We start from the raw sequence: 57,671 nt of genomic DNA, 5'->3' as shown, positions 1-57,671 counted from the left end.
ATCGCGAGACAGTAACCAGTAGTCAAATAACGGTTTAGCCAGTTGTGCAGCAGAACCCCCATGTCGACCATTTTCCCAGACAACGACTACTGCAATTTCAGGGGTTTCAGCAGGAGCAAAACCAACAAACAGACCATGATCCAGCTGGCGTTCAGTCAGCAGGGCTTCATTATAGCGTTTACCCTGGGCAATACTTTTCACCTGTGCCGTACCAGTTTTACCTGCAATTTGATACATTGGTGATCGGATTCCGCGACCTGTACCTGACTGAACCACATCAATCATGGCATCACGCATTTTAATCCAGTCGTCTGGTTGACCGTTAAAGTCGATTTTACCATTAGGGGCATTATGTACTGTAAAAGGTTTGGCACCCTTACTTTCACGCAGTACGTGAGGCGTAACATGTGAGCCTTGATTCGCTGTAATAGCAGTTGCCATAGCAAGCTGTAAAGGTGTTGCGGTAAATGCACCTTGGCCAATACTCACCGAAATGGTTTCACCACGTGACCATTTGGATTTACGGGTACGCATTTTCCATTCAGGACTTGGATAAAGTCCTGAGCTTTCACTTGGTAAATCTACACCGGTTTTTTCGCCAAAGCCGAACTGGCGCATCCAGCTATTCATTTTTTCAATGCCCATGCGGTAGGACATGACATAGAAATATGTGTCGCAGGACACCACTTGCGCCTTATGCAGGTTCACAGCACCATGACCAGTTTTCTTATGGTCACGGAAGCGGTGACTATCGCCCGGCAAGGTAAAGTAGCCCGGGTCAGAAATCGCTGTACTCCAGTCGACCAATCCATAATGCAGACCGCCCATACCAAACATCGGTTTGATCGTTGAACCTGGAGGATAAGCCCCTTGAACCGCACGGTTATAAAGTGGCTGATCCAAACTGTCACGAAGGCCTGAATAGTCTTTGCTACTAATCCCGGTGACAAATAAATTAGGGTTAAAACTTGGACTGGAAACCAGCGCCAGAATTTCACCTGTACGTGGGTCAATCGCGACAATAGCACCGCGACGACCGGCCAGTTGCTCTGTGGCAATGGTTTGTAGACCATAATCTAGTGACAAATACAGATCATTACCGCGTACCGGCTCTTTACGGCCTAAATGACGCAGGACATTACCGAAAGCATCAGCTTCGACTGACTCATTCCCTGGCACACCATGTAAGAGATCTTCATAGTATTTTTCTACCCCAATTTTCCCGATCAGGTTAGACCCCGCATAGAGATCCTTATCAATTTCTTTAAGTTCTTTGTCATTAATGCGGCCGACATAACCAATCACATGCGCAAAGAGTTCACCATGCGGATAGTAACGAGTCATCTGGGTTTCAATATTGACGCCCGGAAATAGATATTTTACTTCACTAAAACGGGCAATATCATTTTCATTCAGATTCAGCTTGATCGATACCCGCTCAGTTTTACGCGCCGTCTTGACTCGTGCCTGAAAACGTTCAATATCTTCTTCAGTCAATTCCAGAATCGGTGTAAGACGTTTCAGCGTATCATCAATATCTTGCACATCGGCGCGGCTTAAGGTAGCTGTGAAAACAGGATAATTATCGGCAAGTAAAATACCGTTACGATCATAAATATAGCCACGTGCGGGCGCTAAGGGCTGCAGACGAATACGGTTCTGGTCAGAAGCCGTAGAGAAGGTTTCAAAATTAAAAATTTGCAAATAGGCATAGCGGCTGACCAGCAGCAGCATAAAGAAAACCACAATACCGACAGAGATCCAGACCCGACTGTTATAGATGCGCTTTTCTTGTTGTGCATTTTTTAAAGGAAAGTGCTGCTTCATACGCGATCGACTTAAGACCAGAGGGAAAGGAATCAAAGTGGAGTATTCTAGCGCAACTGTACGGGATTTGATAATGAAAAACTGGCTGTAGCAATTCCTGTGTTTAAACTTTGACTTTGCAGACATGAAAATTGTAAAGTGCTGTATACAAGAGTTTTAATAATTCTGATAAAGTCAAAATTAAATAAAAATAGGACTCTACCAAAAACTATAATTAAGGAAGATGGTGAAGGAATGAACAAAGTTTACCCTTTGTTGGCATTTGCATTCTTTGCAAATGGGGGATATGCACATGATCAAGTGAATAATACGACAAACAGAACTGAGGATCGTGAGCCTAAAGCATTTAATGTTGGGGTCGGTTTTACCCAGAAACTTATCCATCTAAACACTGAATGGGTGAATCCTTATGGGATTGCTTATGTGAAAGGTGGTGCTTTTCTCAACGATGATCGTACAGTTGGAGCACAAGTTGGCTTTCGTTATCCTGTACACCTCACCGGCAAGGACAAAAATGGTTATTATATAGGGGCTTATGCCGGTCATATCGATAGCAAACAGGTTGATGGCAAATACGAAAGCCGTTTAGGTGGGGGCATTGATCTGGCGTATGTTTTGCTTAGTTCAGAACGGATCAGCAGTTTTAGTATCGGTATTGGGGCGGGGGAGAAATTACAGGACAGTAATGGTCGCGTTGTAGCCGAAACTGAACCCAGACTACAATTCTCCTATACTTTAAGTATCGGTTTATAGACAAAATATTCAACTTTATTAATACCTGTATTCTGTGAACAAAAAATTAAATATGGAATTTATGCATGCTTGAGTACGTCAATGAATTGTGGCAAGTCTTCTTGAATCGCCCAGATTTTTGGGCAGTGCTCAGCATTATCCCGGTGACCGCATTCGTAACATGGGCTCACGTGTGGATGGCGCTAAAAATGGTGTTTTATCCAATTAATTTTTGGGGTTTTCATGTCGGGCCTGTTCCTGTTGGCTGGCAAGGTATTGTGCCGCGTAAAGCTGGAAGAATCTCAGGAATTATCACGGATAATACCTTATCTAAATTGGGCTCCATCCAGGAGTTCTTGCAGGCAATGGATCCAGATGATATGGCACGTATTATCGGGGAACAGGTCGGTTTTGAACTCGAACATCTGATTGATGAAGTCATGATGGACCGTAATGCGGTGCTATGGGAAAACTTGCCTTATTCAATCAAGCGCCGTATTTATGCCCAAGCCCATAAACAGCTGCCACAGGTATTAAAAGAATTAGTGACTGAACTGACCATGAACGTCGAGTCACTGGTCGATATGCGCGACATGGTGGTCAGTCAAATGGAAGGCGATCGCCGTTTAATGGTGCGCATGTTCCTGAAAGTCGGGCAGAAAGAAATCAACTTTATCTGGCATATCAGTGCCCTGATCGGGATGTTCTTTGGCCTGTTCCAGATGGTGGTCTGGTTTGTGGTGCCATGGCACTGGACCGTACCGTTCTGGGCGGCTATCTGGGGCTTCCTGACCAACTGGATTGCGATCTGGATGGTGTTTAATCCGGTAGAACCGCACTATATCAAATACCCGCAATTCTTTAAGCGTACGGCTGATCATAGATTCCCTTGGATCAAACCGGTGATTCCAAGAATTGGCACCTATAACATACAAGGCGCATTTATGAAACGTCAGGAGGAAGTCTCTGACGTATTTGCAAGTGTGGTCACAGAAGATCTGATTACGCTAAAATCGATCATGACAGAAATGATGTATGGTGGTAAAAAAGATAAAACCCGCCGTATTGTCAAACGTCATATTAACGAAATTATGGAAACACCGCTGGTTCGGACCTCTTTACAGTTGTCTTTAGGGCCAAAAGAGTATGCAAAACTCAAGACAGACTTGATCGATCGCTCGATTGAAATTACGATGGTGCCTGTAAGCGACCCTGCGTTTAATGCGAGCCGTGCACAGAAGATCTACCAAATGTTTAGAGACCGCATACGTGATTTGACGCCTAACGAGTTTCAGAATCTATTACGTCCTGCCTTTCAGGAAGATGAATGGATCTTGATTGTCCTGGGGGGAGTTACCGGTTTTGTTGCGGGTTTAATCCATTTGTTTGTGGCTTTCTTATAATTAGATGCCAAAGAGCAGCACACGTTTTGGTCGTGTGAAGCTGGGTATCTTATACATAGTTAAAAAATGAGGATGTTTATATATGCGCATTATCTTACTCGGACCACCTGGAGCAGGTAAAGGTACACAAGCTCAGTTGATCTGTAAGCGCTACAATATCCCACAAATTTCAACCGGTGATATGCTCCGTGCTGCAATTCGTGAAGGAACTGAATTAGGTCTACAAGCTAAAAGCGTCATGGACAATGGCGGTTTGGTTTCTGATGAATTGATCATTGGTCTGGTCAAAGAGCGTATTGCACAACCTGACTGTGCAAATGGCTGCATCTTTGATGGTTTCCCACGTACGATTCCTCAAGCTGAAGCCCTGGAAAAAGAAGGCATTGCAATTGATCATGTGATTGAAATTGATGTGCCGGATGAAGAAATCGTTCAACGTCTATCTGGTCGTCGTCAACACCCGGCGTCTGGTCGCGTTTATCACATCGTTTACAACCCGCCAAAAGTGGAAGGTAAAGATGATGAAACTGGTGAAGATCTGGTACAACGTCCAGATGACCAGGAAGAAACTATTCGTCGCCGTTTAGGTTCATACCACACTGAAACTGAACAGCTGGTTGGCTTCTACCAAGGCCGTGCAGCTTCAGGCGAAAATGCACCGACTTATGACAAGTTAAATGGTCTACGTCCAATCGAAGAAGTTCAAAAAGATCTTTTCGCGATTCTGGATCAAGCAAAATAATCGGTTTCCGATCATTTTGACTTTCAAAGAGCCCTAAGTCATATTAGGGCTCTTTTTATTGCGTTGTTCAAAAGGATCTGCTGTGAAATTTGCTGTATTGGGATTGATGATTGTATTTCTGGCAGTACTGTTTGCACTGTTCTATGTCAGCTTCAAGATGCTGAAAAAAGTACGTCAGGAAGAACGTGCTGAAAATGCGGGTAAGGTACCTGAGCGTCAGCTGCATCCTAAATTACAGGCCGAGCTTGAGCAAAAGCGCAAGCAAGAACAGGCTGAGCAAAATAAAAAATAAAAAAATTTCGAGTACTTAAATTAAAAAAGCTGAACCTAAAGTTCAGCTTCAATATTTTTCACCGGAATTGCGTGACTTGCACCAAATTCAAAACGGTCGGGCCAGTTACAGACATCAGCGACCACACACTCGTGACACTTCGGTTTACGTGCGATGCAGCAATAGCGACCATGTAAAATCAGCCAGTGATGTGAATCAATAATAAATTCTTTTGGAATCACCTTGACCAGACGATGCTCGACCTCAAGCACGTTTTTACCCACTGCCAAACCGGTACGGTTACCAACACGAAAGATATGCGTATCTACAGCCATGGTTGGCTGGCCAAAGGCAGTATTCAGCACAACATTCGCTGTTTTGCGCCCTACACCCGGTAAAGCTTCTAGATCTGCACGATTGTCCGGTACCACGCTGTCATGCTTCTTGATTAACATTTCACAGGCTTTAATGACGTTCACAGCTTTGGAGTTATACAGGCCAATCGTTTTGATATATTCCTTCAACCCCTCCACGCCGAGTGCATAAATTGCTTCCGGTGTATTGGCGACCGGAAACAGTTTATCGGTGGCTTTATTCACGCTCACATCCGTAGCCTGGGCAGACAGGGTCACTGCAACTAGTAATTCAAATGGACTTGAATAATTCAATTCAGTTTTTGGATTCGGACGCTGCTCACGCAGGCGCTCAAAGAAAGTCTGAATCTGTTTTTTAGTCATGTTTTTTACAGGCTTAGCTGTTACTGTTATCATGTCTTATCCCTGTAAAGCTTGTAATTGCTGCGTCAGTTCTTCAAGTTGCAGGCGTTTGCGTGCATCCTCACGAACAGAAAGCTGTTTTTCTAACTTTTTGATTTGTGTGCGTAATTTAGCAAGCTCAATCGTGGTTTTGGCATCAAGTGTAACCACTTCATCTGCTGGTTTTTTCACGATTTCAATGACAGGAACCTGATCGACCTGAGCAGAGAACTGGGCAAATAGGGCTGTATTAATTTCTGCACGAACCACTGGACCTTTACGGTCAATTCGGCGTTTTTCTTCACGTTGAATATGCGCATAGTAACGTTTACGCAAATCATCCTGTTCAGCAATACGCTGAGCTTCAGTTGGCAAAGGCTGAAGATCTTCGACCAGATCAATACAGTCTACCGGGCAGGGCGGAATGCAGAGTTCACAGCCGGTACACAAGTCAGTAAGCACAGTATGCATCAATTTGCCTGAGCCAATGATCGCATCGACCGGGCAAGCACTGATGCATTTGGTACAGCCAATGCATTCATCTTCACGGATGATGGCTTTCATGCGCTGAGGACGACCATCCGCCTGAATTGGCCAGACGCTTTCTTCAGCGGGCAGTTTAGAACGATTTAACAATGCTGCCAGAGCATCAGCGACGGGCTGTCCACCCGGTACACATTTATTGGCATCTTCGCCCTTAACAATGGACTGAGCATAGGGCAAGCAGCCATCACGATGACCACATAAACCGCACTGGGTTTGAGGCAATAAAGCATCAATAGACTGGACTAGAGAGATCTGCGAATTCATGAATAACCTAGGCTGCTCGGGCTGAGCCTTAGAGTGAATGAAACAAAATATATCAATTTAATGATTTTAACATGTTTTTAAGGAACTAAGTTATGCACGATTAAGGGTCACTTTGTGCATTATTATCAGGCATAAATTAACAATTAAGCATTGATTCAGTTGGTATTTAAGCACACAGAAAAAATATTCATAATCAATATAAATAATTGTTATCAAATTAAATTTAAACTATTTTTCAAAAAAGTATTGTAGATTAGTTACAAAAGATATTTAATATTTTGCGCCAAAATTTAACATTGATTGTAAATTTGACCAATTTTGATCCATTTTCTGCTGAGGATTAAGCGTTGAAATACAACACACTTAATGAGTTCCTAGATTACGTAAAATCACGTGATGCACATCAACCCGAATTTCTTCAAGCTGTAGAAGAAGTGATGACCAGTTTGTGGCCATTCATTGAAAAGAATCCACAATACGCAGCACATGGTTTACTAGAACGTCTAGTTGAACCTGAGCGTGCGATCCAGTTCCGTGTTGCTTGGGTAGATGACCAAGGTCAAACACAGGTTAACCGTGCGTTCCGCGTACAGTACAACTCAGCGATTGGTCCATTCAAAGGTGGTATGCGTTTCCACCCGTCAGTGAACCTTTCTATTTTGAAATTCCTCGGTTTCGAGCAAACTTTCAAAAATGCCCTGACTACATTGCCTATGGGCGGTGGTAAAGGCGGTTCTGATTTTGACCCTAAAGGCAAATCAGAAGGCGAAATCATGCGTTTCTGCCAAGCGTTAATCATCGAGCTTTATCGTCATCTTGGTTCTAATACAGATATCCCAGCGGGTGATATCGGTGTGGGTGGCCGTGAAGTTGGCTACATGGCTGGTATGATGAAAAAACTCAGCAATGACACTTCATGTGTATTCACTGGTAAAGGCCTGACTTTCGGTGGTTCTCTAGCTCGTCCAGAAGCAACGGGTTATGGTACAGTGTATTTCGCTGAAGAAATGCTGAAAACTCGTGGCGAAAGCTTTAAAGATAAAGTGGTAACAATCTCTGGTTCTGGTAACGTTGCGCAGTACGCAGCTGAAAAAGCAATGTTCCTAGGTGCTAAAGTTGTTTCTCTATCTGACTCTGCGGGTACTGTTCACGTTAAAGACGGTTTCACTGAAGAGCTTCTTGCTGAAGTGATGGAACTGAAAAACGTTAAACGTGGCCGTATCTCTGAATTTGCATCTAAACACGGTTTTGAATACCTTGAAGGTCAACGTCCTTGGGGTATCAAATGTGATATCGCACTTCCATGTGCGACTCAAAACGAACTTGATGCGAATGATGCAGCAGCTCTTCTTGCAAACGGCGTAATCTGTGTTGCTGAAGGCGCGAATATGCCTTCTACACTTGAAGCAGTTGAGAAATTCGTTGAAGCGAAAATCCTTTATGCTCCAGGTAAAGCATCTAACGCCGGTGGTGTAGCAACTTCTGGTCTGGAAATGTCTCAAAACGCATTGCGTTTAGGCTGGACTTTCGAAGAAGTTGACGAGCGCTTACACGCAATCATGAAAGAAATTCACCGCAACTGCGTAAAATTCGGTACGAAAGAAGACGGTACCGTGAACTATGTAGACGGCGCAAACATCGCTGGCTTCGTAAAAGTTGCTGATGCAATGCTTTCTCAAGGCGTATTCTAAGTCTGACTGAGTTTAAGCTTGAAAAAAAACCGAGGTGAATGCCTCGGTTTTTTTATATTGCGATTTTATCGTTATAGAGTGCCTTTGACTGCTTCACGCTGTACGGTCATGTCGAATACATAGGCATATTTAGACTGGTCAGCTGCCGGATTTTTAATTTCATAACGTTTGACCCGAATAATCTGAAGCTCATTCGGTGTATGCTGAAAACCTTCAATTTGATCATAGAATAAAGCCCAGTCTTTATCGACCTGAGTCTTTAAGCCTTTTTCATCATATTTGATTTCTTTTACTTGCAAGCAGGTTTGTTGAGCTACACCCGTACAGGCTTTAGTCTGCGGTGAAACTTCTAGGAAAATGGTTTCTGCCTGACCTTGGTATTTGGTTTCCGGTGTCATTTTTCCGGTAAAGACATATTTTTGACTATCAGCTGCAGTAATACTCAGTTTCGGCTGATTGGCATCACTTAGATCCAGACTAAACGGAATATCACGCTTTTGCAGAAGCTGGCTGATAAAACGTTCCTGTTCCATTAATGGTGCATCACATGCCATCATGGTGCCCATCATGTCACCCGTACTCAGGGTATTATCTTTAACAGTCCAGCTCGTGCCAAGGCCATTACAGCCAGAAGCGACACTCAGTCTGCCTTGCTGATCAAAGCTCAGAACAATCGGGCGTTGCAGCCCACGATCAAGTTCCCAAGTATAAGCAGGCAAAATTTGTGTAGGCGTTTTTAATGTAGTAGATAGAGTAGAAATAGCCAGATCTCCTGAAGTGACAGGAAGATGAGAAGATTGACATGCAGTTAAAGCCAAAGGGAGTAGGGCAAGCGCAAAAATACTTAATTTCATTGGTTTATATTCTATGTACTAAAGTTTCAACATGATTATAATCAAGAGATTAACAAAAAATATGGATACAAATCGTAGCTTTTGCTAAAAAAATGTATCCATATTAAAAAGTCGGATTTTAAATAAGCGGAGCTATCGGTTAGTCAAAACGGTAGATATCCATCCCCAAAGCGCCCATCGTAAAACTGCTGTGTACGATGCTGAAACGGTTGCCAGTACCCATAGCAAAGAACAGTGGAGCAAAGTGTTCCAGTGTTGGGTGATTACGTTTTAGCTGAGGAATAGACTGCCAGTCCAGAACGGCATCAAAATCACTATGGGTTAATTTATTGGCCACATAGTTTCGGAAGGTGGATGCCCATTCCGGAACTTCATCGCTATTTCCCTGCCAGGACAATTCACGCAAATTATGGGTAATGCTCCCTGACCCGATCAGGAAAACCTGCTGCTCACGAAGTGGCGACAAAGTCTGGCCAATCTTGTAAATCTCTTCTGCACTCATCGACATCGGCAAAGAAATTTCAACTACTGGGATATCTGCTTCTGGATACATATGTAATAGCGGCATCCAGACGCCATGATCACGCGGACGGGTGCTGTTGGCATGTGCAGAGAGACCGGCATTGGCCAATAAGCCCAAGACTTGCTCAGCCAGCTCTGGATTGCCGGGAGCTGGGTAGCGTAACTCATACAATTCAGGTGGAAAGCCACGGAAGTCATGCCAAGTTTCAGGACGAATACCTGTATTGACTTCCAGAGCTTCACTTTCCCAATGTGCCGACATAACAATAATGGCAGTTGGACGTGGCAGATTCAGGCTTAAACGATGCAATGCCGGGCCAACCTGCTCAGGATTGAGTGCGAGCATGGGAGAACCATGAGAAATAAATAAGCCGGGCAAAGTCTGTAAGTTCATAAGTCAAACCACATTAATTCAATGTTTTAATCATGCAATAAAAAGGGAAGTAAAGGCAGGGGTGATTGTTCAACAAAACGTTGCATAAACAGAACGCATCAACAAATCAGCCTGCACGGTGATAAGGATGATTATGGTTAATGCTCATGGCACGATACAGTTGTTCAATCAGCATTACACGGACTAGCGGATGTGGCAAGGTGAGTTTAGACAACGACCAATGCCAGGCTGCTGCTTTTCGGACTGCTTCAGAATGGCCATCTGGCCCACCAATCGCCAAAGCAATATCATGACCTTCCAGCATCCAGCCTTTCATAGTTTCAGCCAGTTTTTCCGTACTAAACTCACGGCCACCGACTTCTAGTGCAATCAGGACTTCATTCTGTTTTAAGGCATTTAAAATACTGTCACCTTCAATATTCCGGTATTTCAGAATATCGGCTTCAGAATCATTTTTGCCCCGTTTCGCCATGGGCAATTCAACCACCTGAGTTTGTACAAAAGGCTGGATACGTTTGAAATAGTCTTCAAAGCCTGTCAGCACCCAAGCTGGCATTTTCTGACCAATGGTTAAGATACGGATTTTCATGGAACTGGATCAATAATTAGATACTTCATTATAACGATCAAACAACACGAAGTTGAGCTAGGGAAACAAATTGAAATTGAAATCATGAATTTAATGTTGCTTTAATATCCATGATTCAAGTATCCGCTTGATAATAAAGGAATGGATAATAAGAAATGCGGACCAGTCTCATTATTAAAAGATATTGTACTTTTCTACTAATTATTCTCGGTTTAACCAGTTCAGGCATGAGCTTTGCTGCGCCTGCAAATTTTTCCTCCAAACAGGCTCAGCCAGAACATCTGGGACTGTTTATCAAACAGATTATTAGTGTTGATGAATACCGGAATTTTAAAAATACCAGTGAATTGAATCGAGTATCCGCATGGCTCAAAGAACAGATGCGTCTGCTGGGTATTCCATGCCAATTTCAAAACTATATTGTAAATAGCCTAAGCTATAGAAATGTGGTGTGTCAACTGAATGCCAAAGCCAAAACCAAACTGGTTATTGGCGCGCATTATGATGTCTTTAGTGACTTGTATGGAGCAGATAACAATGCTTCTGGTGTAGCAGGGGTACTGGAAACAGCTCGACTACTGGCCTTACAAAAGTCAAAACTCAAACATAATATTGAGTTCGCTTTTTATACACTAGAGGAGCCACCCTATTTCAAGACTGAACATATGGGAAGCTATCTACATGCCAAAGCATTAAAGGCCCAGAAAAAGAAAGTGAAAGGTGTCATTATTCTGGATTCTATTGGCTATTATAATGAAAATCTGGTGCAGACCTATCCGACAGGTTTGAAATGGATCTATCCACGGCATGGTAACTTCATTGCTGCGATTGGACATTTGGCATCAGCCGGTTTGACAGGAGATTACTGCACGTCCATGCAACGTTTCAAGCGTCTGGACTGTCAGCGTTTTATTAGTCCGGCATTTGCTCAGGACATGAATTTTTCTGGCTATTTGAATTATGCCAAGTTTAACTATTCAACTATGCTGATTACAGACACAGCGCATTATCGTAATCCTTACTACAATACCGAGCAGGATACCTTAGATAAACTGGATCTGACCAAGATGGCTCAGGTCGTGAATGGTTTGGTCGATATGGTGATTCGTCTTTAAAATTATCTTCGTTTGGATACAAAAACACCCTGCCAGAGCAGGGTGTTTTTCAAAGCCTTTAGGTCTTAATGACGTGCAGCTTTAGCTTCTTCGCTCGCTTTCACAATTGGTGGTTTGACCAGTGCTTTCGGCATATCGATCAAAGCCAGAGGTAAAATCTCATCAATCGATTTCACAGCTTTGATTTCTAGGCCTTCTTTTACATTCTCAGGAATTTCCGCAAGGTCGCGAACGTTTTCCTGTGGAATGAATACCAGTTTAATGCCACCACGGTGCGCAGCAAGCAGCTTCTCTTTGAGACCACCGATACGCATTGCACGGCCACTCAAGCTGGTTTCACCTGTCATCGCAATATCGGGGCGAATCGCAATACCGGTGAATGCAGATACTAGAGCAGTCGTCAGGGCCAAGCCTGCAGATGGACCATCTTTCGGAGTCGCACCTTCTGGTAAATGCACGTGCACATCAGTTTCTTCAAAGCGAGATGCTTCGATACCTAACTCAGCCGCACGGGTACGAACGACAGTCATGGCAGCGGTAATCGATTCTTTCATTACATCGCCAAGTGAACCGGTAGTAATAAATTTCCCTTTACCAGGTACTGCTGCAACTTCAATAGTCAGTAACTCACCACCCACTGAAGTCCAAGCCAAGCCATTTACGCGGCCGATTTGGGCTTCTTCTTCCGCCATACCGTAGTCGAATTTGTGTGGACCCAAGTAATCTGGAAGATTACCTGCATTCACTTTAACCTGAAGATTCTTAGCTTTCTTGCTAACCGCTTCTTTCACTACCTTACGTGCAATTTTAGATACTTCACGTTCAAGGTTACGAACACCGGCTTCACGCGTATAACGACGCACGATGTCACGAATCGCTTCTTCATGCACAGTCAACTCTTTAGTACGTAAACCATTGTTCTTGATTGCTTTAGGAACAAGGTAACGGTCAGCAATGTTAACTTTCTCTTCTTCGGTATAACCAGGCAGACGGATCACTTCCATACGGTCCAGCAGGGCCTCTGGAATATTCATGCTATTGGCAGTACAGATGAACATCACTTCTGACAGGTCAAGGTCAAGATCAAGATAGTGATCGTTGAACTTGTTGTTCTGTGATGGATCAAGTACTTCAAGCATCGCAGAAGCTGGATCACCACGGTAGTCTTGAGCCATCTTGTCGATCTCATCGAGCAGGAACAGCGGGTTTTTCACGCCAACTTTGGTCAATGACTGCACGATCTTACCTGGCATCGCACCAATGTAGGTACGACGGTGACCACGAATTTCTGCTTCGTCACGTACACCACCGAGGGCCATACGGACAAACTCACGGCCAGTCGCTTTGGCAATCGATTCACCCAAGGAAGTTTTACCTACACCTGGAGGACCGACTAGACACAGGATTGGACCGCGTAATTTTTTCACGCGAGACTGAACCGCCAGATATTCCACAATACGGTCTTTGACATCGTCCAGACCATAGTGATCGGCATCCAGGATTTCCTGAGCTTTGTTCAGGTTAATGCTAACTTTGCTGGCTTTGTTCCATGGCGTATCTAGAATCACTTCCAGATAGTTACGAACTACCGCAGCTTCGCTAGAGGCTGGTTGCATTGCTTTGAGTTTACGGAACTCAGATTCCGCTTTCTTACGCACATGCTCAGGCAAATCAGCTTCAGCCAGACGTTTTTCGATTTCCGCAACGTCATCTTCTGCACCGCCATTCATATCGGAAAGCTCGCGCTGAATGACTTTCATTTTTTCATTCAGGAAGTATTCGCGCTGGTTTTTTTCCATTTGACGTTTAACCGAGTCATGCAAAGTCTGTTCAATCTGCTGTTCTTCAGACTGTTGCAATAAATATGTCATCAACTCAGTTAAATGTGCATCGAACTCGTCGTATTCGAGGAATTTCTGTTTCACTTCGATATTCAGAGGAACACGGGTCGCTACGAAGAATAACAGCTGCAGTAAGTCTTCGATTTTATTCGCCGCTGCAATCAGCTCACGAGCATTACGAAGTTTTGCTTCAGCATACTGAGCGAACAGGGCACGCAGCTCCTGTAAGCGCGTAGCTTGAGTGGTTTCATCGACTGATACAGTCATTGGGCTAAGTTCATGCTCAGCAGTCAAATACTCATTTTCATCAATGATGGTTTTGAGCTTGGCACGATACAGTCCTTCAATCAGGACTTTAATACAGTTTTCATCATTTTCGTGATTCACAACTTGCACAATCTTCGCGACAGTACCGTATTGATATAGGTTGTCGTGATCAATTTCTTCTGTAAGCGAATCTTTTTGCGCAACTACAAATACTAGATTGTCACTGTTACGAGCCACATCAACTGCATTGATCGATTTTTCACGACCGACAAATAGCGCAATTTGCATGTGTGGGTACACCACCACATCACGTAGCGCCAAAAGTGGTAATACACTTGGAACCTGAGGCTCTAAGGTTTCTTGATTCATAATAATTTCAGACATGGGCACTCCTAATGAGTGACAACGGTGTTGCCATGTTTTTAATAGTGATGGGTAATTTAAAAATTACAAGGGCTATAGCGAATAAATTGTATAAAAAATGAATAATTATTTGATTTTAAAGTACTTATGTATTTGGAAATACATCATTTAACGCTTAAAACGTTGTAAAAGTGTAGGCGTAAGCAGGGCGTCTAAAGGCTGATCCCATACTTCTCGGACTAAAGGTTGTGACACACGCTGAAAGTCATGCGCCAGTCCAAGACGAAAAGGGCGACGCGCTGCTGTTGCCAGCGTACGATCATAATAGCCACCACCCATACCAATCCGGGTACCATATTGATCACAGACTAATAGTGGCATAACTAAAAGATCCAGTTTTGAGACATGCAGCCCCCGTGTAGCCATGGGTTCACGCATTCCCAACCGATGATGAGCAAAACGCTGAGAACGATATTGATTCTGGCTGATTTCTACCCATGTGAGCTGCTGGTTCATATTGCAAATATTCGGGAGATAAACCCGTTTATGATGCTTAAAGCAGTATTCAATCAGCGCCTGAGTCCGAACCTCACCAAAAGCATCCAGATAAACCCCCACAAACTTGCTCGCATGAAATTCTGGCAAAGTCCGAATCATATTCAGGATACGTTGTTGAGTCTGTTTCTGGATAAATCGAGAGAGTTGACGGCGTTGTTTACGTAGCTGTTTGCGAAGTTCGGAAAGATTCATCGTCGTCATAAATATAGTCTTCAAGATTTTAGGGCATTAGATTAATAAAATGCCATAACTTAAATAGAGGGTAGCAACATAGCGAGTATTATAGGCATCTGTATGAATTTTTGATTGAATTTTAAAAATAATGAAACATTTATGATGAATTAATCGATCTATGTTTAGATCTAGTCAATTTTTTAAAAGACGAAAAAAGATACGGATACAGGACGCTAAACCAGGAAAATGTAATAAATTTGAGATTTATAAAAGAAGATAAATAAGGAAATATTTTGAGAAAAATAGAAGCACTCCGAGGATGCCGCTGCATGTCATTACCCTTGAACCCTAAAGTTCAAGGTGGACGAGACGCATACTTGCTGGGTTTCCCATACCGGATGGGCATACACTCTAAATATGCAGAACTCAATCCTAAGATTTAAATATCGGCTCAGGGGAATCTGACCCGCTGGCGAACATCTCAGAGTTAGACTAAGTATAAACGATAATGCCGATGTGGCAACTCTATGCTGTTCGTGAACTGTAAACAGTTTAGTCGAACGACCGAAGTTTAAACAAAAAACTCGATTATTCAGTTAGTTCTTCAACTTCTTCTAAAATAGTTTGTAACAAACGTTCGCAGTGCGCATATTGTTGCAGGGATTTATTCATCGTCAATACTTCCTGCATCAGTTCCAGTGCCACCATAATGATCAGTTTACTTGGTTCCATACGAGGGGCTTTACGGCGAAATTCATCGTATTTTTCATTGAGTAATTGCGCGGCACGTTGTAGTTCATCCTGCTGATCCGCAGTGGAGGCCAGACGGAAACTATGACCCAATACCTTTAAGTCGATTGCGATTTGTTCACTCATGATGAGGCTTCCTCAGTCACTTCAGTAGGATGGGCCAATTGCTGAATTTCCTGTGCATTTTGATCTTGGGCTGTTCCCAAAATCGCCAGACGTTGAATAATGGCTTCAACTTTAGCTTTGGCATTTTCATTTTTCTGGGTAAGACGTTCAGATTCCTGATTCAGGCGCTGAATTTCTTGTTGAGCATGACGCTGTTCCAGCAATAACTTTTCTTTCAGCACACGCAATTCATTGCGTTCAGCCAGAATTTCCTGAAAACGGTTCTTTAGATCAGTACAACTTTTTTCCAGACGGCTATAACGATCTGCCAGTGCTGTAGCATCCTGGTTTAAATGCTGAAACTGATTACGTGATTCTGTCAGTTGCTGATCGAGGTTCTGGATTTCTTGTTGTTTTTGCGCAATAAAGCTATTTTTTTGTTCAATTTGAGTTTCATGTTGCACGCTTGAAGCCTCTTGCTTCTCCCGTAAACTGGTATTCTCACTTTCAAGTTGTGCAAGTCGCGTTTTTAAAACGCCAATATGCACTTGTAGACGCTGTAATTCTTCTAACATATCGAGGTCGCACAGTGTTGCAAACAAAGGTAATATATAAAGCAGTATAGAGATTGGATAAACGAATGCAAGACGATATTTCAGGTTGGTCAGAATGGTACCGCAATTTTTCTTCAATTGAAGAAATTTCTAGCCCAAGCGAACTGCATGGTTTGCTTACTGGAATTGTCTGTGTCACTCAGGCACCTACAAGTGATGAATGGGTACAGATTTTAGAAACGCTAGATGTCCCTGAACTGAATCCTGAAGCATTAGAATTGTTAACAGGTGAGGCAGAAGACATCTTTCATGCGCTGTCTGAAGATGAGCTGGATTATCTGCCATTACTACCAGATGATGAGCATAGCTTGGCAGAACGCGTTCAGGCTCTGGCTGACTGGTGTGCAGGCGTAGTGCTTGGTTTTGGTCTGGCTTCAGGTCATATCCGTAATGATGAAATGGAACTGATTGAACATTTACAAGATGTTGCAGCAGTTGAGTTTGAAGATTCTGATAACGATGCCGAAGGTGAAGAAAGCTATCAGGAGCTGTATGAGTTTGTTCGTCTGATTCCGGTAAGCCTGTCCGTTGGCCGCAAGAAAGTAGAGGTTGAAGAAACACCTTTATTGCAGAAATTCACGCAAAAAGCACCAGCTCCAGCTTCTGCAACTGAAGCGCAATCTGTAGTTGAAATTTTCTCGCCGAAACGTCCGAGTTAAGTTCAAGCGGTTCTAGACACAAATTAAAAACGGTTCTGAAACCGGCATATTTTTTGCTGAGTCTTCTCATGAAGATGATAGTAAATTGATCTGACCCGTTTTCAGAACCAAATTTTAAATAACAGTAGTAATTGATAAGAAGTAAGGTGTAATGAAGAAACTGACTCAAGCCGATTTTCAGGAACGTCGTGACATCCTCGCAGGGGAAATGGGATTACGTAGTATCGCGATTATTGCCACCAGTCCGGTTGCCCTGCGTAATCGTGATGCAGATTATAAATACCGCGCGGACAGCAGTTTCTTTTACCTGACCGGATTTGCTGAGCCTGAAGCAGTTGCAGTCATTGAAACTTTTGATACTGAAGAAGAAGGCTATACCTATAGTCTGTTCTGCCGTGAACGTGATCGTGAAATGGAAATCTGGAATGGCTATCGTGCCGGAGTGGATGGCGCCGTTGATGATTATGAAGCGGACGAAGCTTATGCGATTGATCTACTGGATGAGGAAATCCTCACCAAGCTTCAGAACAAAGACAAGCTTTTCTACCGGATTGGGCACAATGCCGAATTTGATGCACGTGTAGCTAAATGGATTGCAACAGCCAGTGGTGAAAGCCGCCGTGGTAATTCTGCACCGGCACAGATCATGCAGCTGGATCGTATCGTTGATGAAATGCGTCTGCATAAAGATGAAAATGAAATTGAACTGATGCAGCTTGCATCGGATATTTCTGCAGAAGCCCATACACTGGCTATGCAGAAAGTTCGTCCAGGCATGATGGAATATGCTTTAGAAGCTGAATTGAATTATATCTTTGGTAAAAATGGCTGTGTACCATCCTATAACAGTATTGTCGGTGGCGGTGAAAATGCCTGTATTCTGCATTATGTGGAAAATGATAAAGAGCTGAAGGATGGTGATCTGGTTCTGATCGATGCTGCCTGTGAATATCAGTTTTATGCATCAGACATTACCCGTACGTTCCCGGTAAATGGTAAATTCAGCCCGGAACAAAAAGCTTTATATAATGTCGTACTGGATGCACAGATTGCTGCGATCAATGCTGTTCAAATCGGGAATTCTTATAAAGAGCCGCATAATGTGGCGGTTCGCATTCTGGTTCAAGGTTTACTTGATCTGGGGATTATGCAGGGGGAACTTGAAGAAATTATCCAGACTGAAAGTTTCCGCCAGTTCTATATGCACGGTACTGGGCATTGGCTCGGTATGGATGTACATGATGTAGGTACATATAAAGCCAACGGTGAATGGCGTGCATATGAAGAAGGTATGGTCGTGACAGTTGAGCCAGGTCTTTATATTGCGCCAGATGATGAAACTGTGGATGCGAAATGGCGTGGCATCGGAATCCGGATTGAAGATGATGTGGTTGCTACCAAAAATGGCCCACTAGTGCTAACTGCAAAAGTAGTGAAAACTGTGGAAGATATTGAAGCCTTAATGGCTCAAGCACGTGCTGCTTAAATAAAAGATATAAAAAAGCCGATGATCGCATCGGCTTTTTTATCTTTATAGGAAAAAGCTAAAAATTGACTTATTGAAGACATTAATTTTTCTAATCTATTGATATTAAAATGAGTATTTATAAAATTTTAAGAAAATGTAAATTATTTTCTTAGAAATAAGTTATCCAATAGCTAGATAGAACAAAGATACTATCGAGAAACAAGCAAGACATTTACTTACGTTAATCGCGACTTATTCAAATAAAATTAATTTTGTTAAAATTGAGAATTATAAGATGACAGGAATTCAACACAGCAATTGAGTTTTTAGCATCAAAGCAACATATTAATTCCGATTTCGTTCTCATACTTGACCTGTTCCTTAAATAAACTCAAAGAAGAGCAGGAGAAAAATGATGAGACTAAATACGCTTGACTGGATTGCTTATGCTTTAGCGATTATTGGTGGCATCAACTGGGGTCTGGTTGGTGCGTTTAACTTTGATTTAGTCGCTGCCATCTTTGGTGAAATGAGCGCACTATCTCGAATTATTTATGTATTGGTTGGTTTGTCTGCCTTGTATCTGATTTATACGGGTACAAAATTGGGTCGACGCGATGTACATCATGAGTCTCAGGCTCGAGTAGTACGTTAACTGACTGAAAGTTAATTGAAATCATTGATATTTTTTTAATTAACTGATTTCTATAACAGATTAGTTAATCTAAAAGATATAAAGGAAATTTAACAGAAACGGAGCTTAGGCTCCGTTTTTCGTCTTTAAATTGGTCAACCTATATAAAATTTTAAATCGATAAAAACCGTATAAAGTGATCAAAAAATCTCTATAAGTTTTTTCTATCAACCGGATAAAAATACTTAAAGAAATTAAATGGTTCTTTGCCTAATTTAATTAACCTTTTTTCTAAAACTAGATACGTAATAGAGCCTGCCAAGATCGAAGAGGTAATAAGTATAGAACTAAATAGGTAAGGGTTTAATATATTGAGTTTGTTTAAAACCATAGCAACTGGGCTTAAAGTAAAAGGATGAATCAAATATAAAGAGTAAGATGAATCTCCAAGATGATTAAAAAATCTTAAAATTAGTGATTTAGTTTCTGTGATTAAGTCTTCTAAAGCTACGCATCCAACAAAAATGAAAAACATTGGGATCCCAATTTTTAATGACCTTAAGGTGATGAAATCAGGTAATTTATAAAAGTTTTGATAGGCTAATAGGGAAGCTCCGATAAGAATCATAAATATAGACATTAATCGGGAAAGACTAGTATTTTTTATAATGATAAATGCCAGAACGCCTAAAGCGAATTCAAGCAAAAGATTATGGGTTAAAAACATCAGAAATTCAGATTTTGGTTGGAGTATTAAACCTATAGCCACAACAACTGAAAAATATAGAATGATAAAAAGATATTTATATAAGTCTTTTAATAAAAAAATTAGGAAAAATGAAAAAATAAAATAATAATAAAATTCATAGCTTAAGGTCCATCCATTATTGATTAAAAATTTACTGCCATTCGGAATTAAGAAGAAGGATTCGAAAATTCCTGTTTCACCACCAGATGAATTTATAAGATTTGGAGAAATCAGAAATACGATTAAAGCAAAAAAACTGAGAACCCAATAAAGAGGAATGATTCGGATGAATCGGTTTCTCATGAAATTTAAAAAATTAACTTTTTTATTATATGTTGTATAACACATAATGAAGCCAGAGATGATGAAAAATAAATCAACGCCAGAACCGCCTATGTGATACCACGGGAGCGCATCTACATTGTATTGTTGTCCTTTAAAGGAGGTATGGCGTATAACTACCATTAAGGCAGCAATCCCCCTAAGAAATTGCACTGAATAAAGCATAGTTATTATTTTATTAAAGTATTTAATTTAAACTATCATACTCAATGTTTGTCTCACAAATATACCTAGTGAAAGACCGTGAATATTACTGATTATTTAATCTAAAATTATTACGGTTATTTTTATATAAAAGTAGCCTATTTTACGAGAATTCGATTGTTTGCTAGAGTATTTTAAATAAATGAAAATTGAATTTTTTATTAATTATTATTATTTATTAGCCCCTTTAAAATATGTTTCAAAAGTTTAATAAAAAGTAAAAGTACTCAGCTTAATAAAAGAAATTCCAGAAACCATTGATGAATTAATTCAAAGATCACGTATACATTATCAACTTCACACCAAAATTTGGGAATTTTCTATACATACATGAAAAATATATTTAGCAGTAATTGCTAAGATTTCTGTTTAGAAACCTCAGTATTATCTTCAAATTTTTAATCATTAGATAATAAAAAACCCCGGCATCCTGCCGGGGTTTTTCATATTGGTTAGCTTGGTATAACTCCTGTCGTACCTTACCGTCCTTGTGCCTATCTATTGTTATTCTTATGTGGGACTTCCTGTTCCTGATGAAATCATCATATGAAAATTCATTTAACTAAAATAGTAGTAAAGGACTTGAATGACTGTAAGTCAAAAACTACAGGATTGATTATTAAATAGGCATGTTTTTTGTATCGTTTAGAAATTTAAAACAGTTAACCTTTAAAAATATTTTGAGAAAAGAGGAAGAAGAATGTCCATGCTTAATAAGTTGCTTGAGCTCGACTTAGACTGTCGTTTCTAAGTAGAGTAGCAAGACTCATTTAATCTTTTCCTTCATCTTTGCTATTGTATTTGTAGCGGTTGCACTACTGATCGAGAACAAATCGCTGATTTACATTTTTGCTGGCTTGCTGCTGTTCTGGCAAAGATATCTGGTGCTCAAATTACATGAGCATTTAGAAAGTAAAAAAACTGATACTTGATGGTAGATCTCAAATAGCAAAATTTTGAAGCTTTTTAATGTAGAAATATTTGGAAAATGCATATTAAAAGCAAGTGACTGAATTTATATAAAAATTCATTTTATTTTTCAAGTTATTTTACTATTCGATAAATTATTTTGTATATAATCATAGAAAATTTTTATAAAATCAGTTATATATATTAAACGGAAAAATATTGAGTAATGTACATAATCTAAAATATTGAGGTAGACAATGAGCAACGCAAGACTTTTATATGTTAGTAAGTTGTATGATTGCGAAGATCCAATGAATGATCTATTCAATATTCTTACAGAAGCGTTGAATTTCAATTCACGTAATGCGATTTTTGGGGCTCTGTATTATGGGAATGGTTACTTTGTTCAATGTCTGGAAGGAGATAGGAACAAGATTGAAGATCTGTTCTATAAAAAAATCTTGAAAGATCCTCGACATAAAAATTGTGAAGTACTGTATTTTGAAGATGTAAATGATCGACTCTTCTCAGACTGGCATATGAAATATGCCAATATCCATCAGGATATTTTTGGATTCTTTGCCGAACATAATCTGGATGAATTCAATCCTTATACCTTGAATGCCGAGACCATTCCTCAATTTATTCAGATATTGGCAAGTTTGAATGACCATGCCTATACATTGAAAGCAAGTTAATCCTTACATCATCATGCGATATAAGCTTTAGCCCTGCATCGTATGATTTTTTAAAAATTTTTTAAAATGAGTATTTACTTTAAATAAGTTAAATAAAAAATACTTTATAAATTCAAAAACATAAATATTGTTAATTCAAAAAAATATATCCAGATCTCATCCTTATCATTTCATACCAAGCCAAGCTTTTAAACCTAACAATCAGTGCAAAATTCTTCTGCTTTTCATCAGGCAGACGACACTTCTGTATTTTGAAAAATTTAAGTAGGCCGTTGAGGTTAGCTATAAATTAACCACAAGCAGACTTCGCTTCGAAACCGCTACCTAATTTATTATAAAAAAGAAATTTTTTAGGCTAATATAAAATTCATCATGATTATAAGTATCTATGTATATAGATACGATATTAAAAGGATTACAGCATGCAACAAGAAGTCATCATTGTCGGTGGTGGTATGGTCGGCTTGAGTCTCGCGCTGATGTTGGCCAAAACCAATATTGCAGTCAAACTTTTGGAAGCGATCAAATATCCAGATTATGATGATGTAAACCTTGCACCCTATCATTCCAGCTTTGATGCACGTAATAGTGCCTTGTCACGTCGTAGTGTACAGATTTATCAGGAACTTGAGCTTTGGGATGCCTTGCAGGAACATGCAACGCCGATTCTTGAAGTGAATATCACTGAGCAGGGCAGTTTTGGTAAGGCGCGCTTAATTGCAGAACAGGAAAAAGTCGAAAGCTTTGGCCAAGTGATTGAAAATGCCTGGCTAGGTCGTGTGCTATTAACTCAAGTCAAAAAAGAACCACTCATTGAACTGATTGATGGGGTTCAGGTCAGCTCTCTGACTCAAGATGCTGAGTTTGCTTATCTTGAAGCACAACGTGGTGATGCTTTATTGAGACTTCAATCCAAAGTGGTGATTGCTGCTGATGGGCGTGATTCTTTCTGTCGTAAAGCGCTTGGCATTGGGGCTTCAGAGCATGACTATGATCAGGTCGCCATTGTCACTACCGTTCAAACTTCTAAACCGCATAATCATGTTGGCTTTGAACGCTTTAGCCACCTAGGACCATTAGCCTTATTACCACTTCCAGGTGAATATCGTCGTTCTGTCGTCTGGCCTGTGAAGAAAGGAACGGAAGGAGAATGGCTGGGTGAGGAAAATGACCAGCATTTCCTGAACGCCTTACAAGAAACCTATGGCGATCGTGCCGGTAAATTCCAGAAAACAGGCAAGCGCTTCAGTTTTCCATTGTCCCAAGTATTAGCAGAAAAACAGGCTGTGGGCCGCGTGGTCTTGATGGGTAATGCTGCACATACGATTCATCCAGTAGCGGGTCAGGGTTTTAACCTGTGTATGCGAGATGCGCATGTATTGGTGCGCTACCTGAAAGAGCAGCAGTCACAAGGCGCAGACTTAGGTGATGCAGCGGTATTACAGGACTATGAGAAATCCCGCTTGAATGATCAGCAAAGAGTGATCAAGTTCTGTGATTCAGTCGTACGTGGTTTTAGTAATCAGAATCCATTCTTGAAACTGATCCGTAATACCGGACTGATTGCTTTTGATACTATTCCTGGCATCAAGCCACTGGTCGCTAACTATGCCATGGGGTTAAAAGCATGAGTCTGAATCCGAGTTCTGATGTATTAGATGTTGTCATTGTTGGTGGTGGGCTAGTAGGTGGCCTGACCGCTTTATTACTTGCTCAAGGTGGTGTGCAAGCTCCTGTGCTGGATGCTGCGCCTATTCTGGATGCAGACAAAACTTTAAGCGTAGCCAATCCGCGGGTTTTGGCTTTAAGTCAGGCGACCATTCATTTATTAAAAACCGTGGGTGTGTGGGACAAACTTGCACGCCAGCAGCCATATACTGGAATGCAGGTCTGGAATAAAAATGGCTACGGTGAAATTAACTTTGGTCATTCTTCAGAAAGGACACCTTCTGTAGAGCAGGCGCTAGGCTCGATGGTAGAACCGAGTATCCTGAATCTGGCCATACAGCAAAAGATGCTTGAAGAGGTGCAAGATTACCGCACACAGGTCAAAGTTAGCCGGGTGGAACGTGGTGTAAATGTCTGGATCATTCATCTGGCAGACGGCACCCAGCTCAAAACCAAGTTGGTCATTGGCGCAGATGGCGCGAACTCCTTTGTACGTGAACAAGCCTTTATCGATATCGATGTACTGGACTATAAACAGGCTGGAATCAGCTGTGCAATTAGAACAGCCCAGCCGCATCAGCATGTGGCTCGTCAGATTTTTCTGGAAACCGGTCCTTTGGCTTATCTGCCAATGGCAGGTCTTAAAGAAGAAGAGCAAGGCCACTGGCAATCCATAGTCTGGACATTACCTGATGATTATGCCGATGAATATGCAGCATTATCAGATGCTGACTTCACTCAACTATTGACGCGTGAAAGCTATCATATGCTGGGCGAAGTGCTGGAAGCGACACCGCGAGCTAAATTCCCACTCAAAGCTCGTGCTGCACAGCAGTATGTACAAGATGGCTTAGCATTAATTGGTGACGCTGCGCATGTGATTCATCCGCTTGCTGGACAAGGGGTTAATATCGGCTGTCTGGATGCTGCTATACTTTGTGAGGTGTTGCTACATGACAAAGTGCGTGGAGTGTGGGCCCATGTGCAGACCTTAAAACGTTATGAGCATCGTCGTAAAGGCCAGAATGATGCGATGATGCATAGCATGTCAGCGATTGGCTGGATGGAAACTACTGAGTTTTTCCCAGTGGTATGGGCACGTAATTTCGGGCTGAAACAGGTAGAGCAACAGGCAGTCCTGAAAGATGCATTTATGGCTCAGGCGAATGGTTTAAGTTTACTCAAAGATACACGTTATTCAGCCTAGTGGCCGAATGTAAATTTTTTAAACAAACATCTATAAAGAGTAACTATTTTGTTTAAAAAAGATACGATTTTTTGAAAATTAGGGCTAGGCGAAGACCAAAGAGATTGCTAAATTTCAGTTAATTTAAAGCTTGGTTCAATAGATAAAAGCGAAGCCGTTTGTGGGGAGAGCAAAATGACAGACGTAAATGATTATGATGATGTAGAAGATCCTGTAATCGACGACGATGAAGCAAAAGCAGCAGAAAAAGGTGCTGCAAGTAGCGAAGAAGTTGTGAATGATACAGACGTATTAGAAGCTGAAACTTTGACTGTAACTGCTAAGCAGAAAAAACGTCAGGCACTTGAGGATGAAATTGCAGCTTTTCTGGCAAGTGGTGGCCGTATTACTGAAGTTCCAGCTGATGAATCCGTTGCAAGAGAATAATTGCACTTGATATTAGCAAATAAAAAAACACCACATTGATTGTGGTGTTTTTATGAGTAAAGAAAAATTAATCGTTAGCAGAGGTTAGTTCCAAAGCACGTTGATAGGCAATTTTTTTCTTGATCCCAGTCAAATCTGCAGCCAGTTGTGAAGCTGCTTTGACAGACAGGTCTTGTAATAAACGCAGTAACAATTTATCCAGTTTTTCCTGATCCAGATCTTTCTCTTCGATAGAACCGCCAATCAACAGTACGATTTCACCTTTTTGCTGGTTATGGTCATTGGCAACAAATTCAACCAGTTCACCCAGTGTCATTTTCTTGATGGTTTCAAAGGTCTTGGTAATTTCACGGGCAAAACCGACAGGACGCTCTGCACCGAATACCGCTGCCAGATCTTTAACACATTCCAGAATGCGGTGTGGTGCTTCATAGAAAATTAAGGTCTGGGTTTCATCTTTCAGTTTTTCCAGAGTCAAGAGTCGCTGACTTTGTTTAGACGGTAAAAAACCTTCAAAGCTGAAACGGTCACTCGGTAAACCTACTGCGCTTAATGCGGCAATTGCAGCACATGCACCCGGCACAGGAACCACACGAATATTATGTTCTTGCGCAGCACGGACAAACTTGAATCCTGGATCGCTAATCAGTGGTGTACCTGCATCACTGATTAATGCCATATCTTCACCATTGAGCAGGCGTTGAATCAGCTGATCAATCTTGTTGCTTTCATTATGTTCATGACAGGCTGTCAAAGGTGTTTGAATATTAAAGTGTTTAAGTAATTGTGCAGAAGTTCGTGTATCCTCAGCTGCAATAAGACTCACCGATTTCAATACATTAATTGCACGATAACTAATATCATCTAAGTGCCCGATTGGAGTCGCAACAACAAATAACTGAGCACTCATAGGTTTCTCCATGTGGAATAAATCGAATAATAAAAAATGGAAGATTCAAAATAAAATTTTGGGCTTGGGGTTACTGGTCTGCGTCAGCAGCGTACAAGCGGAAGTGCTGATTATTCTACCTGAAACCGGCCCCTTGGCGCGAGCTGCTTCGAGTATCAAGCAAGGATTTCTCAGTGCATATACGGCGTCCGGACAGAAAGTACCATTGAAATGGGCCAATTCAGACCAGAAAAAAATCTCTCAGCTACTCAAACAGCATGTCAGTAAAAAGACACAAATGGTGATTGGTCCTTTGGCACGTCAGGATGTAGAGCAACTGGTGCAGTCTAAACCCAAGATTCGTACACTGAGTTTGAATGAAAGTAATCTTACGGCCCCAAATATCTGGCAATTTAGCCTGTCGAAAAAAGAAGATGCAGCTGCATTACAGAAGCAGATTGCGCTAGATGGGATTCAGCAACTGTTTGTGCTGCGTCAACCGGGCAGTGAGTCAGAACATGAACTCTTGCTAATGTCACTACTTAGCCAGAGTGAGCTGCAACTGGAAATGATCCAGAAGCCGCCATTTTTTCTGAAGAGCAAGCAGGGGATCCTATTGCTCGGCAATGCGGACTGGCTGGCATCCTTACAGGGTTTAGGACATAAACGGATTTACACAGTCGCGAATGCAATTAATGAACAGCATGCTCCGCCACGAGGCATCAAGTTCTGCGATGTGCCGGTACTTTATTTTGCTAACTGGCCTGATGTGATGCAGGCTTATCAACAGGCACCGGTGAATATGTCCTATCAGCGTTTGATTGCTTTTGGTGGGGATGCCTGGCAAATCACCCAGTATTATTTAAACAATAAAAAAATACGCAATATTGAATTCCAGGGTCGTACTGGAATGATTCGGGTATCGGATCAGGGCATACAACGTACGCCGTCCTGTTTTCAGCAGAGTGCCAAAGGTCTCAAGGCACTATAAGGGTCAACGATGCAGAAACAATTAGGTGCATGGGCAGAACAACAAGCTGCCCAACTAATGCAGCAACAAGACTTTCAGCTCATTGCCAGAAACTGGCATAGTCGCTATGGTGAACTTGATCTGGTCATGCAGCGTGAGCAGGAACTGGTCTTTGTCGAGGTAAAAGCACGGGCTAAAACAGCTTATGCATTGGCTTTTGAATCGGTTTCCTCTGCCAAGCAACGAAAAGTCCTACAAACGGCTGTATGTTTTATTCAAAAGAATCCACAGTTTGCACATTATTACTATCGTTTTGATGTGATTTGTTTTGATTTTAATCGGTATTTTGCAAAAACCATACAGCATGATTTTTCTCAATACCCTTATGATCTGCACTGGTTTGAAAATGCTTTTACTTTTGATCAAGAGTTTATTAATCTTTGAATAAAATAAGATCTGATGCGGTAGATAAAATTTGCAGCATCATGGGAAAGTTCAAGTATGATGAAGAACATCTGGCCTTGAAAAAACAGATTATTATATTGAAATAAGACTGATTAAAATTAAGGAGTCTTGCTGAGTGGTTAAGCGTATTGCAATAACAATGCTGTGTGTCGCAAGTTTATCGGGTTGTGCCAGCTTTATTTCTAGCGGTACTGGTACGGCTCCTGTAGGTACCGAAAATGGAGCTCGGACGCTAGGACAGGTATTTATCGATTCTTCTATTGTACGTACTGCAAAAATTAATCTTTATAAACTAGATTCACGTTTTAAACAGTCAAGGGTCAATATTGAAAGCTTCCATGGCAATGTCCTGTTGACCGGACAGGTGCCGGATGCGCATCTCAAGCAATTGGCAGAAGATAATGTCAAATCCATGAGTGACGTCAAAGCGGTGCATAACTTTATCACTGTGGGTAACCAGAGCAGCTACACTACGATCATGCAGGATACCGCCGTGACGGCGAATACCCGTGGCCTGATTATGAAAGCACCGGTGGTATCTGACAGTAAAGTGCATGTGCATACTGAAGATGGTGTGCTGTATGTGATGGGACGTCTGAATAGTGCAGAAATCGATGACCTGAATCAGGTGCTGCAACAAGTGGGGAATATCACTAAAATTGTCACGCTCATCGACAACGTGGATCAGCGCTCTGGTTATAATACTAACCAGAATTTTGCAGCGCCTGCATCTTATGCACAGTCGGGTGTTGAACAGACTCCAGTCGCCATTGATCCTGATACAGTTGAACCAACCGATGTTCCATAAGGTCGGTCAATTTAAAACGCAGCTGTCAGATCAGATCCTTGAAGTCCAGCAACGTTATAAAGATTTCCGGATCTATGATTTTGGCAGTTATGCGCTGAACCGTTTAACCCCAAAACAGGGTTATAGTGTTGAAACCCAGTTAGCCTATGGCTTAAATGCCCGTCAACGTTTTGATCTGTTTTTAAGTCATCAGCCTTTAGCGCATCGCCCCCTGATTGTCTTTGTCCATGGTGGTGCCTGGCTGCACGGTGATAAAAAGGATTACCATTTCATTGGCGAGGCCTTTGCCAAAGAAGGCTATGATGTGGTGGTGATGAACTATCACCTAGCGCCTGAACACATTTTCCCGATCTATATTAATGACCTGCATCTGTTGCTGAATCATTTGCAGCAGCATGCAGGCCAGTTAAATGTTTCTACGGAAAATCTGGTCTTGATGGGACATTCAGCTGGGGCATTTAATGTCATGTCAGCGCTATACCATCCACAAAAGGCCATGATTGAGCGGGAACAAATCCGCGCCATTATTGGTCTGGCAGGACCGTATCATTTTGACTATAAAGATGATCCGATCTGTGCGGATGCTTTTGACCAGTCGATTCCGTATCAGCAGGTGATGCCATATTATTTTGTGGAAAATACCTCCACCAAACATTATCTGTTCATGGCAGAGCGGGACAATATTGTCGGCCATTTTAACAGTCAGGATCTGGATCGGGTATTAAAAGACCATGGCAATCATAGCGAGCTGATTACGATTCCGAAACTGGGCCATATTACAATGATTGGTTCATTGTCCAGTTTGTTTAGCCGGTTCTTTGAAACCAAGCCGCGTGTGATGTGGGCACTAGAAGATGCTTTTAAGTGAAGATCTGTGATTTTGGTAATTCCCACAAAAAAGCCCGGTATAAAAACCGGGCTTTTTTAGTTGAAAACCTTAGAGCCATTCACGGGTATCATCTGCGACCGGTGTACCTTGAGTCACATGCATGATCATGGCATGGGCAATACTGCCTTTAAACGGAATTTCCGGCAACTGATCAAACTTGAAAAATTTCGCATCGCTAATTTCTTCTTCCTGCAATTGCAGCTCACCGCCAGCATATTCTGCTTTGAAGGCAATCATCAGATTACTCGGGAAGGGCCAGGGCTGACTAGCCAGATACTGGATATTTTTCACTTTCAAGCCGACTTCTTCCAGCGTCTCGCGACGTACCGCTTCTTCAAGCGTTTCCCCAACTTCGACAAATCCGGCAATCAGGCCATACATCTGGCTTTTGGTATTACGTGCATTTTTAGCCAGCAAAATTTCATCTTCACCACGGGTAATCACAGTAATCACACAAGGTTGCACCCTTGGATACTGACGATAATGGCAGGCTGGGCAAACCATGGCATATTCAACAGCATGGGCTTCAGTCGGGGTGCCACAGTGGCTACAGAACTTGTGATTCCGGCGCCATTCCAGTAGTTGCACAGCACGGCTGGCCTGTTCAAATTGCTGAACATTCCAGAACTGTAATAATTGACGGATCGGAACCAGTTGCAGGCCTTCAGGAGTTGGCTCATCTGGAAGAAGATCACGGGCAATCACCTGATCACCCGGATTCAGCAGCAAATCACTTGCCAGAGCTTCAACTCGAGGCAGTTGAAAGTGTTGGTCGACCAGCAACTGTTGCTGCTGGAAAATATAAGCAAGTGATAATTTTTTAGACATTAGGCAACGATTTTCAGTTTTTCACTACTGTCTAATGCTACCTTAAACATGGACTGTAATACAGGCTGTTTATTCTTTAAGTTATCGATCATCATATCGGCACTAGCCAATGCATCCAGCGCATGATGAATTTCTGCTGGTGTTAATGCAACCGACTGTTCAATACGGTTTTTGATAAACAGGGCAGTTGTATTGAATGCAGCTTTCACATGTTCAGCATTCAGGAACAGCATGGCACCGCCAATTTCGCAGAACTGGATGGGTACAGGTTCAAGTTTGGCCAGGTCCTGATCCTGCAGATAATCAGTCAGAATCTGGCTAGACAATTCAATCAGTGCCTTGGTTTCATTCAACAAAGCGTTATGTGCTTCGTCCAGACGATCCAGCGAGATATTCATGTTATTCACACGTAGCTGCAGACGGCTCGAAGTATGGTGACGTTCCAATACACCAATCGAGTTCATCGCGGATAGAATCACATTCATCAACTGCTGGGCAAAAGACTCATCTTTCAGAATATCTGCCTGGCTGAGTGAAGCTGCCTGACGGTTTAAATCATGATAGGCTTCGTTCAGGTTCAGAACCTTGAAGATATTGGCCAAGCTATTCAGCTGAGTCTGGAGTTCCTGCGTTTTTTCAGGTGTCATGTGCTGATAGTTGTATTCGATATCATTGCGGATCTGGGTCATTTCCGCAGTCACCAGCTCGCTAATAGTATGCATGGTTTCAAAGTCCGGACCATATAGGTGACGGCTAAATACTTGAAGTTGCATATCTGTCAGTAGATCATCACCAATATTCAGCTGGCTACGGATTTGCTGTGCAGTTGCATCTTCCTGACTGATACATAAGCTCAATACATTTGCCAGATCAGACAGAGAGGCTTTGAAGCTGTCGGCTGAACTAAAGTACTGTGCCATGTTGCGTTCAATACTGATTAAAGTACGTAAACGTGGTTCATTGATGAGCAGGTGATCAATATTATCAAAAGCAACATGCACCAGATGCCAGTATTGCTTGCTTGGATGATTTGCTGAAAGACCTGCCAGATAAGTACCGACCAGTTTGATCGCTTGCAGATCCATCTCGCTTTCTTCCTGTTTTAGCAGTTTGTTAAGAGACAGCTTATACAGGCGTTGCACATATTTGGATTTTTCCAGACCTGGTACTTGGGGTAACTGGAAGTCTGGAGTAATCAGATCAAGCAAAGGTTCAATATGCTGACCTTCGGTCGTCAATGGTTTACCAAGCGCAAGTTCCAGACGGTTCAGGGTATCGAGCAGGAACTGCGGAATTTTCACTTCACGCAAGCAGATAAATTCGATATAGCGTTTCAGCATGGTGGTGCCTTCACTCAATGCGATCACATCCTGAGTGTTGACCTGCGCCGGATTCCCCATAATCTTGCGCATCAGTTCTGCTGAATATTGAGCAATTTGTGCCAGATTCGGCATATCAATCAGTGCCAGTACCTGTGCACATTGTTCGAACTGATTTAATGCATCGTCAATGCCAAAAGGTAAAGTTTGATCTTCTACCAAGGTGCTTACTGCTGATTCGACTAACTTGATCGAGTTATCAACCTCATTTTTTATTATCAGTAAAGCTGTTGGATCAAAATGTATAGAGGTTTGGTAAGACATGGATCTGCACCTTTCCTTGAGTATTTTCTATATATGAGCCCCGCTTTATCGGACGGGGCCTCTTTGGAATTACTATAACTGAAGAACTGTATTTTAAAAGCGAAATTACTGCTTGAAATTTAGATTTTATTTTGCAAAAAGGCAAGGCGTTCCATGCTTTTCTTCAAATTGTTTGACCCATTTCTCATGTTCGGCAAGTTCTTCATCTGATGGAAGAATCACAGGCAATTCAATTTCGATTTTCACAGTGCTTGAACTGCCACCTTGTTCTTCGGTATGTGACAGGGCATCCATATCAAAAGAGACCTGTCCACCGGTCATGGCCAGATAAACATCGGACAGAATTTCCGCATCGAGCAAGGCACCGTGGAAGGTACGGTCACGTTGTGGAATTTCATAACGACGCACGAGGGCATCTAGAGAGTTTTTCTGTCCAGGATGCTTGGATTTGGCCATTGCCAGAGTATCGGTTACTTCACAAACTTCAGAAAGTGCGACAAAGCCTGCACGCTTGAATTCCATATCCAGGAAGTTCATATCGAAGGTCGCGTTATGCGCAATAATTTCGGCACCTTGCAGATAGTCAAACAGTACCTGTGAGATTTCTTCAAACAGCGGCTTGTCTTGCAGGAACTCGTCGGTAATACCGTGGACATTCACCGAATCACCAACCGGTTTTTTCGGATTGATATAAATATGGATTGAGCTGCCGGTAAGTTTCCGGTTAATCATTTCGATCGCACCCACCTCAATGATCCGGTCACCATCCTGATAATAGAAACCGGTGGTTTCCGTATCCAGAATCAATTGACGGGGGCCATGCAGCTCTAAGGTCGGCGGTGTAATCACAATTTGCGGATGTAGTTCGGTTGAATCTGAAGTGACTGAAGCAGACTCATCGGTATTTTCAATTGTTTCTAAATTTTCAGTCCGTTCCATTTTTTCTTCGGCCATTTCCATGCTCTCTTCGAGTTCTTCTTCACTATCGACAAGATCCAGCCCGAAAGGGTCGTCTAGAAGCCAGTCAGGTTCAGATTTTTTTTTATTTTCAGTGATTGCAGTAACTGATTTGGATTTTTTCAAGGTTTCATCTGCGCCCTGATTAGCCAGTTGATCGGCCATTTCATTGCCAGGATGTCCGGCATGGCCTTTTACCCAGTGCCATTCAATATCCCGACCTTGGCAAATGGCATCCAGTTTTTGCCATAGATCCGGATTTTTAACGTCTTTCCAGTTTTTCTTTTTCCAGCCATGAATCCATTCGGTAATGCCTTGTTTGACATAATTGGAATCGGTATAAATGACCAGCTTGGCATCTTTTGGACAGAACTGGATGCCTTCGATCGCTGCGGTCAGCTCCATGCGATTATTGGTGGTATGATCTTCGCCACCGCAAATTTTGTGTTCCTGCTGTTCGCTAATTATGTACGCACCCCAACCGCCTAAACCCGGGTTGCCGCGACAGGCGCCATCAACATATAGCGTGATAGTGTGAGACATAAATTAAAATCCGATCAAAAAAGAACTTGCTGAAGCGGATATTGTATAACGCAAATACGCTTGATGCGTCTAGATGCACCAGTTTTTTTAATTTCTTGTAACATTTAACGTGAAATCGGGGTAAATTAATGCCTTGTGTCCACGACATGCTTCACTACAATGGCATATCTAAAAAATAAATTTATATACGAATTGTTTGGATTTCTTTATGTATAAACCAACCGCAATTTTGTGGCAGCCTGCATTACCAACATTTTTAAAATTTTCTGTACTTGGAACGGCACTCGCTTCCTTGGGACTGACGGGCTGTTCTTCTACACAAAGTGCGACCCAAAAAGCGTCAAGCAAGCAGGTTGGCTCACAATATCTAGATGCAAGCAGTTTGGATGGGCTGGAAGATTTACTTTCTGCAACGGATATGCGTGCGGTTGAAGGTGACCGCTTACTGATTTTGAAGCATGGTGATATCTGGAAACGGATGACCGTGGGTTTCAAGATGGATCTGAATACCTGGAATCCGCGTATTGATGCACAGCGTGGCTGGTTTATTTCCCGTCAGCCTTATCTGGACCGCCTGAGTGCCCGTGCATCGCGCTATCTCTATTATACGGTGAAAGAAGCAGAACGCCGTGGCATGCCTACAGAGCTGGCTTTATTACCGATCATTGAAAGTTCTTATGACCCGGCGGCGACCAGTAGTGCAGCAGCAGCAGGTTTATGGCAGTTCATTCCAAGTACTGGCCGTATTTATGGTCTGAAACAAACCTCACTTTACGATGGCCGTCGTGATGTCGTTGAGTCGACTCGTGCGGCTTATGAGTTTCTAGGCAGCTTATATAACCAGTTTGGTTCCTGGGAATTGGCTTTGGCCTCTTATAATGCCGGTCCAGGCCGTATCCAGCAGGCGATTAACCGTAATAAGGCCGCAGGCTTGCCTACCGATTACTGGTCCTTGAAACTGCCTCAGGAAACCATGAACTATGTGCCGCGTTTCCTGGCAGTTGCGCAGATTGTGAAAAATCCGGGTACTTATGGCGTGAGTTTGCCACCAATTGCCAACCGTCCTCACTTTCGTGAAGTGACTGTCGGTGCAGCCAATTTAAATGAGATTGCAGCCATTACCGGTTTAAGCCGTGCTGAACTGTATCAGCTTAACCCGGGGCATCGTGGTGATCGTATTGATCCGGAAAGTCCGCGCCGTATTTTGATTCCGGCTGACTTAAGTCCATCGATTGATGGAAAACTGAAAAAACTGCAGTCTAGTTCAAGCGGCTTATGGGCAGGTACTGTCAGTAACTCGCCTAAAACGACCACTACAGTAACTCCAAATCCAACTGTAGCACCAGCATCAACCAGTACCACCATCGTACCTGCCAAGCAGACTCCGCCGGTGCTTGCCACTACGACTGCTAAGACTGCAACAGCAACTAAAGCTCCAACTGCGACTACATCACCAAAGCCAGCTACGACTGCACCAGCAGCAGTGTCAACCACGACGACACCTAATCTAACTGCACAAACCACCAAACGGGTCAGCACACCACGTGGTTCCGAAGCACTTGCTGAATTTGCGGCAAAAAGTGAATTGCCTATTCCAAGCGCGCCACGTATTCCGGTTGCTGTGACGCCAGTTGCTTCAGTGAAGCCTATCCAGGTCGAGCCACCAATTACCGCAGCTGAACGTCAGCAAATCCAGAAAGTGGTGTCAGCAGAAGAAATTAATAAGACCGTGGATGAGCTTTTACAACCTGTGGCGACTGCAGCTGAACAGGCACAGGTCATTGAAGAGTTGAAAGCACTGGCACCTGCAGGCACAGAAATTGTTGACCCTTATGATGGCAAGATCAAACTGACTGCAATTCAGACCAGTCAGTCTATTGCCGAGCAGCAGGGCAAGGAACTGACCAAAGGATTCTCATATCCGAAAGAAGTCGCTGTAAACACCAGTGCAGATTCAGTTGAAGCTCGACTCAATCAGGGCAAAAACTATGTAAAAACTGATTCAGAAGTTGTGGTTGTGGCACCGAAAGGTAAGCGCAGTACCTATAAGGTTTTACCGGGCGATAATCTGGCATTGATTGCAGCGAAGAATGGCGTGAACTGGCGTGATGTCGCGAAATGGAACCAGATTGATCCAAACTCTACATTATATGTGGGCACCACAATTTATCTCTATGATGCCAACCCAGTACAGGAAGTACCGAAAGCCAAAGAGAAACCGGAAAGTTATGTGGTTCAGGCCAATGATTCTTTGACCAGCGTTTCCAGCCAGTTCGGCCTGAGTGTTAAACAGTTGGCTGATTATAATGATCTGAGTACGACCAGTGGTTTATTTGTGGGGCAAAAGCTTTCCCTAAAAGAAAGTACCAGCAAAGCGAAAGTTGAAGACAGCAAAAAAGTCGAAACTGTCAAAGTCCAGACCAAGTCCTATACCGTTAAACGTGGTGAGTATCTGAAACTGATTGCAGATCGCTACGCATTGTCGAATGCAGAACTTGCTGCACTAACTCCGGGTTTAACCGCGGGTAGCAGTTTGATGATCGGACAGAAGATTAATGTTCCTCTCAATGAAGTTGATGAACTGACTGCGAGCAGCAAGAAAACCGAAAAAATCGAACAGAAGTTTGAGAACGTTAAGGTTGATCATACGCCAACAGAAAGCTATCAGGTCAAACGTGGTGAAACCCTGTACAGCATTGCCAATCAAAGTAAATTGACGGTATCTGAACTGGCAGCGTTAAATGGCCTGTCTGCAAACAGCGGCTTACGCATTGGTCAGACCATCAAGATTCCGGCCGGTAGTCAGGTTCCTGACAGTTATACGGTTCAATCGGGTGATACGCTGACCGGGATTGCAGCAAAATATAATCTGTCGATGGATCAGATTGCCAACCTGAACAATATTTCCCGTAGTGCCAATGTGCGTGTGGGTCAGCATCTGAAATTATCTGGTAGTCCTGAACCTGTGCAGGAAGTGGTCACCGAGACTCAGGAAAACAATGTCAAATCAGATACTCACATCGTGAAATCTGGTGAAACCTTAAGCTCGATTGCCCGCCAATATCATCTACAATTACGTTATCTGGCAGACCTGAACGGCCTAAGCACCAATAGCAATGTGCGGATTGGACAGCGTTTAAAAATTAATGAAGATATTCAGATTGCCAAAAAAGAGCCGGTAGTAAAAGTCGCAACAAAATCTGCCTCTTCTAAGGCGACAGAATCCTATACGGTAAAATCCGGAGAATCACTGATTGCGATTGCCAATCGTGTAGGAGTACCCGTTACTGATCTGGCGAGCCTGAATAATCTTAGTCCACGTGCTGGTTTACGTGTGGGCCAAACGCTTCAGCTTCCAAAGCTGGTCACTGAATACAAGGTGAAGCGTGGCGATACCTTGATTGGTCTGGCATCCCGTTATGGTATGGCAACCAATGAGCTGGCAGAAATGAATGAGCTGAAACCCAATACTCAATTGCGTATTGGTGATGTGATTAAGGTTCCAAATTAATTTCTGGATCGTGAAATTGTTTAATCCCGTCCATGTCTTATGGATTCTTGCTGCCCCTTGGATCATCAGTTCTAGCGGGGCAGCAGTCATTACGACACCTTATATTGCACTGCATGGTGCACCCAAATATGCACAGGCTAAATCTCTGCCTTATGCCAATCCGCAAGCGCCCAAAGGCGGCATTCTTATTCAGGCAGCCGATGGCAGTTTTGATAATCTGAACAGCATGAATGGTAAGGGGAATGTCACTGAAGGGATTAATTATATTTTTGACAGCCTTATGTCGAAATCCCTGGATGAGCCCGGCGTTTATTATCCTCTGCTGGCGGAGAAAGTCAGTTTCGATCCAAAGCAGACTGCTTATATTATTTTCCATTTAAATCCTAAGGCCAGATTCAGTAATGGTCAGCCAGTGACGGCTAAAGATGTGAAATACAGTTTTGATCTGTACCAGACCCAGTCTAATTTTGGCTTACAGATGTATCTGGCAGATATTAAAAAAACCGAAGTCCTGTCACCTTCAAAAGTTAAGATTAGTTTTAAATCTCGCCATAATCCGGAAATGGCCATGATTGTGACTCAGATGCCGATCTATTCTCAGCAGGAATGGCAAAAGCGTAATTTCAAAGACATTAACCTGAAACCGATCTTGGGTTCTGGGCCTTATGTGATTGAACGTATTGATGCAGGACGCAGTATTTCTTATAAACGTAATCCGCATTACTGGGGTAAAGATCTGCTGGTCAATCGTGGGCGTTATAATTTTGATCGCATACAGTATCGTTATTACCGTAGTCCGGAAATCAAGTTTGAAGCTTTTAAGTCGGGCCAGTTCACACTGCATGAAGAAAAACAGGTTAACCGCTGGGTAAGTGATTATCGCTTTCCTGCGGTAGAGCAAGGCCAGATCAAAACCTATCGTTTTCACCATCACAATCCGATTCCAACCCAAAGCCTGATTTTTAATATGCGGCGTCAGCCCTTTGCCGATATCCGCTTCCGGCAAGCTTTAACTCTGGCCTATGATTTTGAATGGCTAAATAAAGCCTTGTTTCATGGGGAATATCAGCGTCTCAACAGCTTTTTTAGTAACAGTGAACTGGCATCTACAGGCAAGCCGAGTGCCCAAGAGCTGAAAATATTACAGCCAAATTTATCTAAATTGCATCCGGTGCAACGTCAGACGGTATTACAGGATTGGCATTATCCGCAATCAGATGCCTCCGGGTTTAACCGCAAAAATTTATTACAGGCGCGACAAATTTTATTGAATGCCGGTTACCGTTATCAGCAGGGAAAACTGGTGACTGCTCAAGGTAAACCTGTACAGATTGAATTTCTGTTGCATCAGGCTGAACAGCAGCGTCATCTAATGCCTTATCTACGCCATTTGAAACGTTTAGGAATTCAGGCGTACATTCGGATGGTGGAAACGGCTCAGTACTATGAGCGCCTTAGAAATTATCAGTTTGATATGATTGTGGATACTATGCCGCAATCGCTGACACCGGGGCAGGAACAGAAACAGTTTTGGGGTAGTCAGGCGGCACGTCAGCCTGGCAATTATAATTATGCCGGTATTCAAAATCCGGTGATTGATCGGGTGATTGATCAGGTGGTTCAACCACAAAGCCGGGAGCAGCTGATTTATAGTAGCCGAGCTTTAGATCGTTTATTGCGAGCCGGTTATTATCATATTCCGACTTATGGTACGGGTGAATACTGGTATGCTTACTGGAATATATATCAGCAGCCTAAAATCAAGCCCAAGCTTTCTGCGGGTATTGATTACTGGTGGGTGGATGCAGCTAAAGCCAGACAAGTGGCGCCGTACTTAAAATATCGCTAGATTTCCAGCTTTGGGGAGTGCCATGAGCACTTATATCGTCAAACGTTTGCTTCTTATGATTCCGACATTATTGATGGTTTTACTAATCAATTTTGTGGTGATTCAGCTTGCACCGGGTGGTCCAGTGGAACAGGCCATCTATCAGGCACAGCATGCAAATAATTTGGCGATCGGTGGCTTGCAGTATCAGGGACAGCAAGGCCTGACGCCCGAAATGCTGGAGCAGATCAAGACTCAGTATGGATTTGATCAGCCGGTTTATTTACGTTTCTGGGAAATGTTGAAAAGCTATGCCCAGTTTGATTTAGGCCAGAGCTTTTTTAAAGGCCAAGCTGTGACTGAACTGATCTGGGAAAAATTGCCAGTTTCACTGTCTCTAGGTTTCTGGAGTACCTTGCTCATTTATCTGGTCTCTATTCCTCTTGGCATCCAGAAGGCCAAAAAGCATGGCAGCCTGTTTGATCAAACGACGTCTTTGCTGCTGGCTGTGGGCTATGCTATTCCAGCCTTTATCTTTGCCATTTTGCTGCTTGTATTTTTTGCAGGTGGTTCCTATCTGCAATGGTTTCCTTTACAAGGGTTAAGCTCGGAAAATTTTGCTGAATTATCCCTCTTTGGAAAAATTCAGGATTATTTTTGGCATATGGCTTTGCCGCTACTGGCTATGGTACTCGGCGGTTTTGCACGGCTGACTTATCTGGTGAAATTTTCCTTTATGGAAGAACTCAGTAAACAATATGTGCTGGCAGCAAGAGCGAAGGGACTACAGGACAGAGCAGTGTTCTACCGTCATGTACTGCGCAATGCTGTGCTGGTGTTGGTTGCCAGTTTGCCAGAAGCTTTGCTCGGTATTTTATTTGTCGGGAACCTGTTTATTGAAATCCTCTTTAATCTGGATGGTTTGGGCATGCTGGGATTTGAAGCGATTCTGCAGCGGGATTATCCGGTCATTTTTGGAACCTTGTTTATTTTTACCTTATTGGGCTTGGTGCTGCGTTTGATCAGTGATGTGCTGTATCGGGTGATTGATCCCCGGATCCATTTTGATTCGCGAGGGTCAAAATAATGTCACCAATGCTACGCGCCAGCCTGCAACGTTTTAAAAATAATAAAACCGGATTTGCCTGCTTCATTGCCTTTACCATTATTTTTATCTTGTCACTTGGTGCTGAGCTGATCGCTAACGATAAGCCTTTACTGGTCAAGTATGAGGATTCCTATTATCTGCCAGTAATAAAGTCATATCCTGAAACGACTTTTGGGGGTGTCTTTGAAACTGAAGCCGAGTATCAGGATCCTACGGTACAGCAGCTGATTAATGCCAAAGGCTGGGCAATCTGGTCGGTGATCCACTTCGGCTATGACACACCCAATTTGGCACTCGATATTCCAGTACCTTCACCTCCAAGCCGACAAAATTGGCTAGGAACAGACGATCAGGGAAGGGATGTGCTAGCACGTATTTTATATGGCTTGCGTATTTCCTTGCTGTTTGGCTTTGCATTAACTTTACTGTCAGCAGGATTAGGTGTGCTGGTTGGGGCAGTTCAAGGCTATTATGGTGGCTGGATTGATCTGATCGGGCAACGTGCACTTGAGGTCTGGAGCAGCCTGCCGATGCTGTTTATGGTCATGATTCTGGTCAGTGTGTTTAGTCCAAATATTTACTGGCTATTTGTGATCATGCTGTTTTTTGGCTGGACGACACTAGTGTCGATGGTGCGCGCCGAATTTTTACGAGCCAGAAATCTGGAATATGTCTGGGCAGCAAGAAGCATTGGAGCAGGGCATGGCCGGATCATGTTTCGGCATATCTTGCCGAATGTCATAGGTTCCAGTCTGTCACAACTTCCTTTCATGCTGACCGCCAACATCAGCGCACTAACTGCACTGGACTTTTTAGGTTATGGTTTGCCGCCTGAAACCGCTTCTTTGGGTGAATTATTGCTGCAGGGCAAAAATAATATCAATGCGCCGTGGTTGGCTTTGTCCGGGTTTCTGACCTTAGCCATTGTCTTGTCTTTGCTCATCTATATCGGTGAAGCCATCCGAGATGCTTTCGATCCCAAAATTTAAAATGATTTTTTTAAGACTACCCCCTAATATCTAAAAATAAAATTTGTATCCATTTGACAATATGAATTGTCAATTATGGCAAGTTAGGTTATAACACATACAAAATAAGATAAACATTTTAGGAAAGTACATGACACAATTGGCCGATTCCATCCAGATCCGTAATACCCAGTTTAAAAACCGTATCATTAAAGGTGCCATGAGTGAGGCATTGGCCAATGATGCAGGCCAACCTAATCAGGCCCATTTAAAGTTATATGAAGCTTGGGCCAAAGGTGGTTTAGGCTGTGCGATTACAGGTAATGTCATGGTGGATTTTCGTGCCAAGAATGAACCCGGTGTAGTGGTAATAGAAACTGAACGTGACCTGGAAAAGTTAAAAGCCTGGGCGAATGTCGGAAAACGTCATGGTATGGTACAACTGGTACAGTTATCTCACCCTGGACGTCAATGCCCAAAAGGCTTGAATAAAGAAACCGTAGCACCTTCAGCTGTACCTTTCAGTCCAGCACTGGTGATGAGTTTCGGTACGCCACGTGAACTGCGTGAATATGAAATTTTAGATATTATCCAGCGCTTTGCGACTTCAGCTGCTATTTGTGAAAAGGCGGGATTTGAAGGCGTGCAGTTACATGGGGCACATGGTTACCTGATTAGCCAGTTTTTATCGCCACTGACCAATAAACGTCAAGACCAGTGGGGTGGTAGTATTGAAAACCGCAGTCGATTCTTGCTAGAAGCCTATAAGGCGGTACGTGCAGCAACTTCTGAAAATTTTGTTATTTCAGTGAAATTAAATTCGGCAGACTTCCAGCGCGGTGGCATTAGTGAAGAAGACGTTATTTATGTTTTTAAGGCGATGGATGCAGCCGGGATCGATATTATTGAAGTTTCTGGCGGAACCTATGAAGCACCCGCAATGGCTGGGGTAAAAGCAGAGAAACGTAAAGCATCAACAGTTGCCCGCGAAGCCTATTTCCTTGACTTTGCCGAAAAGATCCGTCAGGAAGTTAATTGTCATTTGATGGTAACGGGAGGCTTCCGTACCGCAACAGGTATGAATGCAGCCCTAGATAGTGGCGCATGTGATTTTGTCGGTATTGCACGTCCATTTGCAGTCGAGCCTGATCTGGGTAACCGTCTGGTTGCAGGACAGGATGTACGTTATGCAGTGGAGAAAATTAAAACTGGTATTCCAATGATCGATAAGATGGCGATTATGGAAATCATCTGGTATGCCGCGCAATTTAAAGAAATTGCCAAAGGTAATCGACCAAATCCAAAACTGTCGCCTTTAAAGGTATTTTTAAATTACGTAAAAGGTAATGTGAAAGCTGTGATTAAAGGTCAGATCAATTCACGTAAATCGGCTTAATGTGCATAATGTATTGAAGCAAAAACAGGGCATATACAATGCCCTGTTTTTTATGAATGATCTTTCTAAGAATAAGTCATGGCTTGGGTCTGGAAAGGGAAGAGCAGCTGGGAAAGCTGACGTGTTGCCCACAAGCCTACTTCCTGATGATGCATATGCGGTGCTACATAAGGAATCAATAAATCAATCTTTTGTTCGGCAGCGGCACAGCGATTCAGACGACTTTTCAGCTGATGGATCTGTTGCTGGTCAATACGGTTCAGCACTGGTTCCATCTGGTTATGTACTTGAGAGCTGCTACGTGATGACAGACGAGCAGCTAAAGTCTCACCTTGAATCCAGTCTTTAATAATTTGTTTTTCAGTCGCATTAAATACACCAAACATTTTGCCATCTGGATCATCAATCATTTTCCAGAAACGGCTTTGTTCTACAGGTGCATCTTTTACAATCCAGCCTTTTTCAATCATGACTTTCAGGAAATCCGCAATCTGTGCCGGATCGGATAACCATTCATTAATGGTCTTGCCACTAAACTGGCATTTCTGGTTATGGATATATTGTCCAATCAGCGCTTTGTTCTGGAACACTTTCAAAGCCAGTTTTTCAGTATCCAGTTGCTTGATGATCTGGGTAGAACTTTTGCCAATGTCATTCAGCACATAACCTTTTTTAATCAGGTCTAGATACTGGGCAGGATCTTCAGCGAGTGCATACTGATCTAAATACGCTTGCAGAGATTTTTGTGCATGACCGTTGTGAGCATTATCAATGGTAATGTGTACATTGAAATAATGTGGATCAATACCGAGTTCAGACAGCTCATAATTGGTAATTAACAAGTGTAAGGGCAGTTGCTCATAACCCAGATTGAAACCAATCACTAGCGGCAGATATTCTGGCGGCGCATAGGCCAGAGCCAACTGGACAGCCGCCTGTTCATAGTAACTGGCATCCAGCTGTTCAGTATAACTGTTCAGCTCATAATGATTCAGCAAGTCCTGATACATGGTGACATGATTGGCACGAGTATGACCCATGCCCAGTTCTTCCAGATAGATATAAATCAGGTCTTGGGTTTCCGGACGATTCCAGTTTTGCACAGTTGAATACAACCATGAGCCGTCTACCAGTTTTACAGGTGCGACTTTGGCCAAGAACTCAAATGCATGTGAAACAGTCGGGAAGTATTCACGTCCTTGCTGCTGTTTACGCCGTTCTACATACGACTGGAAAATTGCGCAGGTTTGATGGTGCTGTTCCAGAAAATGTTGCTCTACATGTCTGGGTTGATCCAGCCATTCCAATCCAGCCACATCAACTTGATGGATTAAATCTCTTAAATAGTTCTCGGCCTGTTCGGTCTTTACTGTCGTCGAAATCTGTTGATCTTGAAAGAAGTTGACCCAATCTTTAAAGTTATTAAATTGATGATTATGATTTTTAATAGATGATTCAGGCGAACTTAACTTTGTACTGACGAACATAATCTGATCCTTGCAGATATATTATGCTTTCTACCTTAATGGCATGCTTATACCACCGGTGTTGATTTTTTGTTCGGATTTATAGTGCGATTGCTGTAAATGAGAATGAATGGATAACGAGTTGAAGAGAAATGTAAAAGAATAAGATTTTTGAATGAATTATTTATAAACAAATAAAATTGCAATCGAGACAATTTGATCAAACATTAAAAAACAGGAATGAAGGAACATGCAATAAAAAAGCCCAAGTCATCATGCTTGGGCTTTTTTATGAGAAGTTAATTAAATTAACCATCTCGAATATGGCGTCCCTACGGGGATTCGAACCCCGGTTACCGCCGTGAAAGGGCGATGTCCTAGGCCTCTAGACGATAGGGACAGTATAGAAGTGATATTTTAAACCAGAACTTTTGATTTGAAGTAATGGCGTCCCTACGGGGATTCGAACCCCGGTTACCGCCGTGAAAGGGCGATGTCCTAGGCCTCTAGACGATAGGGACTTAATAAAATATTACTTCTGAAATTGGCGTCCCTACGGGGATTCGAACCCCGGTTACCGCCGTGAAAGGGCGATGTCCTAGGCCTCTAGACGATAGGGACGTTTCAGAGGTGGGCGTATATTAGGGTGAAAACAGGGGGGTGTCAAACGCTTTTCCAGAGTTTTTTGGAATTTTTCTTTTGAGTGCATAAATTTAAAACAATATTAGTAGAATACTTGAAAAATGCCGGATTTAAGCCGGATTTTTAAGTAATTCCAGAATAGCTTCAACGACCTGCGGATGCAGTAAATAGCCAGTAATGTCATGTGGCCGGTGAATATGTGTACGAATGCCATGATTGATGATTTCAGGTTCAAACTTGAATGGCGGTTGAGTAAGCGGAATGGCAGTAAGATAATCATCCGTTGAATAGAAATTGATCCAGTCGCCTTTAATTGCCTGAGGTCGTACCACTGGCTGTGCCAGGCTGGATTGAATCACTTGGAAGGCTAATGGTGAACCTAGAGTAATAAAACGCTGTACATTCAGTTCAGGGTGCTGGATGAGATGATTATAGGCAATCACACTTCCTAAAGAATGAGCAATGACAATGCAGGGTTTGCGACCACTCAGTTGTCGGGCAATCCGTTCATGTACCTCTCTCATGAAATCAGGGTTATCGAGATAAAGATAAGTTTCAATCAGAAATCTCTGCAATAGAGTGCGATGCAGAGTGGGAAAATAATTGAGTAATAAGGCAAAATCCCGAAGCGCCACATTCCTGCCGAGAGCGGTAAAATAATTGAATTTCTGTCTGAAATCCATGGTGTCACTTGAACCGGGTTGGGAAAAATCGGTAATTGTGGGCCTACGCCAGCCAGGACGTGGAACAGGGGCAGGAAGCTGAGGTTGAGCTGGCTTGCGAAAAGGAAAGCTGGGCCATTCCTGTGGTATCAGGGTGCCGGCTTCTAGAATATTGCGGACGTTATAACGTGAAAGCAGATCCCCATAAAATGGAATACGAATGTGACGTTTTAAATAGCTAAATCTGGCATCTTGTTGGTGTTTGCGCATCCCTTTTTGAAGTATATGGAGCCAGCGCTGGCGGATGGAGGCAGCGCTATGATGTTGCTGATTCATTCCATGAATAAAAATAACTTTCATCGACACCCCACTGAGTTCGATAGAATTATATTTACAGTATAGAAAAAATTAACGTAGCAAAAGCAGCGCTTTTTGTGGTGTTAATGTGTAAATTATCTTTGATAAAACAATAATTAACAGACATATGTATATTTATAAAAAAGTCATAAATAAACCAGAAAATGAGTAGGTATGGATAAAGAATTTGACTCAGCAGAAAAATAGTACAAAGAAAATATTAGAATTAAATCTGTAAATTGAGATGCTTTTTAGAGTAATTCCAGCAGGGCTTCGATGACTTCCGGATGCTGGACATAGCCATCAATATCATGCGGATGATACATTGAAGTACGAATCTCCCGATTGATAATTGCAGGCTGAAACTGAAAAGGCGGTTCTGATAATGGAAAGGCAGTTAAAAAGTCATCACTGCAATAAAAATTAATCCAGTCACCTTTAATAGCTTCTGGCCGGTGAACAGGCTGTGGCAAATGTTCCTGAATGACCCGGAAAGCCATTGGTGATCCCATACTGAAAAACGCTGTACATTCAGTTCTGGATGCAGAAGCAGATAATGATAGGCAATCACACTTCCTAAGGAATGAGCTATCAGGATACAGGGTTTATCGCCATGCAGTTGCTGGCCAATTCGCTGATGCACCTGCTGCATGAATGTGAAATTTGCCAGATAAGAATAGGTTTCAATCAGAAATTTTTTGATCAGCGTATCATGCAGGCGAGGGAAATGATTCAGTAAGATCACAAAATCCCGTAATAGAGTATTCCGGCTCAAAGTACTAATAAACTTCACCTTCTGGTTAAAGGTCATGGCATCCTCAACCTTTAGCTCGGGAATTTCACAAATTTCAGGTGAATATTGATTGAGATGGGGTGGTGGTGGCTGGGATTTAACTGGCTGATGGAAGGGAAAGCGAGGCCAGTCTTGTGGCATCAAGGTGCTGGCATTTAGCACATTATGTAAATGATGACGGAACAGCAAGTCGCCATAAAAAGGAATACGGATATGCCGTTTCAGATAAGCAAAATGTGCCTGTTGATGTAACTGTTCCAGACCGCGTTTTAGCAGACTGAGCCAGCGTTGACGCAAAGACGCAGAGCTGAATTTCTGCTTGTTCATGCCATGAATATAAATAATTTTCATCGACACACCACGCTGGCTGCCTAGAACATTTTCAGTATAAATAAAAAAAAGCAGCCGAAGCTGCTCTTTTAATCATTTTAATGTTTAAGCATTTTTGTGATAGAACTTGTAGTAGCTGGCATAGCACAGTGCGATAAACAGCAGACAGCCAAAGAAACTGATACGCATGCTCGGATCAAACACCATACTGATACAGGTAATCAGACAGAACAGAAAACCCAGAATCGGTACAATCGGGAACAATGGCGCAGCAAAATCAAGATCCTTCGCTGTTTTACCCTGTTTGTACCATTCACGGCGGAAGTTGAACATGCTGAGACAGATGCTCATCCAGACCACTACCATGGTAAATGCTGCAATACCTAGCAAGTTAGTGAAGATAGTTTCCGGGGCAAACTGTTCAGACAGCAAACCAGGCATACCACCAATCATAGTGACAATGACTGCAATATAAGGTACACCACGCGCATTTAAGCGGGAAAATACCGCTGGTAACTGTTTGCTGTAAGACAATGACCACATCATACGGGATGCAGCAAATAGACCTGAATTAGCAGCAGATAGCAATGCTGTGATAATCACAAAGCGGATAATATCTTCGGCATAAGGAATACCAATATGCTGGAATACTGTCACGAATGGACTGCTACTGACACCTTCAGCTGCCAGACCTGCTTCCTGATGCGGAAGAAGGGAGGTCACCACAATAATCGTACCTACAAAGAAAATCAGTAAGCGGAAAATTGCAGTATTAATCGCTTTTGGTACATTTTTGGCAGGATCTTTGGTTTCACCCGCAGCCACACCAATCAGTTCTGTGCCAGAGAATGCAAAGTTTACAATCAGCATGGTTGTGAAGATTGGGAACAGACCTTCCGGGAACCAGCCTTGAGCTGTCAGGTTACTGAATAGCGGAGCAGTTTCCTGTCCTTGATAGCTTACTACACCAAATATAGCGAGTAGGCCAAGCAGGATAAAGGTTACAACAGTAACGACTTTAACCAGTGCCAGCCAGAATTCAGACTCTGCAAACCAGCGAGTGGAAATCATATTCAGTGCGAATACGAAAGCACCAAAAATCAACGTCCACATCCACATGGAGCTATCCGGGAACCATTCCTGCATTAATAAAGCTGCAGCGGTAAATTCAGTTCCCAAGGTCACTGACCAGGTCAGCCAGTATAGCCAGGTAATGGTGTAGCCAGTCCCTGGTCCAATATAGCGTTTGGCATAGGCGCCAAATGAGCCCGATTCGGGCATATGAACGGCAAGTTCACCCAGACATAGCATAACCATGTAAGCGATGATCCCGCCAAGGAGATAAGCAAGAATGGCACCTACAGGCCCCGTTTGTGCAATGACTTCACCCGACCCTAAAAATAGGCCTGTTCCGATTGCGCCGCCAAGCGAAATCATGACCAGATGTCGAGTACTCATAGCGCGTTTTAAAGGCGCAGAATTGCCCTGATGCGTAGCATCATTCGGAGATGAGTGCATAGGAGTCAAAAAAATAAGAGAATGAAGCGGGTTATTGTAGTGAAAAACTACAAATCTGCAACGTATTAATATGGATTATGTATAAGACTTGATCGTGTGCGATCAGATAATGGCGTCCCTACGGGGATTCGAACCCCGGTTACCGCCGTGAAAGGGCGATGTCCTAGGCCTCTAGACGATAGGGACGTTGCGAGGTGAGGGCTATATTAAGGACTAAGCCGAACTTTGTCAAAAGAGTTTTTACTAAAATGTATTTAACAGTTTAAACATTAGGCAAAACAAAAACTTTATTTTATTAAGATGTTATTTTCTGAACGGATTTACCTGATATGAAAAAATAAACCCAATCGGAACTGGGTTTATTAAAGAAATTATTTCAGTTCAAAAGTTTAGAATTTAAGCTTTTTGATGATAAAGCCAGTAGTAACTTGCATAGCATGCTGCCATAAACAATAAACAGCCAATAAAACCAGAGAGCATTTCAGGGTCAGCTGCCATACTCAGACCGGTTGCAGTACAAGTTACAAAACCTAGAATGGGAACTAAAGGGAACCAAGGTGTACGGAATTTTAGTTCAGAGACACTATGACCAGACTTCAGCCATTGGCGACGGAAATTAAACTGGCTCCAGCAGATGCTCATCCAGACAATCACCATGGTAAAAGCGGCAACACCCATCAGGTTCTTGAAAATAACATCAGCACCAAACTGTTCAGAGAGCAGACCAGGCAAACCGCCAATCATGGTGACCCAGACTGCTACATAAGGCACGCCGGATTTGCTGACTTTAGCAAATAGTCGCGGTAACTGGTTTTGTGAAGACAATGCCCACATCATACGTGAAGCTGCATAAAGGCCAGAGTTTGCAGTCGACAGCAGTGCAGTGATAATTACGAAACGGATAAAGTCTTCCGCATATGGAATACCCATTTGGGTAAACACGGATACAAACGGACTGCTGCTTAAGCCCCCATGACCACCGACCTGTAAACCCGCATCGGTATAAGTCAGCAGCGAGCTAATCACGATAATGGTCCCGACAAAGAAAATCATCAGACGCCATACCGCAGCATGAATCGCTTTCGGTACATTTTTCTCAGGATTTTCGGTTTCACCGGCTGCAATCCCGATCATCTCGGTACCGTTAAAGGCAAAGTTCACGATTAATAATGTGGTGAATAACGGAATCAAACCGTTTGGCAACCAGCCATGTTCAGTTAGATTATTGAACAGCGGTGCGGATTCATAACCTTGAAATGGAATGAAGCCAAATATACAACCAAAGCCCAGAATAATAAAAATCAGTACAGTCGCGACTTTCACCAGCGATAGCCAGAATTCTGATTCGGCAAAGGTACGGGTTGAGCTTAGATTGGAGAGCAGAACACCTGCAGCAAAGATCAATGTCCATAACCAGATCGAAGTTTGCGGAAACCATTCCTGCATCAGAATCGCAGCGGCAGTAAATTCGGTACCCAAGGTGGCTGACCAGCCCAGCCAGTACATCCAGGACACCATATAGCCTGTACCCGGGCCAATATAATGGGTTGCAAAGGCACCAAAAGAACCAGACACAGGTAAATGTACGGCCAGTTCACCGAGGCAGAGCATCACCATATAGGCAATCAAGCCGCCAATAATATAGGCAAGGACTGCACCAAGAGGACCAGCTTGAGAAATGACTTCACCAGAACCCATAAACAGGCCGGTACCAATTGCGCCACCAAGGGAGAGCATGATCAGATGACGTGTGCCCATGGCACGTTTTAATGACGGAGTTTGACCCTCAACAGACGAATGCTCTGAAGGTGGAGAGGGAGATTGCATAGCTCAATTAAAAGGAGAGATGTAAAGAAAGTATTTTAGTTTTAATTATGTGAAATATCACATAAATTGGAATTTCCTCATAAAGTTATTTTTTTAATTTGAAAAATAAATATTTGCAAAGCCTCTTAAAAACTAGTGATCTGGAGTCTGGTATTGCTCAGTCGGTGTTTTTTCAGCAGGCGTAGTTTCTGCTTGATTCTCAGCAGTTTTATCATCGCGACTAATCACATAAATATAAAGCGCTGAAGGTGCCAGAATGAGTAAAACAAGCAAGATTTTCTTTAGCATGGGAAAATTGATCAAAACCTAACATCAACTTGATTATAGCCTAAGCAAACGAGAAAGTGCACCAAACTCAGTCATGCGGAATTTATAACAATAGGATTGAAAGCAATAATAAGAAAAAGAGTTTTCTTGGAAAAAATGAAAGAAGAGTGGGGGTAAATAAGATGGCGTCCCTACGGGGATTCGAACCCCGGTTACCGCCGTGAAAGGGCGATGTCCTAGGCCTCTAGACGATAGGGACGTTTAGAAGATGGCGGTATCTTATTGATCCGCCACCAAAGTGTCAAGCAGGTGAGGTGCGAGTTTGTTTAAAATATAGCAAAACAGTTCCGCAGTCTTTTGCGTATCGTATAACGCAGAGTGTGCTTCTTTGCCATCAAACTCAATCCCGGCTTGAATACAAGATTTAGCCAGAACCGTTTGACCGAACATCACCGCACTTAAAGTCACGGTATCAAACACAGAAAAACTGTGGAACGGGTTCTGGTTTTTGGTTCCGGTACGGGCAATTGCGGCCTGTACAAAGCCCAAATCAAAATGCGCATTATGACCGACCAAAACGGCATGCGTACAATTTTGCTGACGACGCACTTCATTGACTGATTTAAAAATACGTTTTAACGCGGTTTTTTCATCTTCAGCCATCGCGATCCGCATCGGATTTGACGGGTCAATCCCGATAAATTCCAAAGAGCGGCGATCCAGGTTGGCACCTTCGAAAGGATTGATATGTGCATGGTAAGCTTCACCAGGCACAAACTGACCATCTTCATTATAAACAATTGGAATGGCCGCAATTTCTAACAAGGCATCAGTCTGTGCATTAAAGCCTGCTGTTTCAACATCGACAACAACAGGCAAAAATCCACGGAAACGCTGACCAATGACTGGAAGAGTTTCATTTGTCACATTTTTCTCCATTGAATGGTTTTTCCTGCATATAGCGGAACGATTTGTTCACCATCCAAGTAGTCTAGACTTTCAGGAATAATTTGATCTTCTTTGACCAGCGTAATGGTTTTGGTATTACGTGGGAGGCCGTAGAAATCTGCACCAAAGTGGCTGGCAAAACCTTCTAGACGGTCGATTTTACCTACTTGATCAAAGGCCTGAGCATATAACTCAATTGCAGTCGGTGCACTATAGCATCCTGCGCAGCCACACGCATTTTCTTTGGCATTTTTTGAGTGCGGCGCACTGTCAGTGCCTAAGAAAAATTTAGGATTACCGCTCGTTGCTACTTCAAGCAACGTTTGCTGATGCGTCTGACGTTTTAAAATTGGCAGGCAATAAAAGTGCGGCTTGATCCCACCAACCAGCATATCATTACGGTTAAACAGTAAATGCTGTGGAGTAATGGTCGCAGCCACATTACGATCCTGTTCCAGCACGAAATTAGCTGCTTCGCTGGTAGTAATGTGTTCTAGAACCAGTTTCAATTTCGGGAACTGTTTCAGTAACGGTGCTAATACTTCATCTAGGAAGCGTTTTTCACGGTCAAAAATATCGACATGATTATGCGTCACTTCACCATGCAGCAATAAAGGCACCTGATGCTCTTCGAGTTGTTCAATGACTGAATATACTTTACGAATGTCGCTTACACCGCTATCCGAGTTGGTGGTTGCGCCAGCAGGGTAAAGTTTAATGGCATTGACATGCTCAGAATCTTTAATCTTTTGGACTTCACTTGGAGAGGTATTATCTGTGAAATACAGCACCATGCGTGGATCAAAATCGCTACCTTCAGGAACATGCGCCATAATACGTTCACGGTAGCTTAATGCTTCTTCCACAGTTTTAACTGGGGGAACAAGATTCGGCATACAGATTGCGCGGGAAAACTGTTTGGCTAGATCAGGAACGGTGCGTTGCAGAGCGAGACCATCACGCAAGTGGGCATGCCAGTCGTCTGGCTGGAGAAGGGTAATCGTATTCAAGGCGAATTCAATCGGAGAAATAAAACAAATGATAATGCATCTATGCCCAAAATGGTAACGAGAAATATATACAAAATAAGGGATATCTATAAATTAATTTATAAAAGTATGATATTTTAAAATTAATAAAAAAATTACATAAATACTTGGCAATGGAATACAAGTACAATCTAGCAAAATTGCAAGATGAAAAAGAAAAAATAGAAGAATTAATCACACGGCAAAGTCAGCGTGTAGGTTCGATTTTCCCTCAGAATCTGGAACAGGAGTTCTGGAGCAAAAACCTGGAGCGAGCACGTAAACATGTCGAAAAATATGTTTGGGCAGGAGTACTGACCTATTTTATTTTTCTGCTCGTTATGGTTCCAACGGACTACTGGATTATCGATTCACAATATTTCGTACAAGATTTTGTGCGCTGTATGCTGGGGCTGATCAATGGTAGTCTAGCTTTACTTGCTTTTTATTTCTTCTCCTGTCTACCTAAAATCAAACGCTTTTTTCCGCAAGCTTCCATGCTGCTGATGTTCTGGATGATAGTCTCGACCTCCTATCTGACCATGTCTATTCAAACAGTAAGCTTGCAACATCAGTCGATGGCGATCATCACCATTATCTACATCTTGGGATATATTCTGACCGGAGTAAAACCTTTACAGATGTTAATCACTGGATTATTTGCTGCACTTTGTACGGTCTGGCTGTTATCCATGTTATCGATCGACTTTAATGCGCTAGTCTTGGGGCGGATTCTGATTGGCAGTAGCCTATTGGGATGTGTGATTAGTTATATGCTTTTTGCCCGTGAGCGAATGATTTTTCTCTATACTATGCGGGCCAGAATCAGTGAGAAAATTCAGCGGATTCATACCACAGAATTACTGCATTTAAGCCAGCATGATGAGCTGACCAAAATCTCCAACCGACGAACTTTTGATGAAACACTGGATATCTTCTTTGAACGTTCCCGCCGTAATCAGCATGCCTTGGCGATTTTGTTTATCGATGTCGATCACTTTAAAAACTATAACGATTTTTATGGACATCAAAAAGGGGACGATGTTATTTCCAGTATTGCCTTTACCATTAAAAATGCGATCCGGCATATGGACTTTGTGGCCCGTTATGGTGGTGAAGAGTTTGTCGTACTGCTTCCGGAAACCGATGCGCATGGCGCCTATGCAGTGGCTTCCAATATCTTTAATGCAATTGAGCGTCTGGAAATTCCACATGAGAAATCTGGTGTAGCTAACCATATCACCATCAGTTTGGGCATTACCGTTTATCGTGGTGAATACTTCATTGATAAGGATGCTTTGTTGGGAATTGCCGATCAGGCGTTGTATCGAGCCAAACAGCTAGGACGGAATCAGATTTATTATCAGTCGATCCGCACTGCAAATCCAAACAGTGTGAATGTCTAAATCGAATCTATAAAAAAACCGCTCAGATGAGCGGTTTTTTTGACTTTAACAAACTTATTTGTTTTTGTCTTTTAATTGAGGTACTGCAGAACCTGTACCTACTGCGAGTAAGCCAGAATCTGTATAGATACCCAGTTTCGCACGTGTATCTGTGATATCCAGGTTACGCATAGTCAACTGACCGATACGATCCGCTGGAGAGAACATAGAATCACCTTTCTCCATAGTCAAACGCTCAGCTTCATAAGTGAGGTTAGGAGATTCAGTGTTCATGATGGTGTAGTCATTACCACGACGCAGTTCTAAAGTCACAGTACCAGTGATAGCTTTAGCTACCCAACGCTGTGCAGTTTCACGAAGCATCAATGCTTGAGAATCGAACCAGCGACCTTGGTACAGAAGACGACCCAAACGAAGACCGTTGATACGGTATTGTTCGATCGTATCTTCGTTATGAATACCAGTGACCAGACGTTCATAAGCGATGTGAAGAAGGGCCATACCCGGAGCTTCGTAGATACCACGAGATTTCGCTTCGATGATACGGTTTTCGATCTGATCCGACATACCTAGACCATGACGGCCACCAATACGGTTCGCTTCAAGAATGAACTCAACTGGATCTTCGATACGTTGACCATTGATTGCAACAGGGAAACCTTCTTCAAAAGTAATCGATACTTCTTCAGGTTTGATTTCAACTTCTTCTTTCCAGAATGCAACGCCCATGATTGGGTCAACGATTTTGATACCCGCATTCAGGTATTCAAGATCTTTGGCTTCGTGAGTCGCACCCAACATGTTTGAGTCAGTTGAGTAAGCTTTCTCTTTTGACATTTTGTAGTCAAAGCCATTGTCGATCAGGAACTGTGACATTTCTGCACGGCCACCTAGCTCGTCAATGAAGGTCTGGTCTAACCAAGGTTTGTAGATTTTCAGGTTAGGGTTAGTCAACAGACCGTAGCGGTAGAAACGCTCGATGTCGTTACCTTTATAAGTAGAACCGTCACCCCAGATGTTCACGTCATCTTCTTTCATTGCAGTTACCAGCATGGTACCTGTTACTGCACGGCCAAGAGGAGTCGTGTTGAAGTATGGAACGCCACCTGTAGAAATGTGGAACGCGCCACATTGAATTGCAGCAATACCCTCTAATGCAAGCTGTAAACGGCAGTCGATCAAACGTGCTTTTACTGCGCCATAAGCTTCAGCTTTTTTTGGAATCGCATCGTAATCGTCTTCGTCTGGCTGACCCAGGTTTGCTGTATAAGCATAAGGTTCAGCGCCTTTTTGTTTCATCCACAAAAGAGCTGCAGAAGTATCTAGACCGCCAGAAAAGGCAATACCAACTTTTTTGCCTACTGGGACATTCTGCAAGATAGTTGCATTATCAGACATTGTTCATCCTAATGATATGAAATAGGCACGCCAGAAGTGGTGGCCTGAAAAAACACATATTGCGTCAATTGTATCATTATTTTATTTAGGTTTGCTTTAGAAAAGAAAAACTCGTTTCAAAATCTTGATTCAATAGGCTTAGATAATCATAAAATTACCGTATTTTTGACAAATGCTTAAAAAATAGGAAAATCTGGGAAGATTCAATAACATCATTAAAAAAACATCTTCAGGATAGCCCTCATGAGCCCAAATATTCCTCCTTTACCTAATCTGCAACCGGCTGCCAAAAATGAAACCCTGTCGATTGTGCATGGAATCTATGCCGGTTTGCTGGTTTTTAGTACGGTTGCATTTTTATATCTGGAATATCAGCAGTCGACGATTTCCATGTTGAGTCTGGTTATTGTGTTGCTACTTTTGGCTGTGCTGATTGTTTTGAATATTCAGGCCTGTCTCAAGGTAAAACAGGGCAATGGTTCAGGACGCACCTTGTCCAGAATTATGGCGATCCTGATGCTGCTCAGTTTTCCCATTGGTACAGTACTCGGTGTAATTGCCTTATGGAAATCGAGCAAAAATCAATGGCAGCAATAAATTCACCATTAAGGTACGGCATAAATATCACAATTGGTATTTGTGCCTGAGAAAGCGGACCTGATAGTCATAAAAAGCCTCTAAAAATCAGTTAAAGTACATGGATAAGATTTAAGCTTTTAGCCAAATAAGAATCAGGGATATTTTATGACAACGACGCGCTATGCAAATATTTTAAAACCATTACATCTGGGTTTCACCACGATTAAAAACCGTGTGGTGATGGGATCAATGCATACGGGCTTGGAAGATCGGTTTTATAATTATCCTAAACTGGCAGCTTATTTTGGTGAACGTGCCAAAGGTGGTGTGGGTCTCCTGATTACTGGCGGGATTTCACCTAACCGTCAGGGCTGGTTATTGCCTGCTGGTGGAACGATGAATACCTTGGGTGATGTTGCACCGCACCGACTGGTTACGCATGCCGTGCATAAGCATGGGGCCAAGATTCTGTTGCAAATTTTGCATGCCGGACGTTATGGCTATCAGCCTTTTGTGGTATCTGCGAGCCCGATCAAATCGCCAATTTCACCTTTTAAACCACGTCAGATGTCTGAAAACCAGATTCTGGATACGGTTCAGGACTATGTTAAAACTGCAAAACTGGCTAAAAAAGCGGGCTATGACGGCGTGGAAATCATGGGATCTGAAGGGTATTTGATTAACCAGTTTTTAAGCCGTCACGTCAATCAGCGTACTGATCGCTGGGGTGGAGAAATTGAAAACCGCATGCGTTTTGCGGTGGAGATTGTTAAAGCAATCCGTGCTGAAATTGGTGAAAAATTTATTATCTGTTTCCGCTTGTCCTTGCTAGATCTGGTGCATGATGGCAATACTATGCAGGAAGTGATTACAGTGGCTAAAGCACTAGAGAAGGCTGGAATAACTTTGCTGAATACCGGTATTGGCTGGCATGAAGCACGTATTCCGACGATTGTCACTTCAGTTCCTCGTGCTGCATTCGTAGATTACACCGCAGAAGTCAAAAAGCATGTTACTGTTCCAGTCATTGCATCGAACCGGATTAATATGCCAGAAACTGCTGAAGCGATTTTGGCATCGGGTCAGGCAGATATGGTGCAAATGGCACGCCCACTATTGGCAGATGCATTCTGGGTGAATAAGACAGCAACCAATCGTGTTGATGAAATTAATACCTGTATCGCCTGTAATCAGGCCTGTCTGGATCATACATTTAAAAATAAACGCGCTACCTGTTTAGTGAATCCACGTGCTGGTTATGAAACCGAACTGGTTTATGTCAAAACCAAAAAGCCTAAAGGGATTGCCGTGGTGGGTGGTGGTGTGGCAGGTTTATCCGCAGCCACAGTCGCTGCCAGCCGCGGTCATGATGTGACTTTGTTTGAAGCTACTAGTGAAGTGGGTGGGCAATTTAATCTGGCCAAAGTGATTCCAGGCAAAGAAGAATTCCATGAAACCATTCGCTATTTTAAAGTACAACTGGAAAAAACTGGGGTAGATGTCCGTTTAAATACTCGAGTGAATCGGGAGCAATTGGAACGCGAAGGTTTTGATGAAGTCATTGTTGCTACGGGCGTTGTTCCGCGTGAATTGAAAATTGCCGGTAGTGATGCACCTCAAGTTCTGTCTTATGCTGAAGTATTGCGCGGTGCACCAGTAGGAGATCGTGTCGCGGTCATTGGTGCCGGTGGAATCGGTTTTGATGTATCAGAATTTTTATTAAAGCCCCCGCATCAGCCGCAACCACAACCTGTAGATGAATGGAAACGGGAGTGGGGTGTAGATCTGCATGCTAATTATGTAAGTGAAGGCGGACTGCAGCCAGCAGAACTCGAGCCACCAGTCCGGGAAATTTATTTATTACAGCGTAAAACTACTGCTTTAGGAGCAGGTTTGGGTAAAACCACAGGTTGGGTTCATCGTGCCCAACTAAAAAAACATGGCGTGCGCATGTTACGCGGCGTGCACTATAAATCGATCACGGATGAAGGTTTGTGGATTGAAGTGGATGGGCATGATCAGTTGCTGCGTGTAGATACGGTCGTCGTTTGTGCTGGTCAGGAGTCAGTCAAAGATGTCATGCCTTCAGAGGATCAAAAGACTTTAGCGAATTACCATATTATTGGTGGAGCAAAGCTGGCTGCTGAGCTGGATGCCAAGCGTGCAATTCGTGAAGGGGCAGAATTGGCAGCAAAATTGTAAGGATTTGATGAAACTATATGCAGTTGATGAGATTCACTGTAATTTTCACTTGTCAGTCGCCTAAAAGCTCCGTATTATTGCGCACATGGAAGCGTGGCAGAGCGG

48 protein-coding genes, 5 tRNA genes, 1 other RNA gene and 1 pseudogene (1 of these 55 running past the window's edge) are annotated in these 57,671 nt (G+C 42.7%); 25 read left to right on the top strand and 30 right to left on the bottom strand.

Translation table 11 applies throughout. The features are described from left to right. Window positions 1-1,827, bottom strand: partial view of a penicillin-binding protein 2 gene (gene mrdA / locus B3Q46_RS03175; protein ID WP_286713381.1) — the 5' portion only. 216 nt of this gene lie to the left of the window's left edge; 1,827 of the gene's 2,043 nt are visible here — the first part of the coding sequence; its start codon is at window positions 1,825-1,827; its stop codon lies off the left edge, out of view. A gap of 234 nt (window positions 1,828-2,061) precedes the next feature. Here mrdA and B3Q46_RS03170 point away from each other — a divergent pair, with 234 nt between their 5' ends. The 4 genes from B3Q46_RS03170 to B3Q46_RS03155 all read left to right on the top strand — a co-directional run bounded on the left by B3Q46_RS03170 (window position 2,062) and on the right by B3Q46_RS03155 (window position 4,996). Then, window positions 2,062-2,580, top strand: a complete 519-nt coding sequence (locus tag B3Q46_RS03170; protein ID WP_004782910.1) for a hypothetical protein — start codon at window positions 2,062-2,064, stop codon at window positions 2,578-2,580. Between the two features lie 65 nt (window positions 2,581-2,645). Beyond that, window positions 2,646-3,962 (top strand): hypothetical protein, encoded by a 1,317-nt coding sequence (locus B3Q46_RS03165; RefSeq protein ID WP_004782908.1) that lies wholly within the window; start codon window positions 2,646-2,648, stop codon window positions 3,960-3,962. A gap of 82 nt (window positions 3,963-4,044) precedes the next feature. Further along, on the top strand, window positions 4,045-4,704 hold the full coding sequence (gene adk / locus B3Q46_RS03160) for an adenylate kinase (RefSeq protein WP_004782907.1): 660 nt from the start codon (window positions 4,045-4,047) through the stop codon (window positions 4,702-4,704). An 82-nt stretch (window positions 4,705-4,786) separates the two neighbouring features. After that, window positions 4,787-4,996 (top strand): hypothetical protein, encoded by a 210-nt coding sequence (locus B3Q46_RS03155; protein ID WP_034170490.1) that lies wholly within the window; start codon window positions 4,787-4,789, stop codon window positions 4,994-4,996. 35 nt (window positions 4,997-5,031) lie between these two features. On the opposite strand, the gene nth is transcribed toward B3Q46_RS03155, so the two are convergent. After that, window positions 5,032-5,745, bottom strand: coding sequence for an endonuclease III (gene nth, locus B3Q46_RS03150; protein WP_286713376.1), 714 nt, complete (start codon window positions 5,743-5,745; stop codon window positions 5,032-5,034). 3 nt (window positions 5,746-5,748) lie between these two features. Then, the gene (locus tag B3Q46_RS03145; protein WP_034170488.1) at window positions 5,749-6,540 is read right to left on the bottom strand and encodes an RnfABCDGE type electron transport complex subunit B; all 792 of its coding nucleotides are present in this window, start codon (window positions 6,538-6,540) and stop codon (window positions 5,749-5,751) included. Window positions 6,541-6,887: 347 nt separating this feature from the next. On the opposite strand from B3Q46_RS03145, the gene gdhA reads away from it, so the two are divergent. Next, window positions 6,888-8,231, top strand: a complete 1,344-nt coding sequence (gdhA, locus tag B3Q46_RS03140; RefSeq protein ID WP_175967170.1) for an NADP-specific glutamate dehydrogenase — start codon at window positions 6,888-6,890, stop codon at window positions 8,229-8,231. A 71-nt stretch (window positions 8,232-8,302) separates the two neighbouring features. Here the strand turns inward: gdhA and B3Q46_RS03135 are convergent, their stop codons facing one another. The 3 genes from B3Q46_RS03135 to rlmH form a co-directional block, all read right to left on the bottom strand. After that, on the bottom strand, window positions 8,303-9,085 hold the full coding sequence (locus tag B3Q46_RS03135; RefSeq protein WP_286713373.1) for an META and DUF4377 domain-containing protein: 783 nt from the start codon (window positions 9,083-9,085) through the stop codon (window positions 8,303-8,305). Between the two features lie 139 nt (window positions 9,086-9,224). After that, complete coding sequence (locus B3Q46_RS03130; RefSeq protein WP_005234731.1) at window positions 9,225-10,001, bottom strand: DODA-type extradiol aromatic ring-opening family dioxygenase; 777 nt, start codon at window positions 9,999-10,001, stop codon at window positions 9,225-9,227. 106 nt (window positions 10,002-10,107) lie between these two features. Beyond that, a complete protein-coding gene (gene rlmH / locus B3Q46_RS03125; protein ID WP_004782895.1) occupies window positions 10,108-10,590 on the bottom strand; it encodes a 23S rRNA (pseudouridine(1915)-N(3))-methyltransferase RlmH in 483 nt (160 codons plus the stop codon). A 155-nt stretch (window positions 10,591-10,745) separates the two neighbouring features. Between rlmH and B3Q46_RS03120 the strand changes: the two genes are divergently transcribed. Beyond that, a complete protein-coding gene (locus B3Q46_RS03120) occupies window positions 10,746-11,705 on the top strand; it encodes a M28 family peptidase (protein ID WP_286713370.1) in 960 nt (319 codons plus the stop codon). Window positions 11,706-11,770: 65 nt separating this feature from the next. On the opposite strand, the gene lon is transcribed toward B3Q46_RS03120, so the two are convergent. The 5 genes from lon to B3Q46_RS03095 all read right to left on the bottom strand — a co-directional run bounded on the left by lon (window position 11,771) and on the right by B3Q46_RS03095 (window position 16,338). Then, the gene (lon, locus tag B3Q46_RS03115) at window positions 11,771-14,197 is read right to left on the bottom strand and encodes an endopeptidase La (protein ID WP_286713368.1); all 2,427 of its coding nucleotides are present in this window, start codon (window positions 14,195-14,197) and stop codon (window positions 11,771-11,773) included. Window positions 14,198-14,344: 147 nt separating this feature from the next. Continuing rightward, a complete protein-coding gene (locus tag B3Q46_RS03110; protein WP_034581137.1) occupies window positions 14,345-14,926 on the bottom strand; it encodes a 5-formyltetrahydrofolate cyclo-ligase in 582 nt (193 codons plus the stop codon). Window positions 14,927-15,214: 288 nt separating this feature from the next. Beyond that, window positions 15,215-15,399: non-coding RNA, 6S RNA (ssrS, locus tag B3Q46_RS03105), on the bottom strand. 97 nt (window positions 15,400-15,496) lie between these two features. After that, on the bottom strand, window positions 15,497-15,784 hold the full coding sequence (locus tag B3Q46_RS03100; protein ID WP_005234746.1) for a cell division protein ZapA: 288 nt from the start codon (window positions 15,782-15,784) through the stop codon (window positions 15,497-15,499). Continuing rightward, the gene (locus B3Q46_RS03095) at window positions 15,781-16,338 is read right to left on the bottom strand and encodes a hypothetical protein (protein WP_286713365.1); all 558 of its coding nucleotides are present in this window, start codon (window positions 16,336-16,338) and stop codon (window positions 15,781-15,783) included. The genes B3Q46_RS03100 and B3Q46_RS03095 overlap by 4 nt, the downstream gene beginning before the upstream one ends. A 65-nt stretch (window positions 16,339-16,403) precedes the next feature. On the opposite strand from B3Q46_RS03095, the gene B3Q46_RS03090 reads away from it, so the two are divergent. From B3Q46_RS03090 to B3Q46_RS03080, 3 genes are all read left to right on the top strand, one after another. Further along, window positions 16,404-17,036 carry a UPF0149 family protein gene (locus tag B3Q46_RS03090; RefSeq protein ID WP_286713363.1) on the top strand — a complete coding sequence of 211 codons (633 nt, stop codon included), beginning with the start codon at window positions 16,404-16,406 and terminating at the stop codon, window positions 17,034-17,036. A 151-nt stretch (window positions 17,037-17,187) separates the two neighbouring features. Further along, complete coding sequence (gene pepP / locus B3Q46_RS03085) at window positions 17,188-18,522, top strand: Xaa-Pro aminopeptidase (protein ID WP_286713361.1); 1,335 nt, start codon at window positions 17,188-17,190, stop codon at window positions 18,520-18,522. 397 nt (window positions 18,523-18,919) lie between these two features. Beyond that, complete coding sequence (locus tag B3Q46_RS03080; protein WP_034703714.1) at window positions 18,920-19,159, top strand: DUF378 domain-containing protein; 240 nt, start codon at window positions 18,920-18,922, stop codon at window positions 19,157-19,159. A gap of 190 nt (window positions 19,160-19,349) precedes the next feature. Here the strand turns inward: B3Q46_RS03080 and B3Q46_RS03075 are convergent, their stop codons facing one another. After that, the gene (locus tag B3Q46_RS03075; protein WP_286713358.1) at window positions 19,350-20,393 is read right to left on the bottom strand and encodes an acyltransferase family protein; all 1,044 of its coding nucleotides are present in this window, start codon (window positions 20,391-20,393) and stop codon (window positions 19,350-19,352) included. 1,205 nt (window positions 20,394-21,598) lie between these two features. On the opposite strand from B3Q46_RS03075, the gene B3Q46_RS03070 reads away from it, so the two are divergent. The 4 genes from B3Q46_RS03070 to B3Q46_RS03055 all read left to right on the top strand — a co-directional run bounded on the left by B3Q46_RS03070 (window position 21,599) and on the right by B3Q46_RS03055 (window position 25,340). Next, window positions 21,599-22,039: a BLUF domain-containing protein gene (locus B3Q46_RS03070; RefSeq protein WP_286713356.1), complete on the top strand. Its 441-nt coding sequence runs from the start codon at window positions 21,599-21,601 to the stop codon at window positions 22,037-22,039. Between the two features lie 422 nt (window positions 22,040-22,461). After that, on the top strand, window positions 22,462-23,670 hold the full coding sequence (gene ubiH / locus B3Q46_RS03065) for a 2-octaprenyl-6-methoxyphenyl hydroxylase (RefSeq protein ID WP_214001445.1): 1,209 nt from the start codon (window positions 22,462-22,464) through the stop codon (window positions 23,668-23,670). Next, entirely contained in the window at window positions 23,667-24,914 is a 1,248-nt protein-coding gene (locus B3Q46_RS03060; protein WP_286713353.1) for an FAD-dependent monooxygenase, read from the top strand. The genes ubiH and B3Q46_RS03060 overlap by 4 nt, the downstream gene beginning before the upstream one ends. A gap of 174 nt (window positions 24,915-25,088) precedes the next feature. Next, window positions 25,089-25,340, top strand: coding sequence for a hypothetical protein (locus tag B3Q46_RS03055; protein WP_004782870.1), 252 nt, complete (start codon window positions 25,089-25,091; stop codon window positions 25,338-25,340). 67 nt (window positions 25,341-25,407) lie between these two features. On the opposite strand, the gene rsmI is transcribed toward B3Q46_RS03055, so the two are convergent. Beyond that, window positions 25,408-26,250 (bottom strand): 16S rRNA (cytidine(1402)-2'-O)-methyltransferase, encoded by an 843-nt coding sequence (gene rsmI / locus B3Q46_RS03050; RefSeq protein WP_286713350.1) that lies wholly within the window; start codon window positions 26,248-26,250, stop codon window positions 25,408-25,410. 10 nt (window positions 26,251-26,260) lie between these two features. Between rsmI and B3Q46_RS03045 the strand changes: the two genes are divergently transcribed. From B3Q46_RS03045 to B3Q46_RS03030, 4 genes are all read left to right on the top strand, one after another. Then, a complete protein-coding gene (locus B3Q46_RS03045) occupies window positions 26,261-27,220 on the top strand; it encodes a penicillin-binding protein activator (RefSeq protein ID WP_286713348.1) in 960 nt (319 codons plus the stop codon). Between the two features lie 9 nt (window positions 27,221-27,229). Then, complete coding sequence (locus B3Q46_RS03040) at window positions 27,230-27,643, top strand: YraN family protein (protein WP_034170475.1); 414 nt, start codon at window positions 27,230-27,232, stop codon at window positions 27,641-27,643. 136 nt (window positions 27,644-27,779) lie between these two features. Continuing rightward, a complete protein-coding gene (locus B3Q46_RS03035) occupies window positions 27,780-28,472 on the top strand; it encodes a BON domain-containing protein (RefSeq protein ID WP_004782863.1) in 693 nt (230 codons plus the stop codon). Further along, complete coding sequence (locus B3Q46_RS03030) at window positions 28,462-29,340, top strand: alpha/beta hydrolase (protein WP_034170474.1); 879 nt, start codon at window positions 28,462-28,464, stop codon at window positions 29,338-29,340. Before B3Q46_RS03035 ends, B3Q46_RS03030 begins: the two co-directional genes overlap by 11 nt. Before the next feature lie 69 nt (window positions 29,341-29,409). On the opposite strand, the gene nudC is transcribed toward B3Q46_RS03030, so the two are convergent. From nudC to dnaQ, 3 genes are all read right to left on the bottom strand, one after another. After that, a complete protein-coding gene (gene nudC, locus B3Q46_RS03025; RefSeq protein WP_034170473.1) occupies window positions 29,410-30,189 on the bottom strand; it encodes an NAD(+) diphosphatase in 780 nt (259 codons plus the stop codon). Continuing rightward, a complete protein-coding gene (locus B3Q46_RS03020) occupies window positions 30,189-31,832 on the bottom strand; it encodes a chemotaxis protein (protein WP_286713345.1) in 1,644 nt (547 codons plus the stop codon). Before B3Q46_RS03020 ends, nudC begins: the two co-directional genes overlap by 1 nt. A 126-nt stretch (window positions 31,833-31,958) precedes the next feature. Further along, complete coding sequence (dnaQ, locus tag B3Q46_RS03015; RefSeq protein ID WP_286713343.1) at window positions 31,959-33,332, bottom strand: DNA polymerase III subunit epsilon; 1,374 nt, start codon at window positions 33,330-33,332, stop codon at window positions 31,959-31,961. A 208-nt stretch (window positions 33,333-33,540) separates the two neighbouring features. Between dnaQ and B3Q46_RS03010 the strand changes: the two genes are divergently transcribed. The 5 genes from B3Q46_RS03010 (at window position 33,541) to B3Q46_RS02990 (ending at window position 42,143) form a co-directional block, all read left to right on the top strand. Continuing rightward, window positions 33,541-36,843: a LysM peptidoglycan-binding domain-containing protein gene (locus B3Q46_RS03010; RefSeq protein ID WP_034170470.1), complete on the top strand. Its 3,303-nt coding sequence runs from the start codon at window positions 33,541-33,543 to the stop codon at window positions 36,841-36,843. 43 nt (window positions 36,844-36,886) lie between these two features. Beyond that, complete coding sequence (locus B3Q46_RS03005; protein WP_414631435.1) at window positions 36,887-38,692, top strand: extracellular solute-binding protein; 1,806 nt, start codon at window positions 36,887-36,889, stop codon at window positions 38,690-38,692. Window positions 38,693-38,714: 22 nt separating this feature from the next. Next, window positions 38,715-39,758 (top strand): ABC transporter permease subunit, encoded by a 1,044-nt coding sequence (locus B3Q46_RS03000; protein ID WP_286713340.1) that lies wholly within the window; start codon window positions 38,715-38,717, stop codon window positions 39,756-39,758. Continuing rightward, on the top strand, window positions 39,758-40,768 hold the full coding sequence (locus B3Q46_RS02995; RefSeq protein WP_005234773.1) for an ABC transporter permease: 1,011 nt from the start codon (window positions 39,758-39,760) through the stop codon (window positions 40,766-40,768). Before B3Q46_RS03000 ends, B3Q46_RS02995 begins: the two co-directional genes overlap by 1 nt. A gap of 130 nt (window positions 40,769-40,898) precedes the next feature. Further along, the gene (locus tag B3Q46_RS02990) at window positions 40,899-42,143 is read left to right on the top strand and encodes an NADH:flavin oxidoreductase/NADH oxidase family protein (RefSeq protein ID WP_005234775.1); all 1,245 of its coding nucleotides are present in this window, start codon (window positions 40,899-40,901) and stop codon (window positions 42,141-42,143) included. Between the two features lie 65 nt (window positions 42,144-42,208). Here B3Q46_RS02990 and B3Q46_RS02985 read toward each other — a convergent pair whose 3' ends face one another. The 13 genes and pseudogenes from B3Q46_RS02985 to pyrC all read right to left on the bottom strand — a co-directional run bounded on the left by B3Q46_RS02985 (window position 42,209) and on the right by pyrC (window position 51,963). Continuing rightward, on the bottom strand, window positions 42,209-43,630 hold the full coding sequence (locus tag B3Q46_RS02985) for an iron-containing redox enzyme family protein (protein WP_286713337.1): 1,422 nt from the start codon (window positions 43,628-43,630) through the stop codon (window positions 42,209-42,211). A gap of 303 nt (window positions 43,631-43,933) precedes the next feature. Then, window positions 43,934-44,009, bottom strand: a tRNA-Glu gene (locus B3Q46_RS02980). A gap of 45 nt (window positions 44,010-44,054) precedes the next feature. Further along, window positions 44,055-44,130 (bottom strand) — tRNA-Glu (locus B3Q46_RS02975). Between the two features lie 24 nt (window positions 44,131-44,154). Further along, window positions 44,155-44,230: transfer RNA gene (locus B3Q46_RS02970), tRNA-Glu, on the bottom strand. A 131-nt stretch (window positions 44,231-44,361) separates the two neighbouring features. Continuing rightward, entirely contained in the window at window positions 44,362-45,273 is a 912-nt protein-coding gene (locus tag B3Q46_RS02965; RefSeq protein ID WP_005234779.1) for a hypothetical protein, read from the bottom strand. 248 nt (window positions 45,274-45,521) lie between these two features. Further along, window positions 45,522-46,414: pseudogene (locus B3Q46_RS02960) on the bottom strand (alpha/beta fold hydrolase). A gap of 84 nt (window positions 46,415-46,498) precedes the next feature. Continuing rightward, complete coding sequence (locus B3Q46_RS02955) at window positions 46,499-47,911, bottom strand: amino acid permease (protein ID WP_034170462.1); 1,413 nt, start codon at window positions 47,909-47,911, stop codon at window positions 46,499-46,501. Window positions 47,912-48,021: 110 nt separating this feature from the next. Then, window positions 48,022-48,097, bottom strand: a tRNA-Glu gene (locus tag B3Q46_RS02950). A 210-nt stretch (window positions 48,098-48,307) separates the two neighbouring features. Further along, on the bottom strand, window positions 48,308-49,738 hold the full coding sequence (locus tag B3Q46_RS02945; protein WP_286713334.1) for an amino acid permease: 1,431 nt from the start codon (window positions 49,736-49,738) through the stop codon (window positions 48,308-48,310). A gap of 132 nt (window positions 49,739-49,870) precedes the next feature. Continuing rightward, window positions 49,871-50,026, bottom strand: coding sequence for a hypothetical protein (locus tag B3Q46_RS02940; protein WP_005234786.1), 156 nt, complete (start codon window positions 50,024-50,026; stop codon window positions 49,871-49,873). Between the two features lie 162 nt (window positions 50,027-50,188). Then, window positions 50,189-50,264: transfer RNA gene (locus tag B3Q46_RS02935), tRNA-Glu, on the bottom strand. A 20-nt stretch (window positions 50,265-50,284) separates the two neighbouring features. Continuing rightward, window positions 50,285-50,944 (bottom strand): ribonuclease T, encoded by a 660-nt coding sequence (gene rnt / locus B3Q46_RS02930; protein WP_034704922.1) that lies wholly within the window; start codon window positions 50,942-50,944, stop codon window positions 50,285-50,287. Then, window positions 50,929-51,963, bottom strand: coding sequence for a dihydroorotase (gene pyrC / locus B3Q46_RS02925; RefSeq protein WP_005234791.1), 1,035 nt, complete (start codon window positions 51,961-51,963; stop codon window positions 50,929-50,931). The genes rnt and pyrC overlap by 16 nt, the downstream gene beginning before the upstream one ends. Window positions 51,964-52,115: 152 nt before the next feature. On the opposite strand from pyrC, the gene B3Q46_RS02920 reads away from it, so the two are divergent. Further along, complete coding sequence (locus B3Q46_RS02920) at window positions 52,116-53,387, top strand: GGDEF domain-containing protein (RefSeq protein WP_286713329.1); 1,272 nt, start codon at window positions 52,116-52,118, stop codon at window positions 53,385-53,387. Between the two features lie 54 nt (window positions 53,388-53,441). Here B3Q46_RS02920 and argG read toward each other — a convergent pair whose 3' ends face one another. Beyond that, window positions 53,442-54,785: an argininosuccinate synthase gene (gene argG / locus B3Q46_RS02915; protein WP_005234795.1), complete on the bottom strand. Its 1,344-nt coding sequence runs from the start codon at window positions 54,783-54,785 to the stop codon at window positions 53,442-53,444. 243 nt (window positions 54,786-55,028) lie between these two features. Between argG and B3Q46_RS02910 the strand changes: the two genes are divergently transcribed. Together B3Q46_RS02910 and B3Q46_RS02905 are read left to right on the top strand one after the other, a co-directional pair. After that, complete coding sequence (locus tag B3Q46_RS02910; protein ID WP_034170456.1) at window positions 55,029-55,382, top strand: hypothetical protein; 354 nt, start codon at window positions 55,029-55,031, stop codon at window positions 55,380-55,382. 147 nt (window positions 55,383-55,529) lie between these two features. Then, window positions 55,530-57,566 carry an NADPH-dependent 2,4-dienoyl-CoA reductase gene (locus tag B3Q46_RS02905; protein WP_034170455.1) on the top strand — a complete coding sequence of 679 codons (2,037 nt, stop codon included), beginning with the start codon at window positions 55,530-55,532 and terminating at the stop codon, window positions 57,564-57,566. The last annotated feature ends 105 nt before the right edge of the window (window positions 57,567-57,671 follow it).

The organism is Acinetobacter sp. UBA2581, assembly GCF_002339435.1.
GTDB classification, from domain to species: Bacteria; Pseudomonadota; Gammaproteobacteria; order Pseudomonadales; family Moraxellaceae; genus Acinetobacter; species Acinetobacter variabilis.
The sequence above is the reverse complement of the archived record's forward strand: the minus strand, read 5'-3'. Positions and strand labels throughout refer to the sequence as shown.

Excerpts from the sequence above, each read along its gene's own strand:
- adk (WP_004782907.1), top strand. The coding sequence starts at position 4,045 with ATGCGCATTATCTTACTCGGACCACCTGGAGCAGGTAAAGGTACACAA.
- B3Q46_RS03020 (WP_286713345.1), bottom strand. The coding sequence starts at position 31,832 with ATGTCTTACCAAACCTCTATACATTTTGATCCAACAGCTTTACTGATA.
- B3Q46_RS03030 (WP_034170474.1), top strand. The coding sequence starts at position 28,462 with ATGTTCCATAAGGTCGGTCAATTTAAAACGCAGCTGTCAGATCAGATC.
- dnaQ (WP_286713343.1), bottom strand. The coding sequence starts at position 33,332 with ATGTCTCACACTATCACGCTATATGTTGATGGCGCCTGTCGCGGCAAC.
- B3Q46_RS03055 (WP_004782870.1), top strand. The coding sequence starts at position 25,089 with ATGACAGACGTAAATGATTATGATGATGTAGAAGATCCTGTAATCGAC.
- lon (WP_286713368.1), bottom strand. The coding sequence starts at position 14,197 with ATGTCTGAAATTATTATGAATCAAGAAACCTTAGAGCCTCAGGTTCCA.
- B3Q46_RS03135 (WP_286713373.1), bottom strand. The coding sequence starts at position 9,085 with ATGAAATTAAGTATTTTTGCGCTTGCCCTACTCCCTTTGGCTTTAACT.
- rnt (WP_034704922.1), bottom strand. The coding sequence starts at position 50,944 with ATGGAGAAAAATGTGACAAATGAAACTCTTCCAGTCATTGGTCAGCGT.
- B3Q46_RS02910 (WP_034170456.1), top strand. The coding sequence starts at position 55,029 with ATGAGCCCAAATATTCCTCCTTTACCTAATCTGCAACCGGCTGCCAAA.
- B3Q46_RS03130 (WP_005234731.1), bottom strand. The coding sequence starts at position 10,001 with ATGAACTTACAGACTTTGCCCGGCTTATTTATTTCTCATGGTTCTCCC.
- B3Q46_RS03170 (WP_004782910.1), top strand. The coding sequence starts at position 2,062 with ATGAACAAAGTTTACCCTTTGTTGGCATTTGCATTCTTTGCAAATGGG.
- B3Q46_RS03010 (WP_034170470.1), top strand. The coding sequence starts at position 33,541 with ATGTATAAACCAACCGCAATTTTGTGGCAGCCTGCATTACCAACATTT.
- rlmH (WP_004782895.1), bottom strand. The coding sequence starts at position 10,590 with ATGAAAATCCGTATCTTAACCATTGGTCAGAAAATGCCAGCTTGGGTG.
- nudC (WP_034170473.1), bottom strand. The coding sequence starts at position 30,189 with ATGTCTAAAAAATTATCACTTGCTTATATTTTCCAGCAGCAACAGTTG.
- pepP (WP_286713361.1), top strand. The coding sequence starts at position 17,188 with ATGAAGAAACTGACTCAAGCCGATTTTCAGGAACGTCGTGACATCCTC.
- B3Q46_RS02985 (WP_286713337.1), bottom strand. The coding sequence starts at position 43,630 with ATGTTCGTCAGTACAAAGTTAAGTTCGCCTGAATCATCTATTAAAAAT.
- B3Q46_RS03110 (WP_034581137.1), bottom strand. The coding sequence starts at position 14,926 with ATGAATCTTTCCGAACTTCGCAAACAGCTACGTAAACAACGCCGTCAA.
- rsmI (WP_286713350.1), bottom strand. The coding sequence starts at position 26,250 with ATGAGTGCTCAGTTATTTGTTGTTGCGACTCCAATCGGGCACTTAGAT.
- B3Q46_RS03120 (WP_286713370.1), top strand. The coding sequence starts at position 10,746 with ATGCGGACCAGTCTCATTATTAAAAGATATTGTACTTTTCTACTAATT.
- nth (WP_286713376.1), bottom strand. The coding sequence starts at position 5,745 with ATGATAACAGTAACAGCTAAGCCTGTAAAAAACATGACTAAAAAACAG.
- B3Q46_RS02945 (WP_286713334.1), bottom strand. The coding sequence starts at position 49,738 with ATGCAATCTCCCTCTCCACCTTCAGAGCATTCGTCTGTTGAGGGTCAA.
- B3Q46_RS03070 (WP_286713356.1), top strand. The coding sequence starts at position 21,599 with ATGAGCAACGCAAGACTTTTATATGTTAGTAAGTTGTATGATTGCGAA.
- B3Q46_RS03095 (WP_286713365.1), bottom strand. The coding sequence starts at position 16,338 with ATGTTAGAAGAATTACAGCGTCTACAAGTGCATATTGGCGTTTTAAAA.
- B3Q46_RS03040 (WP_034170475.1), top strand. The coding sequence starts at position 27,230 with ATGCAGAAACAATTAGGTGCATGGGCAGAACAACAAGCTGCCCAACTA.
- B3Q46_RS02965 (WP_005234779.1), bottom strand. The coding sequence starts at position 45,273 with ATGAAAGTTATTTTTATTCATGGAATGAATCAGCAACATCATAGCGCT.
- B3Q46_RS03145 (WP_034170488.1), bottom strand. The coding sequence starts at position 6,540 with ATGAATTCGCAGATCTCTCTAGTCCAGTCTATTGATGCTTTATTGCCT.
- B3Q46_RS03075 (WP_286713358.1), bottom strand. The coding sequence starts at position 20,393 with ATGCTTTATTCAGTGCAATTTCTTAGGGGGATTGCTGCCTTAATGGTA.
- B3Q46_RS03100 (WP_005234746.1), bottom strand. The coding sequence starts at position 15,784 with ATGAGTGAACAAATCGCAATCGACTTAAAGGTATTGGGTCATAGTTTC.
- B3Q46_RS02905 (WP_034170455.1), top strand. The coding sequence starts at position 55,530 with ATGACAACGACGCGCTATGCAAATATTTTAAAACCATTACATCTGGGT.
- B3Q46_RS02940 (WP_005234786.1), bottom strand. The coding sequence starts at position 50,026 with ATGCTAAAGAAAATCTTGCTTGTTTTACTCATTCTGGCACCTTCAGCG.
- B3Q46_RS03000 (WP_286713340.1), top strand. The coding sequence starts at position 38,715 with ATGAGCACTTATATCGTCAAACGTTTGCTTCTTATGATTCCGACATTA.
- B3Q46_RS03165 (WP_004782908.1), top strand. The coding sequence starts at position 2,646 with ATGCTTGAGTACGTCAATGAATTGTGGCAAGTCTTCTTGAATCGCCCA.
- B3Q46_RS03060 (WP_286713353.1), top strand. The coding sequence starts at position 23,667 with ATGAGTCTGAATCCGAGTTCTGATGTATTAGATGTTGTCATTGTTGGT.
- B3Q46_RS03080 (WP_034703714.1), top strand. The coding sequence starts at position 18,920 with ATGAGACTAAATACGCTTGACTGGATTGCTTATGCTTTAGCGATTATT.
- B3Q46_RS02990 (WP_005234775.1), top strand. The coding sequence starts at position 40,899 with ATGACACAATTGGCCGATTCCATCCAGATCCGTAATACCCAGTTTAAA.
- B3Q46_RS03090 (WP_286713363.1), top strand. The coding sequence starts at position 16,404 with ATGCAAGACGATATTTCAGGTTGGTCAGAATGGTACCGCAATTTTTCT.
- argG (WP_005234795.1), bottom strand. The coding sequence starts at position 54,785 with ATGTCTGATAATGCAACTATCTTGCAGAATGTCCCAGTAGGCAAAAAA.
- B3Q46_RS02995 (WP_005234773.1), top strand. The coding sequence starts at position 39,758 with ATGTCACCAATGCTACGCGCCAGCCTGCAACGTTTTAAAAATAATAAA.
- B3Q46_RS03045 (WP_286713348.1), top strand. The coding sequence starts at position 26,261 with ATGTGGAATAAATCGAATAATAAAAAATGGAAGATTCAAAATAAAATT.
- B3Q46_RS02955 (WP_034170462.1), bottom strand. The coding sequence starts at position 47,911 with ATGCACTCATCTCCGAATGATGCTACGCATCAGGGCAATTCTGCGCCT.
- ubiH (WP_214001445.1), top strand. The coding sequence starts at position 22,462 with ATGCAACAAGAAGTCATCATTGTCGGTGGTGGTATGGTCGGCTTGAGT.
- B3Q46_RS02920 (WP_286713329.1), top strand. The coding sequence starts at position 52,116 with ATGGAATACAAGTACAATCTAGCAAAATTGCAAGATGAAAAAGAAAAA.